Origin of the sequence: Methylobacterium sp. E-046, from assembly GCF_022829625.1 — a bacterium.
In the GTDB taxonomy this organism is placed as follows: domain Bacteria; phylum Pseudomonadota; class Alphaproteobacteria; order Rhizobiales; family Beijerinckiaceae; genus Methylobacterium; species Methylobacterium longum.
The window spans coordinates 56344-112224 of the sequence record NZ_JAKSYP010000243.1; the positions used below are offsets into that span (position 1 = coordinate 56344).

Annotated in this window: 54 protein-coding genes and 1 pseudogene (2 of these 55 cut by a window edge); 20 read left to right on the plus strand and 35 right to left on the minus strand. The window is 69.4% G+C overall.

Annotated features, from left to right (window positions below; all coding sequences use genetic code 11):
* A protein-coding gene (locus MKK82_RS26175) for a heavy metal translocating P-type ATPase (protein WP_279603294.1) crosses the window boundary here: on the minus strand, positions 1–1694 show its 5' portion. 694 nt of this gene lie to the left of the window's left edge; only the first 1694 of its 2388 coding nucleotides appear in the window; its start codon is at positions 1692–1694; the stop codon falls past the left edge of the window.
* 76 nt (positions 1695–1770) lie between these two features.
* Here MKK82_RS26175 and cueR point away from each other — a divergent pair, with 76 nt between their 5' ends.
* Entirely contained in the window at positions 1771–2244 is a 474-nt protein-coding gene (cueR, locus tag MKK82_RS26180) for a Cu(I)-responsive transcriptional regulator (RefSeq protein WP_082643195.1), read from the plus strand.
* A gap of 72 nt (positions 2245–2316) precedes the next feature.
* On the opposite strand, the gene MKK82_RS26185 is transcribed toward cueR, so the two are convergent.
* From MKK82_RS26185 to MKK82_RS26200, 4 genes are all read right to left on the minus strand, one after another.
* Complete coding sequence (locus MKK82_RS26185; RefSeq protein ID WP_058191663.1) at positions 2317–3051, minus strand: DUF4396 domain-containing protein; 735 nt, start codon at positions 3049–3051, stop codon at positions 2317–2319.
* Positions 3052–3147: 96 nt separating this feature from the next.
* Positions 3148–3981, minus strand: a complete 834-nt coding sequence (locus MKK82_RS26190; protein WP_058191664.1) for a hypothetical protein — start codon at positions 3979–3981, stop codon at positions 3148–3150.
* An 11-nt stretch (positions 3982–3992) separates the two neighbouring features.
* Positions 3993–5339, minus strand: a complete 1347-nt coding sequence (locus MKK82_RS26195) for a hypothetical protein (protein ID WP_058191665.1) — start codon at positions 5337–5339, stop codon at positions 3993–3995.
* A 154-nt stretch (positions 5340–5493) separates the two neighbouring features.
* Positions 5494–5796, minus strand: a complete 303-nt coding sequence (locus MKK82_RS26200; RefSeq protein WP_058191666.1) for a metal-sensitive transcriptional regulator — start codon at positions 5794–5796, stop codon at positions 5494–5496.
* Positions 5797–5962: 166 nt separating this feature from the next.
* Between MKK82_RS26200 and MKK82_RS26205 the strand changes: the two genes are divergently transcribed.
* Positions 5963–6295 (plus strand): four-helix bundle copper-binding protein, encoded by a 333-nt coding sequence (locus MKK82_RS26205; RefSeq protein WP_058191814.1) that lies wholly within the window; start codon positions 5963–5965, stop codon positions 6293–6295.
* Between the two features lie 240 nt (positions 6296–6535).
* Here MKK82_RS26205 and MKK82_RS26210 read toward each other — a convergent pair whose 3' ends face one another.
* The 5 genes from MKK82_RS26210 to MKK82_RS26230 form a co-directional block, all read right to left on the minus strand.
* Positions 6536–8458: a hypothetical protein gene (locus MKK82_RS26210; RefSeq protein WP_058191667.1), complete on the minus strand. Its 1923-nt coding sequence runs from the start codon at positions 8456–8458 to the stop codon at positions 6536–6538.
* An 8-nt stretch (positions 8459–8466) separates the two neighbouring features.
* A complete protein-coding gene (locus MKK82_RS26215) occupies positions 8467–10446 on the minus strand; it encodes a hypothetical protein (protein ID WP_243987286.1) in 1980 nt (659 codons plus the stop codon).
* A complete protein-coding gene (locus tag MKK82_RS26220; protein ID WP_058191669.1) occupies positions 10443–11081 on the minus strand; it encodes a hypothetical protein in 639 nt (212 codons plus the stop codon). The genes MKK82_RS26215 and MKK82_RS26220 overlap by 4 nt, the downstream gene beginning before the upstream one ends.
* 439 nt (positions 11082–11520) lie before the next feature.
* A complete protein-coding gene (locus tag MKK82_RS26225) occupies positions 11521–11748 on the minus strand; it encodes a GDCCVxC domain-containing (seleno)protein (protein ID WP_058191670.1) in 228 nt (75 codons plus the stop codon).
* 5 nt (positions 11749–11753) lie between these two features.
* Positions 11754–12188 (minus strand): mercuric transporter MerT family protein, encoded by a 435-nt coding sequence (locus tag MKK82_RS26230; RefSeq protein ID WP_082643216.1) that lies wholly within the window; start codon positions 12186–12188, stop codon positions 11754–11756.
* Between the two features lie 47 nt (positions 12189–12235).
* Here MKK82_RS26230 and MKK82_RS26235 point away from each other — a divergent pair, with 47 nt between their 5' ends.
* Entirely contained in the window at positions 12236–12649 is a 414-nt protein-coding gene (locus MKK82_RS26235; protein WP_082643196.1) for a MerR family transcriptional regulator, read from the plus strand.
* A gap of 214 nt (positions 12650–12863) precedes the next feature.
* On the plus strand, positions 12864–14147 hold the full coding sequence (locus MKK82_RS26240; protein ID WP_058191672.1) for a hypothetical protein: 1284 nt from the start codon (positions 12864–12866) through the stop codon (positions 14145–14147).
* A 45-nt stretch (positions 14148–14192) separates the two neighbouring features.
* Here the strand turns inward: MKK82_RS26240 and MKK82_RS26245 are convergent, their stop codons facing one another.
* A complete protein-coding gene (locus tag MKK82_RS26245) occupies positions 14193–15368 on the minus strand; it encodes a permease (protein ID WP_058191673.1) in 1176 nt (391 codons plus the stop codon).
* 215 nt (positions 15369–15583) lie between these two features.
* Here MKK82_RS26245 and MKK82_RS26250 point away from each other — a divergent pair, with 215 nt between their 5' ends.
* The 3 genes from MKK82_RS26250 to MKK82_RS26260 all read left to right on the plus strand — a co-directional run bounded on the left by MKK82_RS26250 (position 15584) and on the right by MKK82_RS26260 (position 18599).
* Entirely contained in the window at positions 15584–15994 is a 411-nt protein-coding gene (locus MKK82_RS26250) for a hypothetical protein (RefSeq protein ID WP_152997468.1), read from the plus strand.
* A gap of 223 nt (positions 15995–16217) precedes the next feature.
* Positions 16218–17177: a hypothetical protein gene (locus MKK82_RS26255; RefSeq protein WP_243987288.1), complete on the plus strand. Its 960-nt coding sequence runs from the start codon at positions 16218–16220 to the stop codon at positions 17175–17177.
* Between the two features lie 54 nt (positions 17178–17231).
* Entirely contained in the window at positions 17232–18599 is a 1368-nt protein-coding gene (locus MKK82_RS26260) for a hypothetical protein (RefSeq protein ID WP_243987289.1), read from the plus strand.
* Between the two features lie 254 nt (positions 18600–18853).
* Here MKK82_RS26260 and MKK82_RS26265 read toward each other — a convergent pair whose 3' ends face one another.
* Complete coding sequence (locus MKK82_RS26265; RefSeq protein ID WP_058191677.1) at positions 18854–19627, minus strand: glutaredoxin family protein; 774 nt, start codon at positions 19625–19627, stop codon at positions 18854–18856.
* Positions 19628–19684: 57 nt separating this feature from the next.
* Here MKK82_RS26265 and MKK82_RS26270 point away from each other — a divergent pair, with 57 nt between their 5' ends.
* Positions 19685–20089, plus strand: a complete 405-nt coding sequence (locus MKK82_RS26270) for a MerR family transcriptional regulator (protein ID WP_201025732.1) — start codon at positions 19685–19687, stop codon at positions 20087–20089.
* 8 nt (positions 20090–20097) lie between these two features.
* Here MKK82_RS26270 and MKK82_RS26275 read toward each other — a convergent pair whose 3' ends face one another.
* From MKK82_RS26275 to MKK82_RS26330, 12 genes are all read right to left on the minus strand, one after another.
* Positions 20098–21423, minus strand: coding sequence for a hypothetical protein (locus tag MKK82_RS26275; RefSeq protein ID WP_058191679.1), 1326 nt, complete (start codon positions 21421–21423; stop codon positions 20098–20100).
* A gap of 100 nt (positions 21424–21523) precedes the next feature.
* A complete protein-coding gene (locus tag MKK82_RS26280) occupies positions 21524–22291 on the minus strand; it encodes a GNAT family N-acetyltransferase (protein WP_243987290.1) in 768 nt (255 codons plus the stop codon).
* Positions 22281–23153, minus strand: coding sequence for an aminoglycoside adenylyltransferase domain-containing protein (locus tag MKK82_RS26285; protein ID WP_058191816.1), 873 nt, complete (start codon positions 23151–23153; stop codon positions 22281–22283). Before MKK82_RS26285 ends, MKK82_RS26280 begins: the two co-directional genes overlap by 11 nt.
* 148 nt (positions 23154–23301) lie before the next feature.
* Positions 23302–24042 carry a lytic transglycosylase domain-containing protein gene (locus tag MKK82_RS26290; protein WP_058191681.1) on the minus strand — a complete coding sequence of 247 codons (741 nt, stop codon included), beginning with the start codon at positions 24040–24042 and terminating at the stop codon, positions 23302–23304.
* Complete coding sequence (locus tag MKK82_RS26295) at positions 24039–24740, minus strand: copper-binding protein (RefSeq protein ID WP_058191682.1); 702 nt, start codon at positions 24738–24740, stop codon at positions 24039–24041. The genes MKK82_RS26290 and MKK82_RS26295 overlap by 4 nt, the downstream gene beginning before the upstream one ends.
* A 70-nt stretch (positions 24741–24810) precedes the next feature.
* On the minus strand, positions 24811–25101 hold the full coding sequence (locus MKK82_RS26300) for a copper-binding protein (RefSeq protein ID WP_058191683.1): 291 nt from the start codon (positions 25099–25101) through the stop codon (positions 24811–24813).
* Positions 25102–25233: 132 nt separating this feature from the next.
* Positions 25234–26655 (minus strand): multicopper oxidase family protein, encoded by a 1422-nt coding sequence (locus MKK82_RS26305; protein ID WP_058191684.1) that lies wholly within the window; start codon positions 26653–26655, stop codon positions 25234–25236.
* A 41-nt stretch (positions 26656–26696) separates the two neighbouring features.
* Positions 26697–28211 (minus strand): TolC family protein, encoded by a 1515-nt coding sequence (locus MKK82_RS26310; protein WP_243987291.1) that lies wholly within the window; start codon positions 28209–28211, stop codon positions 26697–26699.
* A gap of 61 nt (positions 28212–28272) precedes the next feature.
* Entirely contained in the window at positions 28273–28614 is a 342-nt protein-coding gene (locus MKK82_RS26315) for a hypothetical protein (RefSeq protein ID WP_243987292.1), read from the minus strand.
* 136 nt (positions 28615–28750) lie between these two features.
* Positions 28751–29230 carry a hypothetical protein gene (locus MKK82_RS26320; protein ID WP_058191687.1) on the minus strand — a complete coding sequence of 160 codons (480 nt, stop codon included), beginning with the start codon at positions 29228–29230 and terminating at the stop codon, positions 28751–28753.
* A 437-nt stretch (positions 29231–29667) separates the two neighbouring features.
* Positions 29668–30276, minus strand: coding sequence for a DUF2231 domain-containing protein (locus MKK82_RS26325; protein ID WP_152997469.1), 609 nt, complete (start codon positions 30274–30276; stop codon positions 29668–29670).
* 353 nt (positions 30277–30629) lie between these two features.
* Entirely contained in the window at positions 30630–30875 is a 246-nt protein-coding gene (locus MKK82_RS26330) for a hypothetical protein (RefSeq protein WP_152997470.1), read from the minus strand.
* Between the two features lie 322 nt (positions 30876–31197).
* Here MKK82_RS26330 and rpoH point away from each other — a divergent pair.
* From rpoH to MKK82_RS26375, 9 genes and pseudogenes are all read left to right on the plus strand, one after another.
* Positions 31198–32067 (plus strand): annotated as a pseudogene (gene rpoH, locus MKK82_RS26335) (RNA polymerase sigma factor RpoH); the annotation flags it as partial.
* A 152-nt stretch (positions 32068–32219) separates the two neighbouring features.
* Positions 32220–32774: a sigma-70 family RNA polymerase sigma factor gene (locus MKK82_RS26340; protein WP_147724604.1), complete on the plus strand. Its 555-nt coding sequence runs from the start codon at positions 32220–32222 to the stop codon at positions 32772–32774.
* Positions 32771–33421: an NrsF family protein gene (locus tag MKK82_RS26345; protein WP_147724606.1), complete on the plus strand. Its 651-nt coding sequence runs from the start codon at positions 32771–32773 to the stop codon at positions 33419–33421. Before MKK82_RS26340 ends, MKK82_RS26345 begins: the two co-directional genes overlap by 4 nt.
* Before the next feature lie 370 nt (positions 33422–33791).
* Entirely contained in the window at positions 33792–34034 is a 243-nt protein-coding gene (locus MKK82_RS26350; protein WP_058191690.1) for a hypothetical protein, read from the plus strand.
* Between the two features lie 277 nt (positions 34035–34311).
* Positions 34312–34731 (plus strand): hypothetical protein, encoded by a 420-nt coding sequence (locus tag MKK82_RS26355; RefSeq protein ID WP_147724608.1) that lies wholly within the window; start codon positions 34312–34314, stop codon positions 34729–34731.
* An 81-nt stretch (positions 34732–34812) separates the two neighbouring features.
* Positions 34813–35217 carry a FixH family protein gene (locus MKK82_RS26360; protein ID WP_058191818.1) on the plus strand — a complete coding sequence of 135 codons (405 nt, stop codon included), beginning with the start codon at positions 34813–34815 and terminating at the stop codon, positions 35215–35217.
* Positions 35214–36734: an efflux RND transporter periplasmic adaptor subunit gene (locus tag MKK82_RS26365; RefSeq protein ID WP_058191692.1), complete on the plus strand. Its 1521-nt coding sequence runs from the start codon at positions 35214–35216 to the stop codon at positions 36732–36734. Before MKK82_RS26360 ends, MKK82_RS26365 begins: the two co-directional genes overlap by 4 nt.
* Positions 36731–39898, plus strand: a complete 3168-nt coding sequence (locus tag MKK82_RS26370) for an efflux RND transporter permease subunit (RefSeq protein WP_243987295.1) — start codon at positions 36731–36733, stop codon at positions 39896–39898. Before MKK82_RS26365 ends, MKK82_RS26370 begins: the two co-directional genes overlap by 4 nt.
* A 16-nt stretch (positions 39899–39914) precedes the next feature.
* The gene (locus tag MKK82_RS26375; RefSeq protein WP_058191694.1) at positions 39915–40394 is read left to right on the plus strand and encodes a DUF411 domain-containing protein; all 480 of its coding nucleotides are present in this window, start codon (positions 39915–39917) and stop codon (positions 40392–40394) included.
* A gap of 333 nt (positions 40395–40727) precedes the next feature.
* Here MKK82_RS26375 and MKK82_RS26380 read toward each other — a convergent pair whose 3' ends face one another.
* The 8 genes from MKK82_RS26380 to MKK82_RS26415 all read right to left on the minus strand — a co-directional run bounded on the left by MKK82_RS26380 (position 40728) and on the right by MKK82_RS26415 (position 50880).
* A complete protein-coding gene (locus MKK82_RS26380) occupies positions 40728–41276 on the minus strand; it encodes a hypothetical protein (RefSeq protein WP_058191819.1) in 549 nt (182 codons plus the stop codon).
* Between the two features lie 4 nt (positions 41277–41280).
* Positions 41281–44538: an efflux RND transporter permease subunit gene (locus MKK82_RS26385; RefSeq protein ID WP_243987296.1), complete on the minus strand. Its 3258-nt coding sequence runs from the start codon at positions 44536–44538 to the stop codon at positions 41281–41283.
* Between the two features lie 13 nt (positions 44539–44551).
* Entirely contained in the window at positions 44552–45919 is a 1368-nt protein-coding gene (locus MKK82_RS26390; protein WP_058191696.1) for an efflux RND transporter periplasmic adaptor subunit, read from the minus strand.
* A gap of 142 nt (positions 45920–46061) precedes the next feature.
* Positions 46062–46424: a hypothetical protein gene (locus MKK82_RS26395; protein WP_243987297.1), complete on the minus strand. Its 363-nt coding sequence runs from the start codon at positions 46422–46424 to the stop codon at positions 46062–46064.
* 65 nt (positions 46425–46489) lie between these two features.
* The gene (locus MKK82_RS26400; RefSeq protein ID WP_058191697.1) at positions 46490–46741 is read right to left on the minus strand and encodes a hypothetical protein; all 252 of its coding nucleotides are present in this window, start codon (positions 46739–46741) and stop codon (positions 46490–46492) included.
* A gap of 280 nt (positions 46742–47021) precedes the next feature.
* Complete coding sequence (locus MKK82_RS26405; RefSeq protein WP_058191698.1) at positions 47022–47708, minus strand: hypothetical protein; 687 nt, start codon at positions 47706–47708, stop codon at positions 47022–47024.
* 7 nt (positions 47709–47715) lie between these two features.
* Positions 47716–48687 carry a cation diffusion facilitator family transporter gene (locus MKK82_RS26410; RefSeq protein WP_058191699.1) on the minus strand — a complete coding sequence of 324 codons (972 nt, stop codon included), beginning with the start codon at positions 48685–48687 and terminating at the stop codon, positions 47716–47718.
* Between the two features lie 6 nt (positions 48688–48693).
* Positions 48694–50880 (minus strand): heavy metal translocating P-type ATPase, encoded by a 2187-nt coding sequence (locus tag MKK82_RS26415; protein WP_243987298.1) that lies wholly within the window; start codon positions 50878–50880, stop codon positions 48694–48696.
* Positions 50881–50945: 65 nt separating this feature from the next.
* On the opposite strand from MKK82_RS26415, the gene MKK82_RS26420 reads away from it, so the two are divergent.
* Positions 50946–51365: a MerR family transcriptional regulator gene (locus tag MKK82_RS26420; protein ID WP_058191701.1), complete on the plus strand. Its 420-nt coding sequence runs from the start codon at positions 50946–50948 to the stop codon at positions 51363–51365.
* Here the strand turns inward: MKK82_RS26420 and MKK82_RS26425 are convergent.
* Entirely contained in the window at positions 51348–51557 is a 210-nt protein-coding gene (locus tag MKK82_RS26425) for a hypothetical protein (RefSeq protein ID WP_152997471.1), read from the minus strand. The two genes, MKK82_RS26420 and MKK82_RS26425, sit on opposite strands and share 18 nt — an antisense overlap.
* 78 nt (positions 51558–51635) lie before the next feature.
* On the opposite strand from MKK82_RS26425, the gene MKK82_RS26430 reads away from it, so the two are divergent.
* Both MKK82_RS26430 and MKK82_RS26435 read left to right on the plus strand, forming a co-directional pair.
* Entirely contained in the window at positions 51636–51851 is a 216-nt protein-coding gene (locus MKK82_RS26430; protein ID WP_243987299.1) for a heavy-metal-associated domain-containing protein, read from the plus strand.
* A gap of 96 nt (positions 51852–51947) precedes the next feature.
* Positions 51948–52085: a copper-binding protein gene (locus MKK82_RS26435; protein ID WP_082643200.1), complete on the plus strand. Its 138-nt coding sequence runs from the start codon at positions 51948–51950 to the stop codon at positions 52083–52085.
* A gap of 195 nt (positions 52086–52280) precedes the next feature.
* On the opposite strand, the gene MKK82_RS26440 is transcribed toward MKK82_RS26435, so the two are convergent.
* Together MKK82_RS26440 and MKK82_RS26445 are read right to left on the minus strand one after the other, a co-directional pair.
* On the minus strand, positions 52281–55526 hold the full coding sequence (locus MKK82_RS26440) for an efflux RND transporter permease subunit (RefSeq protein WP_243987303.1): 3246 nt from the start codon (positions 55524–55526) through the stop codon (positions 52281–52283).
* Between the two features lie 3 nt (positions 55527–55529).
* Positions 55530–55881: the final stretch of an efflux RND transporter periplasmic adaptor subunit gene (locus MKK82_RS26445; RefSeq protein ID WP_243987305.1), read on the minus strand. It continues 737 nt past the right edge of the window; the window shows 352 of its 1089 coding nt (coding positions 738–1089); its start codon lies beyond the right edge, outside the window; it ends in the stop codon at positions 55530–55532.

Below are 55881 nucleotides of genomic sequence, written 5' to 3' on the forward strand. Positions count from 1 at the left end.
AGCAGGATGCGGCGTCCCTCGACGGTCCCGAGGGCGCCCTTGCCGGTGGGGGAGTTGAACTCCGACACCGCAGGAATCGTGATTTTCCGTTTTTCCGCCGCCGCTACGATGGCGACCGCCAGCGGATGCTCGCTCGACCGTTCGACGCCGGCCGACAGCCCCAAGATCTCCTCCTCCGAAAAGCCGTCTGCCGGGACGATCCGAGTCACCGTCGGTTTGCCCTCGGTGAGGGTGCCGGTCTTGTCCACGACGAGGGTCGTGACCCTCTCCATGCGCTCCAGGGCCTCGGCGCTCTTGATCAGGACACCGACCCCGGCACCGCGACCGACGCCGACCATGATCGACATCGGCGTGGCCAGCCCCAGGGCGCAGGGACAGGCGATGATGAGGACTGCGACCGCCGCCACGAGCGCGTAGGTGAACCGGGGCTCCGGCCCCAAAACCATCCAGGCCACGAAGGCGAGGACCGCGACCCCGATGACGACGGGGACGAACCAGCCCGCGACTTGGTCGGCGAGGCGCTGGATCGGGGCCCGGCTGCGCTGGGCCTCGGCCACCATCTGGACGATGCGGGCGAGCATGGTGTCCCGCCCGACCTTGCGGGCCTCGATCACGAGCGCCCCGGACTGGTTGATGCTGCCGCCGACGACGGTCGCGCCGGCCTCCTTGGTCACCGGCATCGACTCCCCCGTTATCAGGGACTCATCGACCGAACTCCGGCCCTCGACAACGGCCCCGTCGACCGGCACCTTCTCGCCGGGACGCACGCGCAGGCGGTCTCCCACAACGATGTCCTCAAGCCGGACCTCCTCGTCGGTCCCGTTGGCCTTGAGCCGGCGCGCGGCCTTCGGCGTTAGGTCGAGGAGCGCCCGCAACGCGCCGCCTGTGCTCTCGCGAGCCCGGAGTTCCAGCACCTGCCCGAGGAGGACAAGCACAGTGATGACGGCGGCCGCCTCGAAGTAAGCGGGCACGGCCCCGCCATGGCCGCGCAGGGCTTCCGGGAACAGGCTCGGCGCCAGGGTGGCCACCACGGAGTAGGCCCAGGCCACACCGGTGCCGAGCGCGACCAGCGTGAACATGTTGAGCGACCGCAGGACCACCGATTGGTAGCCACGCACGAAGAACGGCCACCCGGCCCAGAGCACCACGGGGGTGGCCAGGGCGAACTGGATCCAGTTGGAGTTCTGCTGGCCGATCCTCTCGGTCAGGCCGGTGAGGTGCCCGCCCATCTCCAGGACGAACACCGGCAGCGTCAGGACCAGCCCGGCCCAGAACCGTCGGCTCATGTCGACGAGTTCCTCGTTGGGGCCGTCGTCCAGACTCACCGTCTCCGGTTCAAGGGCCATGCCGCAGATCGGACAGGATCCCGGGCCGACCTGTCGGATCTGCGGGTGCATTGGGCAGGTGTAGGTGGTGCCCTCGGGGACCGGCTTGGCCTTCGTCGCCGCACTCGCCGGATCGATGTAGCGGGCAGGCTCCGCCTCGAACTTGGTTCGGCAGCCGTTCGAGCAGAAGTAGTACGGGCGACCGCTATGCTCCGCACGGTGTTTGGCCGTATGCGGGTCGACCGCCATGCCGCAGACAGGATCCTTGACCGTCCCAATGCCGGATGCCGGCTCGGCGTGATGGCCATGCGCGTGGCCGTGCCCGGCATGGTCGTTCGCGGGGACTTTCGGTGCGGTGCCGTGAGCCATTTTCCTGTTTCCGTCCGTCGGTGTTGCCTATCGGTGTGGGGCTTCCCACTATGGGAAGGTCAACACGGGGATCGTCATGAACATCGGGCAGGCAGCGGAGGCGTCGGGCGTCTCGGCCAAGATGATCCGGCACTACGAGAGCATCGGCCTCGTGCCTCGGGTCGACCGTCAGGACAGCGGCTACCGTGATTACGGCCCGGAGGACGTCCACCGGCTCGGCTTCGTCCGCCGGTCGCGGGACTTGGGCTTTTCCCTCGAACGCATCCGGGTGCTCTTGGGGCTGTGGGGTGACCCCAGCCGCACTAGCGCCGAGGTGAAGGCTTTGGCCTTGACCCACATCAACGAACTCGAAGAAAAGGCCCGCCACCTTCAGGAGATGGCGACCGTCCTGCGTGGCCTCAGCCTCGCCTGCGACGGAGACGAACGACCCGACTGCCCCATCATCGCCAGCCTGGAGACCGCCCAGAAGGTGCCGACCGGACAGGTCGGTCACAACTCCTTGCTGAAGGCGCCGATGCGCAAGCGACGGGCACGGACCACAGGCGCATAGGGTGGGCTGCGCTTCGGGACGACCCATCCCACGCCCTGAAGCCTGCAAGAAACCCGGAGCGGTTCATCCCGGCTACATCCGCTCCTTGATGCCGGCATTGATGAGCCACCAGTTCACCGGGTAGCTCGTGACGAAGCCGGCTATCATGGCGATCTGCATCATGAACCAGAACTCGGTCGAGTTCACCGGTGCTTGTCGACCGCCCAGGTTGGGCAATAGGTCGAACTGCGCCCACGCCATGAACCCATACATGCCGACCTGCCAAGCGATGAGGGAAAGCGTGTCGGCCTTGATCGCCGCGACCAGTCCGGCCCCCGGCGATAGACCGCGCATCGGCGCGATGGCGTAATACTGGAACACGATCCCGAGGGCGTAGGCGAATATGAAATCGAGCACCCAGACCGCATAGATCTTCTCGTCGAAGAGCGAGTGCCAGCCGAACCAGACGGCCACGGCCGGGACCAGGAAGGCAAGCCCCTCGGCGGCGACGTCACCCAGCATGCAGCCGCTGCCGCAATGGAGCGCTCCCGTGCCGACCATCACGGGGTATGGGGTCTGCACCTTGCTCGGCATGTCCTCGCCCCGTGCCTTGGCATGGTGCACCGACTCCATCGTGGCGAGGCGACCATAGCGAAAGTAGGCCCAGGTCACGCCGAGCGTTCCGAACAACGCGCAGACCGGCCAGACGACGTTCATCACCGCCATGTGCTGGGGACGCCTGATCACGTCGATGGAGACGATGAGCGAGCAGGCTGCCCCAAGCAGGAGCGCGAGGATGGAAAGCGTGTGAAGCCAGGTCGGGAACATGCGCTGCCTTGCGGGGAATTGAGGCGAAACATACCCCCTAGGGGTAAGGTTCCCTCCAATTCGACACGGCTTCCCTAGCGTGGCGACGGCACCCGGCTACCGCGGCGGATCGAAGGAGTACGGGAAGCTCAACGAGTGTTGGAGACCCGCGGTGACCCGGAAGTCCTGCCGTCGATCTCCGCCGAAACCGACGCCGACGGCCCCGACCAGCACGGTCTGCGGGGTCACGATGTAGCGCGCGCCGATCTCCGCCAGGTTCACCGCCCGGCCCCGCTCGCGGTCGGTCTCGCGGTAGATGTCGGCGACCAGAACCACGCTGTTCGATACCGGTTGGCTGTAGGCGACGCCGACCCGGTAGCGGTCGCGCCGCTCGGCCTCGCGGCCGGTGGTGGGGTCGTAATTGTGGAACCACGAGGCGTTGAAGTGGACCTGCCGCGGGACGTAAGAGTACGGCGACAATCCCTCGGGGTCCGGCGTGCCGACGCTTTTCGTGGCCAGGAACTTCAGCTCGGTCTCGGTGCCGCCGGCGCGCATCCCGTAGGGGGTGTTCACCCCGAGGGCCAACGCCATCGCCGGCAGGAGCAGCCCTTCCTGGTTGAAGTTGTAGAAGCCCTGCGCCCGGAACTCGCCCTGGTCTGTGTCGCTCGCCGTGCCGACCCGGTAGGGCGCCTCGACCGAAAGCTGGAAGTTCTTGAAGGCTCCCCATTCGAGACGGGGCACCGCCATCAGGCTGCCGGCGCCCCGCGGGTCGCGACGCACGCGGTCGTACTGGAAGTAGGACTGAACTTCGAGGCCGTTCTCCTTGATCGGATAGGCGTCCTCGATGGTGATGGGGAGCCCCTCCTCCAGGTTGGAGTGGTCGGCAGCCCGAGCGGGGATGGCCGACAGGGCGAGGAGGGCCGCGAGAGCGGGGAGAGCGTGCTTTGACATGGCGGGTCCCCTCAGCGGACGGCGACGCGGGCCGGGCCGAGGCTCGGCTCGACGGTCATGTCGATGGGCGCCAGGTCCGGGATACGCGCGGCCTTGGCCTTCCAGGCGGAGAGCATGTGCTCGACCATCATGGTCGGGGTCTCGCCGGGTTCAACCGCCCCTGGCATCATCCGCATGCCGGGGGCGACCCGCATGAATGCGTCGTTGAGCGAACCGGGAATCTCCCCGGGTTCGATCCCGAGCCGGCCGTTCTTCATCAACTGCTGCATGATGCCGGCGTGGGCCGCCTTCGAGAGACCGCCGGGGTACATCATGGGCAGCATCTCCATGAGCATCTCCATCATGATCGTGCCCATCGCCCCCATCGGGGACCGCACCCAGGCCGGGTAGGTCCGGGGATCGAAGTCCGGGTGAGGCTCGCGGAAGCGGCGGGTGTAGGCCTCGTCGCCGGGCTGGTAGCCCATGGCCTCGATGACCCGGTACATCTCGGCCCGCTTTTCCTCGACCGACCAGTCGGGATAGGCGAGGATCGAGTAGGCGATGCCGTGGAGCATGTGCAGGTTGTCGAAGATGTTCGCGCTCTCGGGACTCATCCGGGAGTAGCGCGGCATCATCTCGCGCGAGAGCAGCATCCGGCCCGGCCGGTTCGGCATGACCTCCCGGTACATCAGGTCGATGGTCTCGGACATGGCGACCTCCTGGTCGCGGTTGCCCGAGATCATCTGCGTCTCGTAGGCGGCCGGGTGCCACCAGTGGGCGACGTAGAACAGGCTCTGGTCGAGCGGATAGAAGTTCCGGAAGTAGTTGAAGTAGGGCTTCATCATGATGCCCGCACGCCGCATCGTCACCTCAAGCGGCGCGACGCTGCGGGGCACGCCCGGCGTCTGCATGGTGAGGTAGTATTTGACCGCCCGGTCGGTCCAGGCCTTCTTCTCTGACCACGGGATCTCGCGGAACGCCATCACGTCGTAGGTCTGCTCGTGATGCATGTGCGTCCAGTCGATGGTCCGGAACAGCGTGTGCATCGCCCGGTCGACGTAGGACGAGTAATACGGCATCTCAGGCTCGATGGCCGGCGGATCGCGCAGCCATTCCTGCGCCTCCTTGTCGAAGCGGGCGTCGACCGCGGCGTGGTCCTCGAAGCGGGTGAGCTGCAGTAGGTCATGCTGCTTCGAGTGGAAGAAGTGCATCCCGGCGCCGATGCGGTAGGCCTTGTTGAGCCGGTAGTAGAAGGCGAGGTTGTAGGGCCCCTTCAGGAAACTGACCTCGTTCCTCTGCTCGAACGGCAGCGCCCTCGCCGTTCCGCCTACCAGCGTCGCCGCGCCTGCCAGGAAAGACCTTCGCGAGAAATCGACCATGTCCGCCTCCTGGATACCCCTTATGGGTACCCTGCGGAATTCGCGGCGGTCAAAGGGGTATCGGGCGCTTGGTCACGCACCGCGCGTGATTGGTCGTCGGTGTTGCGGAACGGCGACAGGCAGGGATAGCCGCGGCCCTGGCGCGGCGGCCCCGTCAGACGACGCGCGCGATGAGGCTTCCGATCTCGTCGGCCAGCCGCTGGCGTTCCGCCTCGGGCAGGTCTCCGGTCAGCGACGCGGTGATCACGGCGTGCATATGGTCCCGGATCATGTCGGACTGGACGCGGCGCAGCGCCGCGATGACGGCATCGATCTGGTGGGCGACATCGACGCAGTAGCGCCCGGTCTCGATCATCTGCTGGAGACCGCGCACCTGACCTTCGATCCGGCGAAGCCTCGGGAGCTGGGATGCGTGATCGACCGGGATGCCCCCGTGTTCCGCGTCGGAGCCTGCCATTCTGTCGTGCACCTCTGGGGGGCCGCGGCGATGACCGCCCAAGCCCGGAACTATACCCCTGGCGGGTAGATTGCCCCACGGAACCTTCCGTGGCCTCCGCGTGGCCGCCGGGACGTTCCCCTTATAGTGAGGCTTCGACCAACCCCCAAGCGACAGGAGTAACATGATGCATCAGACCAGCCAGGACATGCAGTCTTGCATCGACGAGTGCCTGCGATGCTACCAGACCTGTCTCGGCATGGCCGCGAACCACTGCTTGGTGGCCGGCGGCAAGCACGTCGAGCCGGAGCATTTCCGGCTGATGATGGCCTGTGCCGAGGTCTGCCGGACATCGGCCCACGTCATGCTGGTCGGCGTCGCTGAGCACAGGCACGTCTGCCGGGCCTGTGCCGAGGTCTGCGAGGCGTGCGCGACGAGCTGCGAACGGGTCGGGGACATGCAGGACTGCGTCGACCGCTGCAGGACCTGTGCCGAGAGCTGCAGGAATATGGCGGCGTGAAGCCCGTCCGGCGAGCCCAGTGAATCGGCAACCGACGAAGCGGGCGGCCGTCGGGCGGTTTGCGTCCGAGCTGCGGGACATCCACCGGCCCGGCTCGGCGTTTCGGCTCGCCGGCCGGTCGGCAGGGGGGGCGCAAGTCGCAAGGTAGGCCGCGCCACGCAGCGGCTTGCGTGGACGTAACGCCCGAGCCGGCATCCGGGACGGTCCCGATGCACGGCCCCTGCACGGAGCCCGCACCCGTCATTGCCGCGAAGGCGGCAACCGGCGGCCCTGGATGCGGAAGAGCGCCACGGCGTGCTCCGCCCGGGACCAATCCGGCATGCGATGGTGGAGCGACACCTGCTGCGCGACGGGCGGCTGGCCGCCGCCGCGGTCGAAGAGGTCGAGCACCATCAGGACGCCGAAGGCGACGTTGGTGCCCGAGTAGGAGGCCGCCTGCAGGCCGAACTCGTCGAGCAGGCCGTCCGACGGTCGGTCCGCTAAGGTTCGCTTGAGTTCCGCGACCGTCTTGACCCAGCCCCTGGTGAACAGGATGTCGACGCGTCCCCCGCCGAGGTCGCGCGCCTCCGCCTGGCACACGGCGGCGAGCGGCGATCCCATCAGGAAGTCGTGGAAGTCGTGCTGAAGGGTCCGCTCCAGGGGAGGCGTCACCCCCCGGTCGAATAGGTACCCGATGCGGGGAAGGGAGCTCGCCGATAGGTCGTGGCGCGAGACCGCGAAGAGCGTGGTGTACCAGAGGACGATGTCGAAGAAGTCGGCCGCGTCCCGGTGGCGCGCGTAATGCCCATTCCGAGCCATGCCGGCGGCGACCTCCTCGAAACGATCGGCCACGACCCGGGATACCGTCTCGTCGGTGAGCGCGAGGACGTTCGCCTGTATCCGCGCCAGGGCGCCCGAGCGGACGGGCTCCGGCACGCCGGCCCGTTCGAGCAGCGCGGCGACCGTCGGGCTCCCGGACGCCGCGTCATGAGGGCGGCGGACCGCGGCCCGCTCGCGCGCCGCCGCGACCTCGGCCCTGAGCTGAGCGGCGTCGGCGATCCATGGCGAGCCCGCGTTCTCCAGGATCCAGCGGTCGAGGAAGTCGAGGGCGATCCTCTCCCTTTGCAAGGCACCGACGACGCGGGGCCGCAGGAATGTATCCAGGCCTCCACCGGCCGAGCGCTTGAAGATGCTTCGCGACGCGGCGTAGACCTGGAGGAGCTCGTCCTCGATCACCGCCGCCGCGTTCAGCCAGGGCTGCGACGCGAGGCTCGCGTCGAGGGCGCCCAGTCGCATCGCGAGCAGCGACCAGTGCGTGCGCTCCACCTGCGTCAAGCCGAGCCATGACCGGCTCGCGTCGTCGCGGTCGGGTTGCGGGATGAGCGCCGCGTAGCCGAAGGCCGCGACCCGCACCCCCTCTAGGAGTTCTGCGATCCCCGGGCCGCCCCCTTCCGCGAACCCGACGACGACATCGAGGCACAGGCCGTAGAGTTCCGCATCGATTCGCGCCTCGCTCGTGCGGACGCTCGCGTGGAACCAGCGGCGGGCCTCTCGGAACGCCGCCACCGCCGCCTCCGTCCCGGTCGCGACGAGGCCGGCGCGCAGCGCGTCCAGGCCGAGCTCCATGGCGGCCTCGTCCGCGCAGCCGTCGATGGCCGCGAGGTCGCGCAGCAGGTCGCGCAGGCCGTCGTCCGGCTCGTGGGCCAGCACGGCTCCGGCGATCCTGGCCGCATGCCGCAGGAAGCGCGCGTCCCCGTCACGGTCGAGCTCGATCAGCACCCCCTGCAGCCGACGCAGCAGACCGCGCGCGTCCTGAGCCGTAAGCATCGCCCCGTGCAGGGCATGGGCGCGCACGCCGTAGTGCGCCCCGCGATCCTCGGACCTCCGGACGAACGTCGTCCAGAGCAATCGCCCGTCGTCCCGGGATAGCTGCTGACGACCGAGCCAGCCCACGACCTCCGCCATCAGTCCCGGATCGGCCGTCGCTTCCAGTACGCGCATGGCCGCCTCGCGCCCCTGCTCGGCCTGGGGGTGGGTCCAGAGCCACGCGAACACCCGCGCGCCCTTGGGGCCGTCCGCCGCCTCCTCGGCGGCCGCGCAGAGGCGTTCCCGCCCGAGGGAGGCGAGATCGACGGGAGGGCCCTCGATGACCGTGCGCAGCAGGTCCTTCGCCGTCTCGTCCACCGCCGGCCTCAGAAGAGATAGTCCAGGCCTTCAGCGTGCCGGCATCGCTCGCGAGGCACAACCGCGGTGAGTTCCGGACGCGCGACCGCGCCGACGAGGACCTGGATCCCCGGTGCGTCGGCGACGACGGCCTGCACCCGGGCGAGCAAGGCGGCGAAGTCCGGGGTCGACATCTCCTGGGCGGCCGGGGAGTCGAGGACCAGAAGCCCCGGATGGCGGCCGTAACCCCGCAGCCGCGCCACCTCGACGACGGCCAGCGCGGCGGCGATGCGGACCCGCAGGTTCTCGCCCGGGGAGAGTTGCGAGAACGTCGTCCTGCTCCCGCCCTGATGGACCGAGAGGGCGCCGTGGGGGGCGAGCGTCATGTCGGCGAGGTTCTCGACGCCGATGTCGCGGCAGATGCGCAGCAGCGCGGCCGAGAGGTCCGCGACGGTCTCCCGCTGTAGGCCCTCGAACAACTCCTTCGTGACCGCGGCGGTCGCCCGCAGGACGGGGACATCCGGGGCCTCCGCGGCGGCGGCGCCATCCTCGGGCAGCAGCGAGCGCAGCTCCGCCTCGCGGGCTTCGAGCGCCGCGATGCGCAGTTCGAGGTCCGATTCCTCCGGTTCCGCCAGCCGCGTCCGGACCGAGGCGATCCGCGCCTCCGTCCCGCGCCGGGCCTCTGCGGCAAGGCGCATCCGTCCGTCCTCCGACGCGATCTCAGCCGCGACGCGCCGCGCCGTCGCCCCGCAGTCGGCGACGTCGGCCCTGGCGGCCGCGGCGCGGTCCTCGGTCTCGTCGGCGGCCGGCGTCCCGACGCTGCCGCAGAGCGCGCAGCCCGAGACCTCGGAGGCGGCGTATCGTCCGGGCGCGATCCCGGCCTCGCACGAGGGGCAGCAGACCGGCCGGAGCCTGCGGAAGAGGTGGCCCGCCGCCGCCTCGTCCGTCAGTTGCTGCAGCGCGCTCCTCGCCTCCGCCGAGGCGGCCTCCACCTCGGCTTCCGCCAGGCGCAACGCGCCCAATCGTGCCCGCGCGGCTTCCTCCTCCGCGTGGTGGCGGACGAGATCGACGTCGAGCCGCCCCAGGCTCGCCCGCAACGCCGCGCGGTCGGGTCGCCCTTCCAGGCGCCCGCGCTCCTCCCCGAGTTCGCGCTGCACCGCCGCGAGCCGTTCTCGCAGCCGCTCGTTCGGCCTCTCGGCCTCGGCCTTCTTTTTGGTGGCCTCGGCCTCGGCCTGCTTCAGCGCCGTCTGCGCCGCCGTGTACGTGGAGATCCACGGCAGGCCCATGAAAAGTTGGAGGAGGCGCAGCGGCATCGCGTCGACGACGAGGTCGCCGAAGATCGCCCGGCCGGGACCCGTGACGAACAACCCCGCGGATATGGCCGCCCAGCCATGGGTGTGTCCCGTCCCGGACGGGGCGTTGAAGGCATGGAAGCGCGCGAAGCCGAGTTCCTCCATGAACAGCGCCTCGACCTGCGTTTCCAGTCCGGGACCGGCCGGCCCGTCGTACAGGTCGATCCAGTCGTCGCCCTGGCGGCGCCCCAGGCGGACCCGGGCACGCTCGGCCCGTTCCTCGCCCGGTTCCTTCTCGACGAGGATGCGGAAGCCGACGGCGTCGATGTCGAAGGCCACCTCCAGGGTGCCGATCCAGCGCCAGACGTCCGGCTTGAGCGGTCCCGGGAAGTCGCCTCGGACCGCGGCGCGGACGACGTTGAGGACCGACGACTTGCCCCGCGAATTGCGGTCCGACATCATCGCCCAGAGGCCGCGACCGAGGTCCATCCGCTCGAACGCGAAGGGTCCGTCGGCTCCGGTCCCGTCCTTGGTCCCGGAGAAGGCGACCGAGCGCATCACGAGCGTGCGGGCCCGCGGCAGCGTCGGCCGCGGCTCGATGCCATGCCGGTCCAGGATCGCCTGCACGTCCGGGACGGTCAGGCCTGCGCGGTCCGCGACCGCCCGGACCCACTCGGCCGGCGTGCGCGGGACGGCGGAAGCGGCGCCGTCGGTCATCGTCCACGCGCCTCGACGGCCCGCAGCCGCCGCAGCACCCGGTCCTTGATGGATGGGATGGTGGCGCCGTAGGACGTCGACCCGTACTCCGGGTGACCGTACTGGGCGCCCTTGAGGTCCGAACCGCTGCGGGAGCGAGCGACGCGCATGGCGAGCGCGGCGCGGTCGCGGTACCAGGCCAGGACCGCCTGTTCCCTCACGGCCTCGTCGAGGAACGCGAAGCCCGCGGCCTGCACGATGAACTCGTGGCGCATCCGGTCGGGCGCCAGGCGCCTGCGCACGCAGCGCACGAGCCGCCGGGAGTCCAGGATGGCCAGCGCCGTCTCGATGTTCTGGAACGCCCCCCGGCGCCAACGCACCATGCGGACCAGACGAACGTCCGGCTCGTCGCGGTCGAAGATCGTGCGCACGTCCCGAAGCAGGTCCGCGTGCCCTTCCGCCTCGTACAGGTCCAACAGGTCGTGGGCCAGGTAGTCGGGGTAGCGGACGAGGAAGTCGACGGCCATGAGCCGCTTCTCGCCGACGAAAACACGGGAGCCGTCAGGCGAGCCGCACGGATCGTCCGGGACCTCGCTCCCCGCCGCGAGGATGAAGAGCAGGCGGATCGCGTCGCGGAAGTGATAGCCCTCGGGCATGGGGCCGCCGGGGGCATCGGGCGAACGCGCGGCCGTGGCCGGCCCTCGGGGCCGTTCGTCTTCGGGCAAGCCCGGCGAAGGCCGTTCTACGCGCGCCGCGCGGTCACCCGCGTCGGAGCCCCGCGCCCGCCCGCCGCCGCCAAGCTGATCGCGCACGCTCAGGTCGTTTCGATGTCCGATGCCGGATCCTTGCCCCATCGCGACACATTCGAGCCATCCGCGGGGGATGTCCATCGCGCGAAGGCATAATCAAACGCCGGGAGAGCTCGATGCCATGGCAAGGCGGCCCGGCCCGGGAAGGAACGGCCCGGAGGTCATCGACACGTAATGTCTCGGTTCCAAATCCAGGCGGAAGGTCCGCCACTGGTGGGACGTAACCGTTCGCTCGGCTGAACCTAACAGGATATTTTTCAATTGCGCAGTTCTGCCGGGGTGGTCGCTATGGATCCGGGCGGCAGCGCCCGGGCTGGCCGCTCCCGGCCGCCTCCTGGATCGGCGGACAGGGTAGGTCACCGAAGGAACAGAACACGCAGCAGTCGCCTGCATTCGGGCGCAGGAGCGTGCCGCAGCCGGTGCACTCGTAGAAGAACTGGCAGGCGTCGGTCGGCATCGTCTCCGTCGCCTGTTGGCCGCAGTGCGGGCATGTGAGAGTGGACTGAAGATTCATCCGCCTTACCACACGGCCTTGAGCACCAGAGGCTCAAGGTAGGGTTCCCACACAAGCGCCAGGGCAACCAGCGCCGTCCCAATCCCGAGCACTGCAGCCGCGCGCCGTGGTGGTCCGGAACTGGCACATGGTCCGGCCATGGCGCAGGCCGTTGCCCGGCGACGCAGGAACAGCCCCCAGCCCACGAGGAGGGCCAGTGCGGCCCCGCCGAGCAGGATCGGTCGGATGCTCGCCAACATCGCCAACCCGCCGAACACGGCCCCCGTCGCACCGAGACCGGCGAGCGCCATCGGCAGGGCGCAGCAGGACGATGCCGCCAGAGCCCCCAGCCCGGCGGCCGTGCCCAGTCCGGCGAGCCAACTTCCTGAAGGAGCAGGCAGGCTGTCTCGCGAATGCGAGGCGGGTCGCGCAGGGGTCGCTATGGATGGTGTGTCGATCATGATCGTGCCACTCTGCATCCCGTAGCCACTACGGGATCAAGCAAAAAATGGTCACGGGCCTGCGCGGCCTCTCCATCGGGCAGCTCGCGGCGGCCGCCGGGGTCAATCTGGAGACGGTCCGCTACTACGAGCGCATCGGGCTCATGCCGCCGCCAGCTCGCACCGGGGGCGGTCACCGGTCCTACGATCCGGTCCACGTCCAGCGTTTGGCATTCATCCGTCATGCCCGTGCGTTGGGCTTCGGGATTGAGGACATCCGAACCTTGCTGGCGTTGGCCGCGCCCGGTCATCGATCCTGTGCCGAGGTCCGGGACATTGCCAGTGCGCACCTGTCCGAGGTCCGCACCAAACTCGCCCACCTCGCACGGCTTGAACACATCCTGAGTGAAACGATCGACCAGTGCAGCGGCGCGCCGACGCCCGCTTGCCCGGTTCTCGATATGCTCGATGCTCCGATGTGAGGGACTATCCTCCTCGAAGGTACGCCATGGGCCGGCGGCAGCCGGTCGAGCGGGATCCCATGTTTCAAACTGAGACGTTACCCATCGACACACGAGGTTGCGGCGCCACGCGAGGCGCGTATATCGACCGGAACCCTACGGGGGTAACCGGCGACCCTAGGCGAACGGGTCTGCGGCGCGGCGCGGTCGTCGCCGGCGAACAAGGAGACGACGCTTGGACGGACCCTGGGTCGCCAACCTCATCCGGCACTGGCGCGACGATCCCGGCGCAACCTATCGGACGTGGTTCCTCTGGGAGGAGCGCATCAAGAACTTCCGGTCGATCCGCCGCGGGCTGCAGGCGGTGGTCGACGAGATCAGGGCCGACACCTTCGGCAACGCCTACCGTGGGTCTTCGCTGGAGACGGTGGTCCATTCCATCGCCGAGCAGCGGCAGGTGTTCAGGGGCGCCGACCACGCCTTCCTCTGGAAGCCGAAGCTGCGCATCCCCGACATCTACGAGGATCGGGCCAACCAGGTCGCCTTCGGGCGTTTCCTCGACACCTGTCTCTGCTGCAACGCCGAGGCGCACGTGCTGGCCGCGATACGCGCGCTCGACGACGTGCGCATCAAGGGCCTGGGCCCCGCGGCGGCGAACCTGCTCTACTTCCTGCATCCGACCTGGGTGCCGCCCTTCAACACGGCCATCGTCAAGGGTTACAACGCCCTCACGGGCGCGAACGTGAAGCTCGGGCGCTGGGAGGAATACCTGGCGATGCGACGCGGGATCGTCGACCTCAACGGAGAACATCGTGCCTTGCTCTCGAACGATTTCGGCGCGGTCGCGGGATTCCTCTTCGACGTCGGGTCCGGACGCTACCCGCTGCCCGAGCGCGATGCGGAGGTGGCCCTCGCGCGCTGGCGTGCGGATCTGGAGCGAGTCCGAGCGGAAGCCGGTGAAACCCCGTCGAAGGCGGCCGTCGCGGCCGGGGAGGCGGACCACACCCACACCGAGATCCAGGGCTGGATACGCGACCTGGGCCTCGCCCTCGGCTTCGACGTCTGGATCGCGTCGAACGACGCCAGCCGCCCCTATGCGTCGGGCCGCCTGTCGGACGGGTGCCTCGCCCGACTGCCCGAGGGACTGGCCGCCAATGGCTCGGTCGACACCGTCCGGCTCATCGACGTCCTCTGGATCGACAAGGCGAGCCGGGACGTGGCGGCGGCCTTCGAGGTCGAGCACACGACCAGCATCTACTCCGGGATCGTGCGCATGCTGGACCTCGCGCTCGGCGTGGAGGGCGGGATGGCGCGCAATTTCTTCCTGGTCGCACCGGACAACCGCGAGGAGGACGTCAGGGCGCAGTTCGCCCGGCCCGCGTTCTCCCGTGTCGGCGAGCTCGACCTGAGGTACCTTCCCTACAGCGAACTCCGAGGCCATCGCGAGGCGATCGCCCGCTTCGGGAGCGGCCTGAAGGGCTTGCTGGCCATCGCGCGACCGATAGTGGGGAGGCCATGACGCCATGTGTCCATGCGCCCTCGCGGCGACGATGGCGCCTCCTTGTCAGCGACGTGCGTGCATCGTGTGGTCGTGCCCGTGCTGGTCGCCGTGCCCGTCGTCACCCTGCTCGCCATGACCGTGATGCATCGGGTGCTTATGGCTGACCCAGAACAGGTAGGCCGCGAGCGCGCCGAACACGAGGTTGAGCCAGAACGTGTAGTTCAGGCTGAACTCGGTCATCTGCGCACGCACGTCGATGTCGCGTGACGGGATCCAGCCAAGCGCGGTGAACGTCAGGTCGACGACGAGCGCGGCGGCGGCCATCGTCACGAAGAACACGCCGCCGATGTAGGCGGCCATGCGCCAGCCGAAGTAGCGGCGGTAGATGTCGAGAAGCGGGATCACGATGAGGTCGGCGTAGAGGAAAGCCAGCACGCCGGAGAAGCTCGCACCGCCCGCCCATAGCACCGCCGCGAGCGGCACGTTGCCGATGGAGCAGACGAAGGTCAGCACGGCGATGAGGGGACCGAGCAGCACGTTGACCGGCACCTGCAGCCAAGCCGGGGCGTCGCTCAGGAAAAGGGTCCTCCAGACGCCATCCGGAACCAGCGCGGCGAGGAACCCGCCGATCAGGAACCCCATCGCGAGGTCCTTCCAGAGCATGCGCCATTCCATGGCGAAGTTCTGGGCCACGCGGATGCGGGCCTCCGGCTTGGCCAGCCGCGCGCGCCAGGTCGGGCCATCCACGGTCATGCTCATGTGCTCGTGGCCGCGGCTCTCCTCATCGTGCGCCCGCGCCTCCTCCACGAGCCGCCTCGGATAGGTGAGCGTCACCAGCGCGCTCATGATGGCGATCAGCACCACGCCGCCGACCCACTCGCCCAGCATGAACTGCCAGCCGAGCAGCACGTAGAGGATCAGCCCGAGTTCGAGGACCAGGTTGGTCGAGGCGAACAGGAAGGCGAGCGAGGTGACGAGCGCCGCGCCCTTCTTGAACAGGGTGCGCATGATGGCGGCCGAGGCATAGGAACAGGAGGACGAGGCTGCGCCGGCGAGGGTCGCCAGCGCGATCTCGCGCACGCTGCCGCCGCCGAAGGCTTTCCGCATTTGGTCCGAGGAGACCACGGACTGGAGCACGGCCGAGATGGTGAATCCCAGCACCAGGCTCCAGCCCGTCTGCCAGAACATGCCGGCGGCCATCAGGAACCCGCCTCCCGCCCCGTGGATGATCGCGTCCATGGTGGTTCTCCGCATCGACGCCGGCTCGCCGACGACCGTCCGTCTTGATACAGGCCAGATCCCTGGCCGCATTAATACCCCTCATGGGTACGCAGCGCATCAACCGGCGGGCTGCGGCCCGGTTTCCGAACGAAGGCCCAGGGCGTCTCGGCCCTGGCGAAATCGGCGCCCGGTACCCATCTCGTGGTCGGTCACGCTTGGGGGATGCGATGGGCTTGCCGTCGAACCTGGAAACGGAAATCGCGGGTTACGCGAGCGGCGCGGCGGACGTCGCCGAGATCAACGTCGCCATCGAAACGGCCTGGGCGACGGTCCTAGCCGATCCGGCCTCGCGCGCGGAGGCCGCCGGACTGCTCGGCTTGGCCGCCGCGGACCTGCCGGCACGAAGCCCCTTCGTCGCCAAGCCGTCGGAAGCGGGCCTCGCCGATGCGGCCATCGCGATATTCGTGACCCTCGGCGGGTTCGCCGGAAGCGTCGCGACGGATCTCGCCAAGGATCTCGTGAAGGACGCCATCAAGGCCGGAACGAAGGCGGTTTGGGAGAAGCTCCTGAAGGCGCGGGCCGAGGAGTCGCTTCCCACGGGAGGCATCGGTCCCGAGGTCGTCACACCCGATGACGTCCAGTGACGGATCTGCCTCCGCGCCTCGTCTGACCTTGCTCGACGCCGGCCGCCGGACCGCCCTGGAGATCCGTTACGCGGTTGCGGCGGCGTTCCGGTCCGGGGGCCTTCCCGGCACGAGCGAGACGGCCGCCGCGCTTTTGACGGACGGGATCGTCGGCCCGGCGCTGGCGCGGTCGAATGTCGTCCGGACGCTGCCCGACGCCCCCAGGTCCCAGGCGGTTGCCGCGTTGCGGGACCTCGTCCAAGCCGTCGAGCTGCCCGCTGGCTGCCCCGCATTCGATGCGATCCGCACGCGGTCCGATGACTTCCGCGCGCGCCTCGAACACGCCGGGTGCGTCGAGGACGCGCCGATGCCGGGCGAGATCGCGTCGCTCTTCGGTATCCTCGACGAAGTCGTCGCACGGCTCTACGGCGGCCTCGACGTCTCCGTTCGCCGGCCGGCCGTCCACCTCGCGCTGGGACGCCTGCATTCCGACCAGGTCGCGGGCCTGCTCGACAGCTCCGCCTTGAGCGGCTCGTGTCGGTGGATCGACGGGAGCGACCTGGTCTCCGTCGTCACCCTGAGCGTTCGCGACGATGCGTTCGATTGGGACTGCGCGTGCCATCTCCCCTACGTGCTCGCCCACGAACTCGTCTGTCACGCATACCAAGGGACGGCGGTCGCAGACGGCGCGGAACCGCGTCTGCAGGTCGACGGGTCGTGCGCATGGTCCGAAGGATGGATGGACGTCATCGCCTTGTGGTTGGTCGAGGGATGGGTCCGCGGCGATCAGGAAGGCAAGCCCGCCTGGATCGTGCAGGAGGCGACCGATGTCCTTCGCGCCTGCAGCGCGCTGAACGCGAGGCGGATCGGGGCACAGGCGACGTTGCCGCCGATCCAGCGAAGCCGCAGGATCTACGCACGGCGGGCCGTCGACCGCCTTCTCGCCGAGTTGGACCGGTTCGGCGACGGCGACGGCGACGCCGACCTGGGCGGAGGCCGGAACCGGGTCCTTGCATTCTCCCTGGCACTGAACGCCCTCAGGCTGCCGCAGTCCGACCGCGACCGGGTCGTCGACGCGCTCGGCGTAGCCCTGGAAACCTCGTTCGGCATCGACCGCGACGAACTGATCGCCGCCGTCGTCGACTTCTCGGCGACAGGGGACATGGTCGCCCTGAGGCGAACGCTGGCTGACTACGAGGGTTGATATTTTCGCCCGGATCCCGATAATATGGATCCTGCTTCTAGGCACTCCGGTGACATGAGCCAAAACCTCAAGATCAAGCGCGGCCTGCTCAGGCTGGGCCGTGCGACGGTGAGGGAACTGGCGGCCTTCGCCGACGCGAACGAATCGACGGTCCGCAACTACCTGACCGAACGCAGGGACCTGTGCACGCGGGAGGAGGTCGCCCCGGCCGGGCGCGGACGCCCGTCGCTGACCTGGACGCTCACCCCGTCCGGGCGGGCGGTGCTTCGCGAGGAACTCCGGGCCGAGATGTTGGCGTCGGACGATCCCGCAATCGACGAGGAGCGGGCCACGGCGTTGGAGCACGTCAAGACCTCCTTGCGCGATCTCGACGAGCATCTGGCGGGGCTGGAGGCCGGGGACGTCTCCGAGGACCGCGATGCGGCTTTCGCCTATCTTCGTGCGCGGACCAAGGCGCTGTCGCGCGCGGTCGGGCGGCTGGCCGGAAGCGGGCCGAGCCTCGTCGCCGAGGAGATCGCGCTCCGTGGCATCGACGGCCGTCTCGATGCCCTGGACGAACGGCGGCAGGCCGTCGAGGCCGTGACCGAGGTCGTCCGTGAGTCGATCTCCGACGGGATGTCCGCCTGGGTCCGACGTCTCGCGGGCGATATCGGAAGGACGGTGAGGGGGGCCGTCGGCACCGGCGACGTCTTCGTGCCCGACGGGGTCACCGACCTGGGTCCCGTGCTGATCATCGACGCTTCCGGACCGTTCGTCGGGAGCGATCCACTCCTCGACGCGGCGCGCCGGGCGAACGCCCCCGCCATGTGCCTCCATGTCCCTATGCTGGCCGAGGCCGAGATGGCGTCGCTCCTCACGCAGGTCGCGAGCAGCTGCGCCGAACTCGCGGGGTCATGGACGCGGCTGGTCTACCGGTACGATAGCCGGCATCCGGAAAGCCGTTCGCTCCTCGACAGCTTCGGGACGGTCGATGACGCCAGGTGGCAGGCGTCGTATCCCATCGAGCCAAGCCGGATTCCGGGTCCGCATCCCGGCGACGTCCATGTCAGGCATGCCAAGCGTATGCTGGGGGTCGCGGGCAGGTTCGCCTCCGGTCTTGATCCCGCGCCTCGGCGGTTGCCCGGCCAGTCGGGGTCTCCGGTCTTCGAGGCGTCATCGCCCCGGATCGTGGCCCTCTGGTGCGATGCGGCGGAGCCGTCCGTCGTGCGCAAGGGCAGCCGGTCCGGGGCCGGTTGGATGTTCGAGGGAGCGCCGATGACGCCCGACGAGGCGATGGTGGCCGTCCGCGTCTCTCCGGCCGACCTCCTCGGGACGATGGCCGCCACATCGCCACCGCATGCCGGCCCGACCGCCCTCGCGGCCCAGGGCCGCCCGACCCGCGAGGCCGCGGTCACGGCATCCGGGATCGCATCGGCCGACTGAGCATCGCGTCGACCTCCAGGTCCCGGACGCCCGACGTAGGCCGGATCGCCCGACCGGCGTGACATGGTCTCGCGCCCTTCCGCGCGCATTCGGAGCCGCCGTGCCTAGGACACGCCGGTCGAGGGCGTGGCTCGGCATGGGGAACGTCGAACGAGGCCAGCGCGCGGCTGAGGTCGTCGACGGGCGTCAGGTGCCGGTATCGGCCGGGCGATCCTTCGACATGAACGGCGCGGTGCGCCGGGACGGAGACGACGTCAGTGATGCGAGAACAGCATCCAGACGGCCATGGCCACCATCATCACGTTCTCGGTCAGCGACACGAAGCCGAGCGGCACCTTGCTCGCCCCCCCGACGCAGGCGCACTTGATCTCGCGCTTGTCGAGGTAGACCGCCTTGAACACCGAGACCGCGCCGACCGTGCCGATGAAGAGGGCCACCGGGATGGAAATCCAGTCCAGCGCGCCCGCGATCATCAGGATCCCGGCCAGCCCCTCGCAGAACGGATAGGCGTAGGCGTAGCGGACCCAGCGCTTGGCGAGCAGGTCGTAGCCCAGGAACATCGAAGAGAAGGTCTCGACGTCCTGAAGCTTCAGGAGGGCGAGCACGCACATGCTGAAGGCGATGAACCATTCGGCGGCGTGCATCGTCAGGGCGGTCCCAAACGCCGCGTAACTCGCCGCCAGCGCCATCGCGGCGGTCATCGCGAACACCGCGACGACCGGCTTGTAGGTGGTGGCGTCGGGGTCGGCGACCGCCTTGCCGAGACGGCGGCGCAGGTCGTCGTAGCCGCCGACGCGCTCGCCCGCGATGAACGTCTGCGGGGTGGTCCTGACCCCGTGCTCAGCCTTGAACGCGTCCGTCTCCTCGCGCGTCCGAAGCCAGCGGTCATCGACGGTGAAGCCTTCGCGTTCGAGCAGATCCCTCGCCTTGAGCCCGTACGGGCAGACGTGCTGGTCCGTGACCATGCGGAAGACGGTGGCGCTGCGGGCCTCCGTCCGCGTCGCGGCGGGCGCTGCGGTGGCTGTCATGAATGGGTTCCTTGGGCGGGATGGACCTGTATCCGATGCTGTCGTAACCTCCGTACCATGGTACGGAGTCAAGCGATGAACGCGACGATCGCCGCCTTCGCCCAGGCGGGTGGGGTCGGCGTGGAGACGGTGCGCTACTACCAGCGCCGCCAGCTCCTCCAGACGCCGCCGCAGGCCGGGGGCGTCCGGCGCTACGGCCCGGAGGATCTCCGGAGGCTCCGCTTCATCCGTGCGGCGCAGGCCGCGGGCTTCACCCTGGAGCAGGTGGGCGAGCTCCTGTCGCTCGACGCGGGCGAGGACCGCGGCCGCGCCCTTGCCCTCGCCGAGGCGCGCGCGGTCGCCCTCGACGCACGGATCGCCGAATTGCGCACCGCGCGGGACGCCCTCCGACGTCTCGCCCGCGCTTGCGCCTCGACCGATACCGGCCCGTGTCCCATCCTCGCCGCCTTCGAGCGCGGTTGAGGCACGGGTCACGCCTCCACGATCCGACCCCGGGAGATATCCGGGGCCGGCTCCGCCCCGCCCGACCGGCGCCCCGGTTCGACGGCGTCCGCGAAGCCGAGCACCTTCGAGACCTCCTCGAACCGCGCCCGGGCATCCGACCAGGCCTGGGCAAAGTCGAACAGCTCGCGCAGGGCCGGCGCGATCTCCTTGTAGGCGGTGAGGGCGGCGACGAGGGCGCCGAGTGACAGTTTCCCTTGGACGACGAGGTAGCCGCCGACCAGGAACAGGAAGAACGGCGTCAGGTTCGAGCTGTAGTTGTACAGCCCCTTCAGCCTGCCCTTGAGGTCGCCGATCTCGACGCGCATCCGCTCCAGATCCTCGGCTTGACGCATCTGGGGGGCGAGGCGCGCGCGGTCGGTCCACTCCCGCTCTCCGACCCCGCCGGATTCGGACGGGCGTCCGCGTCCCGCGCCGGCCAACAGGGCGCCGAGGGCGCGCGTCGCGTGGACACGCTGGCGGACCTTGGCGTTCAGCCGCCGTTGCAGCCGCGGCAGCACCGTCAGCTGCAACGGCAGCATGACGAGGGCCGCTGCGGCCAGGGCCGGGTTCTGGAGGAGCAGGAACACGACGCTGGTGACGAACACCCCACCCTGGACGATCGGCACGGCGACGAGCCCGCCCCCGAAGTAACCGATGGCCTCCACCTCCTGGATGGCGACGGCCGCGAACGTGGCACGCCGCTCCTCGGACCGCTCGTCGCGGGCCTCGCGGAGAATGGACAGGCGTAGCCGGCGCACGATTCGTTCGTTCACGCGGCCGCGGATGCGGCTCGCGCCGTACTTGATCAGCCCGTTCAGCGACAGGACGCCGAGGTAGCCCGCGCAGAGGGCGAAGAGCAGGCCCGTCCGGTCCACGTCCAGCCCTGGGAGGCTCATGCCCGGCAACCCGCGTCCGCCCGGGTCGGAGAGCGCGTGGTTGATGATGTGCTTGGGTATCTCCAGGAGCATCCAGGCCATCGGGAGCGTCAGGACCGAGATCGCCACGAGGCGTACCTGTTGCCGAAGCGTCGCGCGCAGGACGAACGTCTCCAGCGTGGTCCGCACCGCAGGACGCCGAGGATGTGGAGGGGCCGCACTTCCGGTCCGGCGCGTCGCAAACCCCGGCGGCATGCGCCCGGACGACCGCCCGGGACCCGGCCACCGGAAGGCGAGCCGCCCGGCCATCCAGGCGGCCCAGGCCGGGCCGAGGACGAGCGCGACGGCGACCGCGAGGTCGATCCACCAATGGCCGAACGGGTAGTCGATGCCCGCGAGCCGATGGAAGAAAGCGTGAAGGATCGGGATCGCGTCCATCGGGTAACCTTGCGTCGGGCCATCCCCTGCCAGGCCTGCCGCGGGGACGACGGAGCCGAGCGCGCTTGGCGACACGGCGGCGTGTAGGTGGGCGGACGCCTCAGCGGCCTCTTCGAGATCGGTCCGTGCGGAAAGACCCGCCAGGACGGTCCGAGTCCCCATCGGCCGGGGCTGCCAGCCGGTCGAAACGCGAGATCCTCACGAGGCCGAAGCCGTACTGCGTCCTCGTTCGGACGACCCACCTTGAGAGCCCGGCGCGCTCCGCAGCCCTGAGCGAGGGGGAATTGTCCTCGTCGATGAACGCGACGACGCGGCGCTTGCCGAGGGAGGCGGCCCGATCCGCCATCAGACCGACGACGGCGGTCATGACGCCGAGACCGCGGTATCCGACGGGCGTGTAGGCGTTTTCGAGCATCGCCTCGTTCGCCTCCAACTCCGGCAGCCCCCCGGCCCGCCGTATCGCCGCTCCGTAGCCGGGCTCCGTCAGCCACTGTATGTGGCAGGGACGTCCCGACCGAACGTCGACGGCCACGAAGCAGCGGCTGGGGAGGTCGCCGCTCCCGACCTTGCCGAGCCTCCACAGGACGTCGCCCCGCTCACGTTCGGCGGCTGCGTCGCATCCGCGGGGGAACAGGGCCTCAAGGTCGCCCGCCCGGTAATCCCGCAGCCGGATCGGGACCCTCGCTCCCGGCGTGTCGAATGGGACGGTGACGTCCCGCCGCATGCCGACCGAGATCCGCCTGCCGTAGGGGCCCTCGCGCAGCCGGCGGCCGATCCTGTCGAGGAAGGCGGGGATGCGCGCGTCCGTCGGGTCGTCCGGCGACGGCGCCGGCCCCGACGCGGCGCCATCGCCTGACCTACCGGCCATGGTCGATCTCCGCGGGCGAGGCGGTGAAACGGCTTCGTCGCCGTCGCCCACGCGCATCGGACCCGAAGGCGGCGGCATCGGCCACCGCGAATCCGGCGAAGGCCAGCACCGCGTCCCGTCGGCTTCGGGGGTCCGGGTACCCCGGCGCGGCACTTGGCTCCCGACGGATGCGGAGCGCCTCCTCGACGACGGGGCGCCACTCCGCCGGAAAGGCGATCAGGCCGTAGAGCCCGGCGCCGCTCTTGGACGGCACCCGGCCGGTCGCGAGGGCGTAATGCAGCCTGCACAGGCCGAGGACGGCACCTTCCACGTCGCCGTCTGCGAGAAGGACGGGCTCGTCCCCGCTCAGGGTGGCGAGCACCCGCGACAGCCACGGTCGCCAATGGCCGTCGATGCTGGCGTCGAGCCAGCGGTCGAGGCAGCCGGGGTCCCGCCAGGCGCCGGTGCCCGCGCAGAGCGGGCCGCGCACCGTCACGGCGGCGTCCCGCAGGACGCACCACGTCATCGGATCCCGGTACCGACGTCCGGACCTCACGAAACGGCCACCCTCGACGCAAGGCCCTTCCGCGCGCGCGACGGGGCCCGAACGAAGCTCGTCCCAGGTGGCGTAGAGTCCGTCGAGCCCAGGGACGTGCACGGCTTCGTGGAGCCGCACATGGACCTCGGCGAGCGACGCCAGGGCATCGTCCCCGGCACGCGAGGCCATCACGGCGACGAAATCGAGGTCGCTCAGGCCGGGCCGGAAATCGTCCAGCGCCGCGGAACCGACCAGGTAGAGCGCCTCGACCAGATCGGGGGCGGCGTCATCGACCGCGGCGAGATAGGCGTCCGCAGCCCGGCGCGCGAGGGGATGCACCGTCATGGCCGCACCCGGCCAGGGCGGCGCGCCAAGGCGGCCGCACAATCCTCCGGAGATGACCGCGCGGAACCTTCGACACGGAGAGGATCCGGCCCATCGGCTTCGGTGCGTCGCGGGACGGATGGCATCGGGACGTCGCGCCGCGTCCGCATCAGCCGCCGCCCATGATGCGGTCGATCCTGGCCTCCACGGCACGCACGCGGGCGACGTGTTCGGCCCAGGACCGGACCGACCGCGTGGTCATGGAGGGGCCGTCCCCGATCCGGGATCGACGTACGGCGATGGCCATCCCGGCGCGAGGTGGCGCGACCGACGGCAGGTCGGCTTGGGCGAGCGGTGACCCTGTCGCCGCCAGGCGGTCGCGCGCGCGCCGGCAGTAATCGACCGAACGCGCGGTCATGCGCAGCTCGCCGTGGCCTGCCCGGTACTTCATCAGCGTGCGGCAGAGGTCGCCGTGTGCGAGCTTCCACGCCCCGGCGAGATAGGCGACGCCGAAGCGGACGTTGACGCTCGGATCGAGGAGTTCCTCCGCCGGGCCGCGATGGCCGAGCATCGCGGCCGTCGACGGCCGGACCTGCATCAGGCCGAGCTCGCCGACCGCGCCGACCGCACGCGGATCGTAGCCGCTCTCCACGAACGCGACGGCGTCCGCGACGGCCGGCGGGAGACCCCGGCCGGACGCCTCCCGGACGATGAGGCCCGAATAGGTTCCCGCCATGTCCGCGGCCCGAGGACGGCCGGCAACCGGGCTTGGCGCCGGGAGCTTCCCGTCGTCCCCCGGGGGAACGGGGTCGTCCCCGGCCGCCGCGGGACATGCGATGCCGGCGAGCACCGCCAGGCCGAGCGCCGCCGTCAGCGCGGCCCTCCGCCCCGCCGCCCGGGGGCGGGTCATCGCGCCTTCTGGATCCGCGTCACGGCGATGGAGCCGTTCACGCGGTCGGCGGAGAACCGAACCTTCTCCCCGGGCTTGAGCCCCTTCAGCATGGCGGGGTCCTGGACCTTGTAAGCCATCGTCATCGCGTCCATGCCGATGTTCGGGATGGTCTCGTGGTCGAGGGTCACCTTGCCCGTGGCATCGTCGACCTTCCGCACGGTCGCGGCGACCAGCGGCGCGTTGGACGGCGGCACCGGGGCGACCGCCTTCTCGCCCGCGGCCGGCGATGCGGGCTGGCCTTGCGCCGGGGCCGCCTGCGCCTGACGGTCCAGCGGTCCCTCGCCCGGGGGCGTCTGGTTGGGCTGCGGTCGATACCCGGCCTCGCGGCTGCGAACCTGCCATTGCTTGAGGGCGTCGATCCTCGCCTGCTGCTCGTCCTGGATCTTCTGCGCGGTCTCGCGCAGCTGCCGGTCGCCGCCGTAGTCGAGCTGCGTCTTGGCGAGGAACAGCGTCTCCTCGTAGCTCGCGATGAGCATCTCGGCGAAATCACGGTCCGGGTCGCCGCTCAGCTTGGTGTCCCGGAAACGGTTCGCCATGACGTCCCGCGCCCGTTCGAGGGCCGCAGGGGCGCCTTTCGCGGGTTGGGCAAAGGCCCCGCCGGGGAACGGGGCAAGGAGCGCCGCCGCGAGCGCGGCGGAAAGAAGGGGGCGTCGCATGTGTCGTCTCTCCAGGCTCGAAGGCCGTCGCGCTCGGCCGCGTCGCCGCGCGGCGGGCTGTTCCGGGGGCCTACTTCGCCTTCCGGATCGTCGTGACGGTGTATTCGCCGCCGGTCCCGTCGACCTCGAAGTCGACCTTGTCCCCGGGCTTGAGGTCCTTGACCATGGCGGGATCCTTGACCGGGTACGCCATCGTCATCGCGTCCATATCGAGCTTCGGGATTGCGGCATGGTCGAGCGTGACCTTGCCGGCAGCGGCGTCGACCTTCGTGACCGTGCCCTTCGTGGCCTGCGCCCAGGCGGGCGCGGCGACCGCGATCAGGGCGGCAGAAAGCGCGACGAGCGAAAACTTGCGATTCATGGTCTCTCTCCGTTTGGTTTGTCGAACCGCCGCGCAGGTCGCCGCCGAGGGGGGTGGGCGACCCACGCGGCGGACTCCGGAAGGGGGCTGCCCCGTTCCGAACCGTCGTGACGCGGTCCCGCTCGCGCGGGCTCAGTGATCCTGGTGACCGCCGGAATTCGAGGCGGACCGGCGCGTCCGCGGATCGACGACCCGGAGGTCGGTCTCCCGGGCGCGCCTGCCCTTCGGCGTGTCCGGCGAGCGGCTCGGCTCGGGCATCGGGTCGCCTGTCCATTCGTAGGCCAGGGTTCCCTCCGGATGCCGGTACCAGCCCGGGTCCCGGTAATCGCCGGCGGCGAGCCCGGGGCGGACCTTGAGCACGGTGAACATGCCGCCCATCTCCACGGACCCGAACGGACCCGCGCCCGTCATCATCGGCAGGGTGTTGTCGGGAAGCGGCATCTCCATCTCGGTCATCATGCCGCCGCCCGTCGATCCCATCGGCATGTAGCCCGGGGCGATCTTGCGGATCTGCTTGGCGGTGCTCTTCAGGTCCACGCCGATGTAGGTGCGCACCGAGTGCCCCATGGCGTTCATGGTGTGGTGCGACTTGTGGCAGTGGATCGCCCAGTCGCCCGGGTTGTCGGCGTTGAACTCGATGGCGCGCATCTGCCCGACCGCGACGTCGACCGACACCTCCGGGAGCTGGTAACCCTCGTTGATCCAGCCCCCGTCCGTCCCGGTGACCTTGAAGTCGACCCCATGGACGTGGATCGGGTGGTTGGTCATGGTCAGGTTGCCGAAGCGCATCCGGACCTTGTCGCCCTGGCGCGCGACCATCGGGTCGATGCCGGGCCAGACGCGGCTGTTGAAGCACCACATGTTCATGTCGAGCATCGTGTTGACCTTGGGCACGTAGGACCCGGCCTCGATGTCGTAGGCGTTCAGGAGCCAGACGAAGTCGCGGTCGACGCGGCGCTCGGCCGGGTCGCGCGGATGGACGACGAAGAAACCCATCATGCCCATCGCCATCTGGATCATCTCGTCCGAGTGCGGGTGGTACATGAAGGTGCCCGAGCGCCTCAGGATGAACTCGTAGACGAAGGTCTTGCCCGGCGGGATGCCGGGCTGGGTCAGCCCCGCGACCCCGTCCATGCCGTTGGGCAGCGTCTGGCCGTGCCAATGGACGGCGGTCGCCTCCGGCAGGCGGTTCGTCACGAAGATGCGGACCTTGTCGCCCTCGACCGCCTCGATGGTCGGACCCGGCGACTGCCCGTTGTAGCCCCAGAGCCGGGCGTCCATGCCGGGCGACATCTCCCGCACGACGGGCTCGGCGACCAGGTGGAACTCTTTCCAGTCGCCGCGCATGCGCCAGGGGAGCGTCCAGCCGTTCAGCGTCACCACCGGCTGGTAGTCGGGCCCGCTCGTCGGATAGAGGGGCGGCTGCATCACCGCCTTGCCCATCGTCGGCGCCTCGGGCAGGCCGGCGGCCTGGACGCGCCCGCTGACCATCGACGAGCCTGCCAGGATGAGGCCGCCGGCCCCCAGGATCCGTCTGCGCGAGATGTCGGTCATGGTTGCTCTCCGAATGTCGTTCGATGACCCGAAGGCCGCTCTCAGCCGCCGGGCGTCGCCACCGCCAGGCTCGTCGCGCCGCTGCCGCCCGCCGGCTCGCCCCCGAAGCCGCCGCCCGAGAAGCCGCCGCCGACGGTCGCGGCCTTGAGGTCGGTCGCCGCGATCCAGAAGTCGCGCTGCGCCTCGATGGCCTGGATGTTGCTCACGATCCTGGCGCGCGCGTCGACGATGAGCGTCGTGACGTCCAGGAGCATGCCGCTGTACTGGAGCAGGGACTGGTCCAGGATCGTCCTGCGCAGCGGCAGGACGCTCGTCTGGTAGTGACGGGTGATGTCGTACTGCCCACGATAGCGCTGGTAGGCCTCACGCACCTCGGAGCGGGCGTTGACGGCGCGTTCGGCAAGCCGGTTGGCGGCTGCGAGGTAGGTCTCCTTCGCCCCGCGTACCGCCGTCGTGCCGAAATCGTAGATCGGGATGACGACGTCGGCGGAGTAGCCGTTCAGGCTGCTCCGGTCGGTCCTTGCGCCGCCCGCATCGACGGTCCTGGACCGGGTGTACTGATTGGCGAACCCGACATCGAAGACGCTGACGAAGCCGCTGGCCTGGTTGAGGCCGTACTGACCGACGAGCGATTGCAGCTCGAAGCGGGCCGCCTGCACGTCGGTTCGCTTCCGCATCGCCTCGGCCTCGATCTGCTGCCCGCTCGTCAGGCGGCCCGGCAGCGAAGGCAGGCCGTTCGGAAGCTTGAAGTCAGCCTCCCGTCCCCAGAGGCCGAGGAGGCGGGTCAGCCGCTCCCGCTCCGCACGCTGCTGGACCCTGGCCTTGCCGAGCTGGGCGCCGAGTTCGCTGTAGAAGGCGTGCTCGCGCGCCTGTTCCAGCTTGTTCAGCGCGCCGGTCTCCCCCAATTGCTTGGCCAGCGTCGAGGCCGACCCGGCGCCGGCCAGCGCCTGCTCCAGGAAGCCCGTCGCCTGATTGGCGGCCACGGTGCGATAGAACTGCCGCCGCGCCTCGCCGCCGAGCCGCAGCACCTGCTCGGCCGCATTGTACTGGTCGGCCCGGAAACGGTCGCGCGCGATCTCCGTACGCGCCGGCAGCGTGGCCAGCTCCAGCAGGCTGCCCACCACGGAACGCTCGATGTCGGTGTTGAAGCCAAGCCCCCACTGGGTGATGGCCAACCTCGGAGCCGGCGGCAGCGTGGCCTGGACGAACTGCGCTTCCGACACGCCGAGGTCGTTGAACGCCGCCTGCAGCCCCTTGTTCTTGAGGAGGGCGACCTGCACGGCGCCGTCGGCCGTCAGGGACCGCCGCAGCAGCTGGTCCACCCGGGCTTCCGCCGTGGGCGCGAAGCCTTCGTCGCTCGCCTTCACGATGTCCTTGCGCAATTCGAGCGCGGCGTAATCACCGGCGACGGACAGGCCGGCGTCCGGCGAGAAGCTCGCGCATCCGCCAAGGACCAATCCGATCACGGACAGGGTCACGGCGGTGCGCAGGTGGCGCGCCAGGGCGGCCTCGGCCGCCCCGTGCGCAATCGTGCCGACATCTCGCGGCGCGGTCATCGTGCGTCCCTCATGACCGATAGTCCGGGCGCGGCACCCGTTTCGTTACAGCGGCAGGCCATCATCGGCCTCCCGCGTCGCGCTTGCCGCCCATGCCGGGCATCCCTTCCATCCCCGGCATGCCCTCCATGCCGCCGGCGCCGGGCTTGGGCCCGACCTGACGGTTGAGCTCACGCCAGTCCTTCGGCTCGACGACATCGAAGCGCTTCACGCCCGCCGTCACCGAGGAATAGCGGGGGGAGCGGACGGCAACGGTCGGATCCGCCGGCATGACGAGCCGCTCGGGGCCGCCCGCCGGCACGCAGGCCGCGAGCGGAAGGACCGCCGCGAGCGCGGCCGGTCTTGGCAACTTGAACATCGTGGTTATCCCGAACGGACATGACCGGCCGCGCACGGTGACCATGGGCGTCGCTCCGGCGGTCCGTCCCACGGCGGGGACGCACGTCGCCGTCCGCGCCAACGGCGGTCGGATTGCTGGGGTGATCTCGATGGCCGTCCCGCCGGAGCGGCCGTAGGCGGGCGCTAGTCGCGCCCGCGCGTCAGGCGCCGAGCCTCGGCGGCCGTTCGATCCGAGTCGGATGGGCGTCGACGACGCCGTCTTCCTGCGCGATCAGCACGCGGTCGGACGAATGCGCTTCGAGGCATGCCCCCGACCAGGATGCCGTCGGTAGCGCGACCTGGCCGGCGAGGGTACAGCAGGCCGCCAGGCAAGGGCCCTTGTGGGCCCGCTGACGGTGCTCGGGGCAACCCGGCTCCTGGGACGTCGATCGGGCGGCCGAAAGGTCCACTGCCGGCGAGCCGCGTTCCGAGGCCACCACGTTGACGAACGGAGCCGACGGTCTCGATGCCTCGCCGTGGTCGTGGTGCACATGCCGCCCAGCCTCGGGCGAGACCGCGGGCTTCGCGTGGTCCGCATGCCGGTGTGCCGCCGCGGCATGCGCCATCGTGCACGGCGCAGCCGGCGCGACGGCCACGGCCAACGCGACCACGAAGAGCACAAATGTGCGCAGGACGACCAACGATCAGGGACCTTTCCTAATCCAACGTGAACATCGCACGTCGTTCCGGCTCCGGCAATGCATCGCCCGAGACGAAGCCGGGGAAAGGGTAAGCTGTTGGATTTGGGCAACGATGTCTTCGGAGGGCATCCGTATAATCGCTGTTCGAGCGACGGTTGGGGAAGGAACGCGAAGCCGCGAAGTCAGTCTTCGCGCGCGGTCTGCGGCGGTTTCCGCGAAACCGCAGGCGCCCCTTCCGGTGGCGTCGGAACGGACCTCGCAGATCAAGGCGTCATGGCATCGGCCCGGAGGCATCGAATTTAAGCGTCGCCGGGGAGGACCGTCGAATCGATGTGGGGCCGGGTCCGAAGGCTTGAGGGAGGACCCGGCGGACAACGGCTCGGGGGCATATCGCTGAGCTGGCGGCACGACGGCCACGATGACAACCCCACACCGGTTCAGTGGGTGTGGTCGTGGGCATGGGCATCGGATGCCGACCCCTTCCCTGGGCCGGTCCCGCCCGGGTCCGGATTCGAGGTCGCGTCCCCGGCGCGTGCGCCGTGATCGTGATCTGAGGGGTGTCCTCCCGCGCTTCCGGGATGCGCGTGGCTGTCCGACTTCGGGAGGGCCATGACACCAAGCCCGTAGCGGTAGACATTCTCGCCGCCGAGCCATCCCGTCACGGCCAGGGCCCCCGACCCCGCCGCGAGCAGGGCGATCAGCACGATCCCGGCGCCCGCCGGCCTCCTGCGGTCGTACCAGGCGGCGACGGCGGCCGCGACGAAGGCGAGCGCCGTGCCGAGGGCCCAGCGCAGATGGACGGTCATGTTAACGTGAGACACCTCGTCGTGCGCCACCGAATTGTAGGCCCACCAGCCCGTTATCAGCGTGGCCGCCGTCACCAGCAAGCCGATGCCGAGGTTCCATCGTGCCGCTATGGTGGCCGCGCCCCCTGACGGCCGTGCAGCCAGCAAGGTGCCGGCGACGAAGAGGACGGAGGCGGTCAGGAGGAGCGCCACCGTGAAATGAACGACGACCGGATGCCAGTTGGGGATGATCTCGAACATGCCGGAGCTCCAGGGACGACGTAGGATGATGTTGCGGCAGGTGCGCCGGAGCCCCGGGGTCGCTTTCCGCTTCGAGCCACGAATGCGGCACCCGTCGGAAACCGCCGGCCGAACAACCTGCCAGGGTCAAGCCGCGGTCCCCGAGGGCGGTATCGCCGGCTACCCAGCAATCGCCACGAAACCTCATCGGCGACCGCGCCGGCTCATGAGCCCGCGGTCGCCGAGGCCATCATACCCCGTGGAGGTTTAATGACGAAATGTAAGCTTGGCAAATCGCGATGTCGAGCGACACGCGTCCGCTTGACGGACTTGCAACTCCGTCGCTCGACATCACGTCATGAGCCTAAGACCCGTCAATGCCGGTCGTCGGAGTGTCCGTCCTCGCCGTGGCCATGCTCGTGCACGACCTCGTGATGGTCTTCGTGGTGTCCCATCTCTCGATGCTCTTCGACGACGTGATGTTCGTCATGATGGCCATCGTGATGGTCGCCATGGATGGTTACGGAGGGTCCGTCGTCGGCCCTGGCGGGATGCCCGGCAAGGGACAGCGCCAAAGAGGCGGATACCGCCAAGGCGAATGCAAAGAATGGCTTGTTCATCGTCGTCTCCCATCGGATCGTGGACGGCCTATGGAACGCGACATTGCCCATATACGATCCGGGGGTATAGTCGGATTTATCTCGGACGGGACAGCCGCGGTCCGGCCTGCGGCAGCGATGACCTTCCCGAGGCGGATGCGTGCCTCGGGCTCCGTGGCGTCGGCTCACGCGTATCGTGCGATGTAACCTTCCCGGTCTTCTCGTCGGATTGATGGATGTGACGGTCGACCCGTTGTTCGCGCGACCGACGCGGGCGGTCGGAGCTGCGCAACGCCGCCGGTCCCACCGGTGCCGGTGTTCCTGCGAGAGGGAGCGGACAATCATGACGGCAGGCACGCTCGCTGATCTTTCCTCGGGCGAAGGCCTGTCGCGTTACCTCGACGAGATCCGCAGGTTTCCGATGCTGGAGCCGAACGAGGAGCTCACTCTCGCCAAGAGCTGGCGCGGCGGGGGTGACCGGGAGGCCGCGCACCGCCTCGTGACATCACACCTGCGTCTCGTCGCCAAGATCGCCATGGGCTATCGCGGCTACGGCCTGCCGATCGGCGACGTGGTGTCGGAGGGCAACGTCGGGCTGATGCAGGCGGTCAAGCGCTTCGATCCGGACAAGGGCTTCCGGCTGGCCACCTATGCGATGTGGTGGATCAAGGCCGCGATCCAGGAATACGTCCTGCGCTCGTGGTCGCTCGTGAAGATGGGTACCACTGCCAACCAGAAGAAGCTGTTCTTCAACCTGCGCAAGGCCAAGGGCAAGATCTCGGCCCTCGACGAGGGCGACCTGCGGCCCGATCAGGTGAAGCAGATCGCGACCCGTGTCGGCGTGCCCGAGCAGGACGTCATCGACATGAACCGCCGCCTCTCCGGCGACGCCTCCCTCAGCGCGCCCCTGCGCGAGGAGGGCGAGGGCGAGTGGCAGGACTGGCTGGTGGACAACAGCCCGAGCCAGGAGACGGTGCTCGTGCGCGAGCAGGAGGGCAAGAACCGCCTGACGGCGCTCCGCGACGCGCTGAGCGTCCTCAATCCGCGAGAGCGGCGCATCTTCGAGGCGCGCCGGCTCGCCGACGACCCGATCACGCTGGAGGACCTTTCGGGCGAGTTCGGCGTATCGCGCGAGCGCGTTCGCCAGATCGAGGTGCGCGCCTTCGAGAAGGTGCGGGAGGGGGTCAAGCGCAACGTCGCCGTAAGAGAGCTGTCCCATGTCGGCATCGACGCGCGCGATTGGCCGTCCGTGAAGCCGGGAAGCCGACAAGCCCGTCAGCCTTCGATGGCCGCGTTGTCACGCACACCCACGCCGCCGTGTGGAAGCGGGATACGTCCGGCCCGCGCCGAGGACGACCGGGCCCCGTGATCCACCGCGAGGTCGAGCTCCGTACGCTCCTGACGGAAGGCCTGCTGGGCCGATCCGCGGACTATCGTCGGTTCCTGGAATGCCTGGGACCGCACCTTCGCGCATACTATAGGAACAAGTTGAGCCGGTCGGGACGCGGCGACACCGAGGCCGAGGACCTGGTCCAGGAGACCCTGATGGCGGTCCATACCCGACGCCACACCTATGACGTCACCCAACCGGTGACCCCATGGGTCTACGCCATCGCACGCTACAAGCTCATCGATCACCTGCGGCGCACCCGGCCCGGGACGGCAGACGTCCCGGTCGAGGACGCCGGCGAACTCATGGCCGCCGATGATCATACGGCGACGGAGAGCACTCTCGACGTCGAGCGCCTGCTCGCGCGGTTGCCCGCGAAGGCACGGCTGGCGATCAGGTCGATGAAGGTTGAGGGCTTGAGCGCGGCGGAGGCGGCCGAGCGGGCCGGGATGTCGGAGACGGCGGTCAAGGTGAGCGTCCATCGCGGCCTGAAGGCCCTGGCGTCGTTCGTGGGAGGCAGGACGAAATGAAGACCGACGAACTCATCGGCCTGCTGGGCACCAGCTTCGAGCGCGAACCGGTCGGGACGCCCTGGATGACGCGCCGGCTCGCGCTGGCGGTCGCGGTCGGCGCGACCGCCGCGCTGTTCCTTGCGCTGGCGTTCCTCGGCTTGCGCCCCGGCCTCACGCAAGCCCGGCCGCTCCTGTTCCTCGCGTTGAAGGTCGCGTTCGCGGCCGCGGTCGGGGGGCTCGCGCTGCGGTACCTCGTCAGGGCCGCCAGGCCGGGCGGCGAGAGCCGCGTGCATCTCGGGGTCGTGGCCTCACCCTTCCTGGCGGTCGCGGCGCTCGCGGGCGTGAGCCTCTCGATGACACCGCCCGCGCATTGGCACGGCCAGATATCCGGCCATACCTGGCTCGAATGCCTCGTCTCGATTCCCGTGATCGCCATCGTTCCGTTCGCCGTAATCACGTGGGCTGTTCGACGGTTCGGGGCGCCGACGGATCTCTTGCGGGCGGGTGCCTTGGTCGGCCTCTCCGCGGGTGCCGTCAGCGCCCTCGGCTATTCGCTGCATTGCATGGACGACACCGTTCCGTTCGTCGCCGTCTGGTACGGGGGGACGATCGCCATCTGCACGCTGGCCGGGGCGCTCCTGGGACCGCGCCTCCTTCGCTGGTAGCGGTCCGTTTCGTGACATCCTCCGGACTGCCCGACCGATTTCGATGGGCGACGTGACGGTTCCGGCGCCCGCTCGCCGGTCGGCGCTTCATGCCGCCGGGCCTCGGTGCAGTATCTCCGAGATTGGGAATCGGCCATGACGGGCACGATCCGTCCTACCCGCCCCGCGCCCGTGCGAGCGGCGTGCCGAACCGTACGCATCCCGCAGGCGATTGCAGGCGCCTCTCCCACCGGGTGAGCAAGGCGCCGCGCCAGGCGACACCGGCCGTACCAAACAAAAGCTTTGCGACGCGCTGTAACGGTAAGCCCAGGACATCCGGACTTAAGGATGAGGAGCAGCAAGCTTCCCACCGGAAAAAACGGGTCCCGCCATGAAAAGCAAGATCATCACCGCCTTCGCAGGCATTGCCATGCTCGCCGGACTTCCGGGTTACGCACTGGCGGGGTGGATGGACAACGTCCCGGCCCGTTTCCTGCCTCAAACCCATCAGTCGCAACGGGCCACGCCGCATTACGTCGAACCGCCGGAAGTCGGCCTGACGACCGGATCGATCAACGCGGTGCCCCGCCGCCCTGACGCCCGCCCGCCGGCGTCGCCCTCCCAGAACTTCTGACGCTCCCGCATGTCCCGGACCGGCAGTTCGGGCTTGCAGGGTGTCGGAGCGTCGCGTTTCCCGGCGCCCGGGAATGGCCATGGCGGGCCACGCCGGACGCGCCATGGCGAGGTCCGGCAGGCTCACGAGGGATGGGGGCCCGGGACACCATCCCGACGCGGTCGGTCGGCGGGTTTGCCGACCGACGGAACGGAGCCTTGACCATCCCTACGCGGGACGGGCCATCTCCTCCGACACTGGCCTTCCGCCCGGATCGAAAAACTGGCATCATGAATTCGTGACGTTCTTGATCGCCCTTCGGCGACTGTTGCCGCTCATGGCGGTCCTCAGCCTCGCCCTGACGCCGGTGGCCGCTCCCGCGGCCGCCGCGGGCATGCGCGCGTTCATGACCGCGCAGGCGCTGGCATCGCATGTGGCGACGCCGGCCCTGGACCATGCCGCCATGGCGGGGATGGACGTGGGCGACACGGACATGGCCGGCATGCCGTGCTGCCCGCCCGGGAAGGCGGCGAAGCCCGACTGCGCCAAGGCGGGTTGTCCGCTGCTGGCCCTCTGCCTCGCCAGCATCGCCTCCCTCCCGCCGACCGCGGCGTCCGTCCCGGCACCGGTGGCGACGCGGACGAGCCGGGCTTGGCCCGATGCGGCGTCCTTCGCCAACGTGTACGGCCCCCCGTTACCCGAGCCCCCCCGAGCCTGAGCCCGATGCCGCCGGCGTGAGCGCCGGCACGATGCCGCGCGTCCACGCGTGGCCATCCATCGTGTTCAGGAGACGAACCCCGTGATCAAGAACCCCCTCGCGCGCGCTCTCGCGGCCGCGCTGCTCGGTGCCGCCCTGTCGGTAACGGCCATGCCGGCGCTCGCCGGCATCAAGGACTACGCCTTCGAGCTGACCCGGACAGAGGCGAAGGTCGGCGAGGCCGTCCTCTCGGTGCGCCTCGTGGACAAGCGTACCGGCAAGCCGGTGCCGGACGCGGTGATCTTCGCCAAGCGCATCGACATGGCGCCCGACAGCATGAACGAGATGACCTCGACGATCGAGCAGATTTCCTCCACGGAGCCGGGCCTCTACCGCTTCAAGGCGAAGCTCACGATGGCCGGAGGCTGGCGGCTGTCGCTGGGGGCGAAGGTCCAGGGCGAGATAGGCACGGTCGAGGACAAGCTCGTCTTCAAGGCCGTCAAATGAGCCGCTCGGCATGGCTCGTCGGCTCACTCGCCGCGCTCGCGGTTGGGGGCGCCGGGTACTGGGCGTGGCATGATGGCAGCCTCGCTCCGGTCCTCGTCGAGCGCGCACGGACCGAATTCGCCCACCGGGTTCCGGCCGCCATGGCGGGTCCGCAGGCGCCGGCGTCGGCGAAGGTCTCGGGTCAGGTGGTGTACTACCAGGATCCTGATGGGAAGCCCGTCTACTCCGCGTCGCCGAGAACCACTGCGGACGGGCACGACTTCCGGGCGGTGCGGGCCAGCGAGGACGTGCGCTTCGACAAGGCCCGGGAGGGCGAGGCGATGTCCCCCGACATGGCCGGGCACGACGTGCCCGGGCACGACACGGCGGCGCCTGGAACGACGAAGGCCGAAAAGCCCGACGCGGGCACCCGCAAGCTGCTCTACTACCGCAACCCGATGGGCCTGCCGGACACCTCGGCGACGCCCAAGAAGGATTCGATGGGGATGGACTACATCCCCGTCTACGAAGGCGAGGACAGCGACGGCAACGTCGTGACCCTCTCGCCCGGCAAGGTCCAGCGCACCGGCGTGCGGACCGAGGTCGTCGAGCGCCGGGTCGTGGCGCAGCCCGTCCGGGTGCCCGGAACGGTCGCCCTCGACGAGCGTCGGGTGACGGTCATCGCGACCCGCTCGGACGCCTACGTCGACCACGTCGAGAACGTCACCACCGGCGACCGCGTCCGAAAGGGCCAGGCGCTGGTCCACGTCTACTCGCCCGAGATCAACGCGGCGGCGGCCCAGCTCATCGCCAACCCCGGCTTCGACGGGTCTCGGAGGCGCCTACAGAACCTGAACGTCTCCGAGGCGGTCATCGAGGAGATGGAGCGCACCCGGAAGGTGCCGATGGCGATCACGTGGTCTGCGCCCCGGGACGGCATCGTCCTGCAGCGGACCGCCATCGAGGGCATGAAGGCCGCGGCCGGCGACACCCTGTTCCGCATCGGCGACATCGCGACGATGTGGGTACTGGCCGACGTGCCGGAGCGCGACCTCGCCAACGTCCGCGTCGGGCAGGTCGCCACGATCCGCCTGCGTTCGGCCCCGGGCCGTACCTTCACCGGCAAGGTCGGAGTGATCTACCCGCAGGTGAACCCTGAGACCCGGGTCACGCGGGTGCGCATCGAGCTCCAAAACCCGGACGGCACGCTCCTGCCCGACATGTACGCCGACGTCGAGATCGCGACGGGCGACGCCAAGCCGGTCGTGGCGGTGCCGGACGACGCGGTCATCGACACCGGCGAGCGCCAGGTCGTGCTGATCGACCGGGGCCAGGGTCGCTTCGAGCCCAAGGCCGTGAAGGTCGGCGTGCGCGGCGGCGGCTACACCGAGATCCGCGACGGCGTCGCGGCCGGCGACACGGTGGTGACGGCGGCGAACTTCCTCATCGACGCCGAGAGCAACCTGAAGGCGGCGCTGCAGGGCATGGCGCCCCCCAAGGACGACCGGCAGGCCGCCGACGCGGGAGCGACGCCATGATCGCGCGCCTCATCGGCTGGTCGGCCCGCAACCTCGTCCTGGTGCTGGTCGGAACCGTGTTCGCGGTCGCGGCCGGCGTCCTGGCGCTGCGGACCCTTCCGCTCGACGCCATCCCCGACCTCTCGGACGTGCAGGCCATCGTCTACACCGAGTACCCGGGTCAGGCTCCGCAGGTCGTGGAGGATCAGGTCACCTACCCGCTGACCACCGCCATGCTGACGGTGCCGAAGGCCAAGGTCGTGCGGGGCTTCTCGTTCTTCGGCGTGTCGTTCGTCTACATCATCTTCGAGGACGGCACCGATCCGTACTGGGGCCGCTCGCGGGTGCTCGAATACCTCAACGCCGCCGCCAGCAAGCTCCCGGCCGGCGTGACCCCGACGCTCGGGCCCGACGCGACGGGCGTGGGCTGGGTCTACCAGTACGTCGTGGTCGCCAAGGAGCGAACGCTCGCGGAACTCCGGTCGCTGCAGGACTGGGTCGTCCGGTTCGGTGCCTCGCGCGCCGAGGGCGTGGCCGAGGTCGCCGGCGTCGGCGGCTTCGTCAAGCAGTACAACGTCGTGGTCGACCCAAACCGGCTGCGGGCGCAGGGCATCAGCCTCAACAAGCTCCGGGACGCGATCCGGTCGAGCAACGCCGACGTCGGCGGCCGCACGGTGGAACTCTCCGAGTTCGAGTTCATGGTGCGCGGCCGCGGCTATCTGCGCAGCGTCGCCGACATCGAGAACATCGTCCTGAAGACCGCGGGCGGCACGCCGCTGCGGGTCCGGGACGTGGCCCGCGTCGAGCTCGGCCCGGACGAGCGGCGAGGCCTCACGGAGATGAACGGCGAGGGCGAGGTCGCCGGCGGCATCGTCCTGCAGCGCTTCGGCGCGAACGCGCTGAACGTCATCGAGGGGGTGAAGGCGAAGCTCGCGGAGGTGGCGAAAAGCCTGCCCGCGGGCACCGAGATCCTGCCGGTCTACGACCGCTCGCAGCTCATCGACGCGGCCATCGAGACCCTGCGTCACACGCTCGTCGAGGAGAGCATCGTCGTCTCCATCGTCTGCATCGTGTTCCTGCTGCACGTCCGGAGCGCGCTCGTCGCCATCCTGATGCTGCCCGTGGGAATCCTCATGGCGTTCGTCGGCATGCGGGCGCTGGGTCTGGGCGCCAACATCATGAGCCTCGGCGGCATCGCCATCGCGGTCGGCGCCATGATCGACGCCGCCATCGTCATGATCGAGAACGCCCACAAGCACCTGGAGCGGGCGCCGCCGGGCAAGCCCCGGGTCGAGATCCTGGTGGAGGCAGCCTCCGAGGTCGGTCCGTCGTTGTTCTTCTCGCTCCTCATCATCACGGTCTCGTTCCTGCCCATCTTCACCCTGGAGAGCCAGGAAGGACGGCTGTTCGGGCCGCTGGCCTTCACCAAGACCTTCGCCATGGCGGCGGCCGCGATCCTGTCGGTGACCCTGGTTCCGGCGCTGATGGTGCTGTTCGTGCGGGGCCGGATCATCCCGGAGCACCGCAACCCGCTGAACAGGCTCCTCATCTGGCTCTACCGGCCGCTCATCGCCGGCGTGCTGCGAGCTCGCGTCCTCACCATCCTGCTCGCCCTTGGCATCCTCGCGGCGACCGTCTGGCCGGCCCGGCAACTCGGTTCCGAGTTCATGCCCGACCTGAACGAGGGCACGCTGATGTACATGCCGACGACCCTGCCGGGCGTGTCGGTGACCAAGGCCGCCGAGCTGCTGGCGACCCAGGACCGCATCATCAAGTCCTTCCCGGAGGTGGCCTCGGTCTACGGCAAGGCAGGTCGCGCCAACACCGCGACCGACCCGGCGCCGATGGAGATGTTCGAGACCATCATCACCCTGAAGCCTCAGGCAGAGTGGCGCCCGGGGGTGACGCAGGCCTCGCTCAAGGCCGAGATGGACAAGGCGCTGCAGTTCCCGGGCGTGTCGAACGCCTGGACGCAGCCGATCCGCGCCCGCATCGACATGCTCTCGACCGGCATCCGCACGCCCGTCGGCATCAAGGTGCTGGGAACGGACCTGAAGGAGATGGAGGGCGTCGCCCGCCAGGTCGAGGCGGTGGTGCGCAACGTGCCGGGCACGTCCAGCGCCTACGCCGAGCGGGTCATCGGCGGCTACTTCCTCGACATCACACCGGACCGGGAGGCGCTCGGCCGTTACGGCCTGATGGTTGGGGACGTGCAGGACGTCATCGCGACCGCACTCGGCGGCCAGAGCGTGACGAACACCGTCGAAGGGCGCGAGCGCTACACGGTCAACGTGCGCTACCCGCGGGCCTTCCGGTCCGATCCGCGGGCCATCGCCGACGAGGTGCAGGTGCCGCTGCCGGCCGGGGGCACGGTGCCGTTGCGCGAGGTCGCCAAGGTGGCGCTGACCCGCGGACCGACCTCGATCCGCACCGAGAACGGCCAGCTCGCGGTCTACATCTTCGTCGACCTGAGCGGACGCGACCTCGGCGGCTACGTCGCCGACGCACGCGCCGCCGTATCGAGGGAGGTGAAACTGCCCCAGGGCACGACCTTGCAGTGGAGCGGGCAGTACGAGTACCTGGAGCGGGCCGAGGCGCGCATGAAGGTGGTGGTGCCGCTGACGCTGCTCGTCGTCTTCCTGCTGCTGTTCATCAACTTCCGGCGCCTGACCGAGACGCTCATCGTCATGCTGTCGCTGCCGTTCGCCCTGGTCGGCGGCATCTGGCTGATGTGGTGGATGGGCTTCAATATGTCCGTGGCGGTTGCGGTCGGCTTCATCGCGCTCGCCGGCGTCGCGGCCGAGACCGGCGTGATCATGCTGGTCTACCTCGACCACGCCCTCGACGAGGTCCGGGCCGCTTGTGACCGCGAGGGGCGGCCCCTGTCCCGCGAGGATTTGCGGCGGGCCATCATGGTCGGCGCGGTCGAGCGGGTGCGCCCGAAGATGATGACGGTCACCGCCATCATGGCCGGCCTCATCCCCATCCTCTGGAGCACCGGCGCCGGCTCCGAGGTCATGCAGCGCATCGCGGTGCCGATGATCGGCGGGATGGTCTCGTCGACCGTGCTGACGCTCGTGGTGATCCCGGCGGTCTACGGCTTGGTCAAGGGCTGGGGGCTACCGAGGTCCGATACCGCGGTGAAATCCGTCGAACGTGAAACATTACCGTTGGCAGCCGAGTGAGGACGGGAGAGCGAACATGATCGACACGACGAGGACGACCCGGCGCGCCGTGGTCCTGGGCATGGCGGCATCGGTGGCCTTCGGGCGGCATGCCCTGGCGCAGGGCCTGCCAACGGTCGCGGTGACGAAGGACCCGACCTGCGGCTGCTGCGAGAAATGGGTGGCGCACCTCCGCGAAAACGGGTTCACGGTGACGGTGACCGAGGGGCCCGTGAACCCGCTCAAGGTCCGCCTCGGGGTCCCGAGGGAACTCGCCTCCTGCCACACCGCCCAGGTCGGCGGCTACGTCGTCGAGGGGCACGTCCCGGCCGGGGCGATCAAGCGCCTCCTGGTGGAGAAGCCCCAGGGTACGGGGCTGGCTGTGCCGGGGATGCCGACCGGATCGCCAGGCATGGTGGTCGAGGGCATGGAGCCGGACGTCTACGACGTCGTCCTGTTCGGGCCGTCCGGGCGCGGCACCTTCGCCCGCTATCGAGGCGACACCGTCCAGTTGTAGGCCGACAAGCATGGCGAGAGCTTGAGGACATCGTTCTCGCCACCCTGATGGCTCCGCATGCGGAAGCATTCAATGGGCGCCAGGCGGCCTTATCGCTACGTGTGTAGCCAACAATACAAGAAAAGCACGGCGGCGATGGCCAACGACGCCATCAGGAAGGACCGTTGCGCCGCCTTCAGGACATGCGGCCGTACCTTGCGTCGGCGCCTGCTTCCGCCCCCCCATTCCCCGATCTGCCGGGCGAGCTTCTTGCCGGTCATCGCCCCATGATCCGATACCGAAGCATTATCGAATGGGCGACGAGGCGTACCCGCACATGACGCTTCGGCACACTCAAGGGACTGTCTCGCCGATCAGGTCCGCCATGTGGGCACCGGCGGGGTGGCCAGTGACAGTGCGGTGGTTCTCCGAGCAGGCCGCGTAATCCGGGCCGGACATGGACATCACCAACGCGCGGGTGCCGTCCGGCGACGTGCGCGTCGCCAGGACAGCCCGGCCCGAGGGCCATACCAGCGACCCCGGGGCGGGGCCCGGCCGTGGCTCGCCGTAACGGCGCACCCCCTCGCGCCGGATGGTCTCCAGGGCGGTGTCGTAAGCCGGTCCATCGAGTGGCCGCCCGAGCCAGACGACCTGCTGCAGGCCCTGCTCCCTGCACACCACCAGGACCACCTCGACGGTGTCGGGTCCCGAGGCGAGCGGACGGTCGTGGAAATAGTACAGACCGGTCAGGTTCGCCTCGCGGTCGACCATCGAAGGCGCGTCGACTCGGTCTACGGTTCCCCAGGCCAATCCGAACGGCGCCTCGCCGGCCGTCGGTTCCACGGCCAAGGCCGCGCCTGTCCACGCCAACATCGCCAGGGCGAGCATGGGGCGGCGAGGCATCGGCTTACTCCGCCGCCTGGGGCAGGACGGGGCGTGCATGGGGACCATCCTTCTCGACGGTGGCCTTCCTCGGGGCGACGGCACCAGCGAAGCGCGCGTAGAGGGCCGGCAGGACAACGAGGGTCAGCAGGGTCGCGCTGATCAATCCGCCGATCACCACGGTGGCGAGCGGCCGCTGGATCTCGGCCCCCGTCTCGGTCGCCAGCGCCATCGGCACGAACCCGAGCGATGCCACGAGGGCCGTCATCGCCACCGGCCGGAGCCGGGTCATCGCACCCTCCAGGATGGCCTCGCGCCGTGGCCGCCCTTCCGCAATGAGCTGCTTGATGTAGGTCAGCATCACGAGGCCGTTGAGCACCGCCACCCCGGACAGGGCGATGAAGCCCACCGCAGCGGGCACCGAGAACGGCATCCCCCGCAGCCACAGGGCGGCGATGCCGCCGGTCAACGCCAGCGGGACCGCGCTGAACACCAGGAGGGCGTCCCGCGCCGAGTTCAGGGCCGAGAACAGCAGCAGGAAGATCAGGAAGAAGCACACCGGGACAACGACCATCAGGCGCTGCCGGGCCGAGGCGAGGTTCTCGAACTGCCCGCCCCAGGTCACGTAGTAGCCCGCCGGTAGCTGGACCCCCGATGCGACTTTGGCCTGCGCCTCGGAAACGAGCGAGCCGATGTCTCGACCGCGCACGTTAGCCGTGACCACGACCCGCCGCCGCCCGTTCTCGCGCGAGATCTGGTTCGGCCCTTCCGTGACCGAGAAGCTCGCGACCTGCTTAAGCAGCACCGAAGCGGCGCGCCCGTTCAGTCCCGCAGGCAGGGGCACCGGGATGTTCTCCAGCGCCTCGCGGTCCTCGCGCACCTTGTCGTTGAGGCGCACGACGATGGGGAAGCGGCGGTCGCCCTCGAACACCATGCCGGCCTCGCGGCCGCCGATGGCCGCGCCGATGACGTCCTGGATCGAGGACGTGCTCAGGCCGAGGCGGGCCGCTTCCGTCTTGTTGATCTTGATCTCCAGGAACGGCAGGCCCGCCGTCTGCTCGACCTTGACGTCGTCGGCACCCTCGGTCCCGCGCAGGATCGCGGCGACCTGGTTGGCGGCCTTGAGCATCGGTTCGAACTCCTCGCCGAACACCTTCACGGCGAGGTCGCCGCGGGTGCCGGCCAACAACTCGTTGAAGCGAAGCTGGATCGGCTGCGAGAACTCGTAGACGTTGCCGGCGAGCCCCCCCAGGGTCTTCTCGATCCGCTCCTGCAGGTCGGCCTTGGACAGGTCCGGTTCGGGCCATTCCTCCTGCGGCTTCAGGATGACGAAGGTGTCGGACGAGCTCGGCGGCATCGGGTCGGAGGCGACCTCGGCGGTGCCGGTCTTCGAGAAGACGTAGGCGACCTGGGGGAATCGGCTGATGGCCTGCTCGACCTTCAGCTGCATCGCCTGCGACTGGGTCAGCGAGGTCGACGGGATGCGCTGGGCGTTCAGCGCGATGCTCTTCTCGTCGAGCTGGGGGATGAACTCCTGCCCCAGCTTTGTGAACAGGAAACCGGCGCCGACGAGCAGGACCAGGGCGACGGCGACGAAGGTCATCGGGACGCGCAGGGCGGCACCGAGGACCGGACGGTAGGCCGCCTTGATCCCGCGGATGATGACGTTGTCCTTCTCCGTGACCTTGCCGGTGATGACGATGGCGATCATCGCCGGCACGAAAGTCAGCGAAAGAACGAAGGCAGAGACGAGGGCGATGATGACGGTGAGCGCCATCGGCTCGAACATCTTGCCCTCGACCCCGGTGAAGGTGAGCAGCGGCACGTAGACGAGGATGATGATGGCCTGCCCGTAGAGGGACGGCTTGATCATCTCCTCGGCCGAGGCGCGCACGGTGACGAGGCGCTCCTCCAGGTCGAGCTTGCGCCCGAGCTCCCCCTGTCTCTCGGCGAGGTGGCGAAGGGCGTTCTCGGTGATGATGACGGCCCCATCGACGATGAGGCCGAAGTCGAGGGCGCCGAGGCTCATCAGGTTGGCGCTGATCCGACCCTGGACCATGCCGGTCATGGTCATCAGCATCGCCACCGGGATCACCAGCGCCGTGACGATGGCGGCGCGGATGTTGCCGAGCAGCAGGAACAGGATGACGATGACGAGGGCGGCGCCCTCGGCCAGGTTCTTGGCCACGGTCCGGATCGTGGCCTCGACCAGCAGGGTCCGGTTGAGGACGGTCTGGACCTCGACGCCGGGCGGGAGCGTGCGGCGGATCTCGGCCATGCGGGCGTCGACGGCCGCCGCCACGGTGCGGCTGTTCTCGCCGATCAGCATCAGGGCGGTGCCGATGACGACCTCGCGCCCGTCCTCGCTGCCCGACCCGGTGCGCAGGTCGCGCCCGATCCGGACCTCGGCGATGTCGGAGATGCGCACCGGCACGCCGCCGCGCGTGGTCACGACCACGGAGCCGATGTCCTCCATGGTCTCCAGGCGGCCGGCGGCGCGCACGACGTAGCCCTCGCCGTTGTCCTCCAGGTAGCGCGCGCCCTGGTTGGCGTTGTTGGCCTCCAGCGCCCGGCCGATGTCGGCGAACGACAGGTCGAGGGCCGTCAGCTTCATCGGGTCCGGCTGGACATGGTACTGCTTGTCGAAGCCGCCGATGCTGTCGACGCCGGCGACGCCCGGCACGGTCTTCACCTGGGGGCGGATGATCCAGTCCTGGACCGTACGCAGGTAGGCGGTGCGTTCGAGCTCGGTCGCGAGCCGCTGGCCCTCCGGGGTCAGGTAGCTCCCGTCACCTTGCCAGCCCGCCTTGCCGTCCGGGGAGACCTTACGATCCTTCGGTTGGGCGTAGTGGATCGACCACATGTAGATCTCGCCGAGGCCCGTCGAGATCGGGCCCATGTGCGGCTCGGCCCCCGGCGGCAGGGTCGACTTGGCCTCGCCGATCCGCTCCGCGACCTGCTGCCGTGCGAAGTAGATGTCGAGCTTTTCGGAGAAGACGGCGGTGACCTGGGAGAACCCGTTGCGCGAAAGCGAGCGGGTGTATTCCAGCCCCTTGATGCCGGCGAGCGCGGTCTCGACCGGGTATGTCACCTGCTTCTCGATATCCACGGGACTGAGGGAAGGCGCCGTGGTGTTGATCTGCACCTGGTTGTTGGTGATGTCCGGCACCGCGTCGATGGGGAGCTTGGTCAGCGAGAAAACTCCGAAGCCGGCCGCTAAGAGCGACAGGAGCACCACGAGCCAGCGCTGGTGGACGGAGAAGTCGAGGATCTTCGAGATCATGGCCGGTCCCCGCTCAATGGTCGTGGTCGGCTTCGGCCTTGCCGAGCTCGGCCTTCAGGACGAAAGAGTTGGCGACAGCAACCTCGTCGCCGGGCTTCAGCCCCGAGAGGATCTCGAAGGCGTCGTCGTCGGCCTTGCCGATGGTCACGTCCCGGCGTTCGAAGCCCTCCGCTGTGCGAACGAACACGACCTTCTCGCCACCGATGGTCTGGATGGCGGACTTCGCCAGCCGGACCCCGACCTTGTCCTGCGCGATCTCGACCTCGGTGGTCACGAAGGTGCCGGGGCGCCAGGCCATGTCCTTGTTCGGCAGGGCGACGATGACCCGGGCCGAGCGCGTCTCGGGGTTGAGGATCGGGCTGACGAAGACGACCTTGCCCTCGCCGCGGGGACCATCGTCGCCTCCGACGATGGTGACCTTGGCGCCCTCGCGGACCTTCGAGAGCTCCGTGGTCGGGATGGCGAGCTCGATCCACACGGAGGACAGGTCGGCGACCGTGTAGACGTCGGCCGGATCGCCCTCCTTGCCCACTGCGGTTCCGACATCGACCTTACGCTCGACCACGCGGCCGGCGAGCGGGGACTTGAGCTCGTAGCGGCGCAGCGACGACAGGTTCGGGGTGGTCTCGTCCTTCTTGGCGGACGTCGCGACCTCGGCCGCGTTCAGCCCCAGGGCCGACAGCTTCTGCCGGGCGAGGTCGACGCGCAGGGTCGCCTCCGAGTATGCGGCCTTGGCGTTCAAAAACGCCGATTCCGCCGAGATCCGCTTGTCCCAGAGCGCCTGCTGCCGGTCGAAGTTCGTCTTCTCCAGGTCGGCCTTGACCGTCGCGGTGAGGAAGTCGCTCTTCGCCTCGGCCACCTCGCGGCTGTCGAGGACGGCCACGACCTCGCCCTTGGCGACCTCCTCGCCGAGGCGCTTTCGCATCTCGGAGACGGTGCCGACGACGCGCACGGGCACCCGTGCGATCCGGTCCGCGTCCTGGGCGATGGTGCCCGGCACCAGCAGGTGGCGCGATAGGGTGCCGCCCTCGACCGTCGCCAGCTTGATGTCCTGCTCGGCGGCCTGCTCGGCGGACATCTTGATCTTGCCCTCGCCCTCCTCGTCGTGGCCGTGCGCCTCGCCCTCGGCGTGCTTGTGGCCGCCCGCTTCCGGCTTAGCCTCACCCACGGCATGCTCATGGCCGGGCTCGCCCTGACCGTGCCCGTCGTCGGCGGCTGCGGTCGTCGGCTTGATCATGGCTGCGTTGGTCGGCGGCGCTGCCCGGGCGTTCGTCAGGCCGGCGGCGGCGAGTGCGCCCTGCACGACCTCGGACACGCGGGGGAAGGCACCGCCGATGGCGATGCCGATGGCCAGGAAGGCCACGGAAAGAAATGCACGCATGGGAAAGGACCGGGTCCGCCGGGGACGTCGCAACGCCGTTCGTGCGGCTTGGGACGGTCCCGTACTGGGGTTTCGCGATGGTGAGGCGGCAGGGTCCTGCGAGGGGCCGGCCGGGACGTGCCACGGACGTGGCGACGTCGCCTCAGGCGCGAGGCGGCCTGGGAAGGCGGTCGGGCGAGACCGATCCGATGGCAGTGGTTACGGTCGCATAGGAGGCGCGCGCGTTCCCGCGGGACGGGAGGGCAGGCGTCACGTCGACGTTCAGGGCTTGGTGGCAGCCGCAGTTGGCGTGGCAGGCCGGGCAGGTATCGGCGTGATCCGTTCGGGCGACATCCGTCGGGGCCGACATGGAGAGTTCGTGACTGACGGACCGATGTGCCTCGGCGGAATGGATCGCGCCGGGGACCACGAGCGCCATGACCAGGACGAGCGAAAGCCCGCGGACGGTGGTCGCCCACCAGCCGCGCATCGTCTCGTAGGCCCTGATCCGGGGTCCCGTGGTCATGGTCGCCTTATGAACCATTCAGGGCCACCCGTATATGCCGGGTGACCCTCGACGAGGACGGAGCCTCAATAATCGTCGTGATGATGATGGTGGTGGTGCTCGCGCTCGCCGTAGAACCGACGCTCCCCATAGAAGGCTCGGTCGCCATAATCCCGTTGCGGACGGTGGATGACGACGTCGTCGTGGTCGCCGTGATGGTAGCGGTCGACATGGGCGCCGCCCCGCCGATCGAAATCGCCGCCGTAGTATTGGGCCGACGCCGCGGCGGGGGCGAGGATCAGGGTTGCGGCGAGTAGGGCTGAAATGTGGGCGCGCATGGCTCGTTCCTCGTGGGATGATGCCGCCAGGATGGCCATGGTGCCTTGAACGGGGCCTGAAACCTACGTTCATCCATCCTGGAGGCTTCCGGTGCTCCCGTGGCCTCGCGAACGAGGATCGCGAGGCCACGGACCGGCCGGTTCAGAGGCGCTCGATCACGGTTTTGCGACGCTCGCCGCCATTGGCCGCCCTTCGATGGCGGCGGTACGTCGGTGCGGTCCACCCAGCCAATCCCCCGACATCGCCACGATGGGATACCCCCGGGACGGAGGAATCCGGTCAGCCGATCATCTCGTCGAGAAGGAGGAGGAGCAGGAAGCCCACGAAGAACATCGCGGTGACCCAGGGCCTGTCTTCCGTCTCGTGTGCCTCGACGAGCAGTTCCTCCGTCACGAGGTACAGGAGCGCGATCAGCCCGAAGGCGAGGAAGCCGCCCTGGACGGCCGCTGGTAGCGCGCCGATGGGCCCGCCGAGGAGCGCCCCGAGGGGCAGGAGGAGGACAAGGGCGGCCGTCAGGCCGACGACCTTCCGCTTCGAGGCGCCGCCCTCGCCGAGCTCGTTGGCCACCGTCAGGCCGAGGAACAGCACCTCGATGGTCAGGGCGACGGTGAGCAGGATGCCGGCCTTGCCCCCGGCCGCGAAGGCGATGCCGAGCACCAGGCCGTCCACCAGGATGTCGATGCCGGTGACCGACATCAGGCCGACCGGCCCTTTCACGCGTTGCTCCAGGGCGCGGACGCCGAGCATCGCCGCAACCCCGAGCCCGCCGCCGATTAGGGTGGCCCAGATCGATCCGGCATGCTTGAGGTCCGGCAGGATCTCGCCCGCCGCCGCGGCGAAGACGACGCCGGCCGCGAAATGCTGGATGGCGCTGACCAGGACCGGGCCTGGCCGCAGGTTGACCGCGACCGCCGCTCCGACGATGGCGGCGACCGCGGGGATGAGCGTATAGACCCAGGCTGGCATCACGCCCTCAGACGACGTGGTCGGGCGCGAGGGCGCAGGCGTTGTCGGCGCTCGTCTCGACCTGCAGGGTGGTGTGGCCGATGCCGAACCGTTCCCTGATCCCGGCGGCTGCGTCCATCAGGAAGGCGTCGTCGGGGCGGCCGCCGGGCATCAGAAGGTGCGCCGTCAGGCAGGTCTCGGTGGTGCTCATCGCCCAGACGTGCAGGTCGTGCAGGGCGGTGACGCCCGGCAGTCCTTTGAGGTGGCTTCGGACGGCGGCCGGATCGATGCCGGGCGGGACGGCGGCGAGGGACAGCGTGAGGCTGTCGCGCAGGAGGCCCCAGGTGCTCCATACGATGACCGCGACGATGGCGATGCTGACGACGGGATCGAGCCAGGTCCACCCGGTATAGAGGATCACGAGGCCGGCGATGACCACGCCCGCCGAGACGGCGGCGTCGGCGGCCATGTGCAGGAAGGCGCCCTTGATGTTGATGTCGCCCTTGGCGCCGGAGGCGAACAGCCAGGCGGTGACGCCGTTCACGAGGATGCCGACCGCGGCCACGATCATCACGGTCTTGCCGGCGACCGGGGCTGGCTCGCCGAAGCGCTGGATCGCCTCCCAGGCGATGGCTCCGACGGCGACCAGTAGGAACACCGCGTTGAAAAGGGCCGCCAGGATCGACGACCCCTTCATCCCATAGGTGTAGCGGGCGCTTGGGGCGCGCTTGGCAAGCACCATGGCGACCCAGGCCACCACGAGGCCGAGCACGTCCGAGAGGTTGTGGCCGGCATCCGCGAGCAGGGCGACCGAGTTCGCGAGGACGCCAAAGGTGGCCTCGACGGCGACGAAGCCTACGTTGAGGGCGATGCCGATGGCGAACGCCTTCCCGAAGCTCGCCGGGGCGTGCGCGTGTCCCGGTCCATGCGCATGCCCGCCATGGTCCCCATGCCCATGGTCAGCGTGGTCTTGGTCGTGGTCGTCGTGATCCTTTGGCATTATCGTTCAGATCCTGGTCCGGAGTAGCCGCAGCGCGTTGGCCGTGACGAGCACGGTCGCGCCGGTGTCTGCGAGGATGGCGGGCCAGAGCCCGGTGATGCCGAGGACGGTCGTGCATAGCAGCACCGCCTTCAGGCCTAGCGCGATCGCCACGTTGGTCCGGATGTTCGCCATCGTCCGCCGCGACAGGACGATCATCCGGCCGACGTCAGCCACCCGTCCGTGCAGGACGGCGGCGTCGGCCGTCTCCAGCGCGACGTCCGCGGCGCCGCCCATGGCGATCCCGACATTGGCAGCGGCCAGGGCGGGCGCATCGTTGATGCCGTCCCCGACCTTCGCCACGACCTTGCCGCTCGCCTGCATCTCGCGGACGATGCCCAGCTTGTCCTGGGGAAGGAGTTCGGCCCGGGGCGTCATACCGAGCGTTTTCGCGATGGCACCGGCGGTCCTGCGGTTGTCCCCCGTCAGCATGACCACGTCGACGCCGAGCGCGCGGAGAGCGGCGATGCCCTCCACGGCGTCGGGCCTCGGCTCGTCCCGCATCGCCACGAGCCCCGCCACGGCGGTGCCAGCGATGAGGACGGAAACCGTCTTGCCCTCGTCGGTCAGGGTCGTGACGCGCGAGGCCTGCTCAAGGGTGAGGTCGACGCGTCCGGCGGCCGCCTGGGCCGATCCGAGGAAGATTTCTATCCCGCCGACCGTCCCGAGAATTCCCGTTCCGGCGAGGGCCTCGGCTGGGCCTGCCGGCGGGACCGGGGCTCCGACCTCCTTTGCCTTGGCCAGGATCGCGCGGGCGAGCGGATGGTTCGAGCCGCTTTCCAGGGCGGCCGCGAGGGACAGCACCTCGCGTTCGGAGCGCTCGAAGGTGACCACGTCCGTGACCCGGGGCTGCCCCAGGGTCAGGGTACCGGTCTTGTCGAAGGCCACCATCGTGACCGTGCCGAGGGTTTCGAGGACGGCGCCGCCCTTGATCAGGAGGCCGCGGCGGGCGCCCGCCGACAGACCCGCCGCGATGGCCGCCGGCGTCGAGATGACCAGGGCGCACGGGCATCCGATGAGGAGGACCGCCAGGCCCTTGTAGATCCATTCGTGCCATGGGCCGCCGTGGAGGAGCGGCGGCACCGTCGCGATCAGCACCGCGACCGCGACGACGGCCGGCGTGTAGTACCGGGAGAAGCGGTCGATGAACCGCTCGGTCGGGGCCTTGGCGTCCTGGGTTTCCTCGACGAGGCGGACGACCCGGGCGATGGTGTTGTCGCGCGCCGCCGCTGTGACCCGCACGCGCAGGACGGACCCGCCGTTGATGGTCCCCGCGAAGACCGGATCGTCCACGGACTTCCGCTTCGGCACGCTCTCGCCGGTCACGGGCGCCTCGTCGACCTCGCCGATCCCCTCCGACACCGTTCCGTCCGCGGGGATGCGGTCGCCCGGGCGCACCATCACCGTCGATCCGATCATCAGCGTCTCCGCCGGGACCTCTTCGACGCGTCCGTCACGCTCGACGAGGGCGGTTCGCGGCACGAGATCGGTCAGGCCGCGGATCGAGGCACGTGCGCGGCTCGCCGCGACGCCTTCGAGGAGTTCGCCGACGAGGAACAGGAACACCACGCTCGCCGCCTCCTCGACGGCGCCGATGAAGACCGCGCCAACGGCCGCGATGGTCATGAGCATCTCGATGGAGAACGGCGTCCCGAGGCGGGCTGCCACGAGGGCCCGCCAGGCGATCGGCACGAGGCCGACCGCCATGGCCGCCAGGAAGGCGTAGGGGGCCATTGCGGGATAGGCCTGGCCGGCAAGGTACGCCGCCGCGAGCGATCCGCCGCACGCCAGGGTGAGGCATCCCCGCGGGCCACGCCACCACGCTGGATCGTCCCCCTTGGATGCGGGTACGTTCGGTTGTTCACCCGTCCCGGAAGCGCCATCGACCGCAGGGTCGGCGACGCCGAAGCCGAGTGAGGTCACGGTGGCGGCCAGCGTCGCCCGCGTGACGCCGGCGCGGTGCCGGATCGTCACCGTGCCGGCGGGGACCGAGACGGCGACGTCCACGATCCCGTCCAGGCGGCGGACGGCGTTCTCGATCTTCGCTGCGCACGAGCCGCAATCCATTCCCGAGACGACCAGCCGGAGCGGCGGGATCGCGGATCGGATGGCGTCGTCTGGTGGGCCGGGGATCGCGACGTCTGGTCTGGCCATCGACGGTCTTCCTTCTGGGTCGACGACGGCTTAATTCCTCCAGCGGCTGGAGGAGCAAGCGATAAATGGAAATTTCCATCGGCGAGCTATCGAAACGCACGGGCGTCCTCGCGACGACGGTGCGCTACTACGAGGATGTCGGCCTGATGCCGGCCCCGCCACGCACCGCCGGGGGGCGTCGAAGCTACGGGCAGGCCCATGTGGCGCGGCTGGCCTTCATCCGCCACGCCCGGCAGCTCGGTTTCGAGGTCGATGCCATCCGCGAGTTGCTCGCGCTTAACGCCCGGCCGGAGCTTCCCTGCGCGGAGGTCGACGTCATCGCCCGGCGGCATCTCGCCGAGGTCGACGGGCGCATCGAACGCCTCACCGCTTTAAGGGCCGAACTCTCGCGCATGGTCGGCGAATGTGGGCACGGACGCGTCGGCGAGTGCCGGGTCATCGAAGTCCTGTCCGACCACGGCGAATGCCTAGGCGACCGTCATTGAGGACCGGTTAGGCACGTCAAGCCGAGCCGAAATGACCGAGTTGCCCGTCGCCACCTCGCCCGGGTCGCCTGGCTCACTACCCTGAGCGGCGAGCTTTCGTGCATGATCGGCGAATGCGGGAATGGAGCGGTCGGAGAATGCCGGGTCATTGGCGCACTCTCCGGCCATCGACGGCGCGGTATCGGTCGGCATCAGCAATCCGAGGGCCCTTGACCTTACCACCATGGGAAGCACCATCTCGGTATGACGTCACCAAACAGGATAGTCGTCATGTTCGAGATCAAGGTTACCAGGATGAACTGCGGCGGCTGCGCCAAGTCGGTGACCCGCGCGATCCACGCCGTGGATGCCGGCGCCACCGTCGCGGTCGACCTCGCCGCCGGCACGGTCGCGATCGCCAGCACCGCCGGTGCCCCGGTCGGACGCTTTGTCGATGCCGTCCGAGCCGCCGGCTACGGGGCCGATACCTTGCCCCTCGCGGCCTAATCGACAGGCATCGGAAACCAACGTCCGGGTCGATAGGACGCGGTGTAGCTGAGGGCGCCCTACGACTCGACCACTGGCTGCAAGTTCAACCTTGACATGGAGGAAATGACGACGGGCTATGCCGTCGCGGACCCCACGCTGCTCAAGAACCTGAAACCGGGAGACTTCGTCGAATTCGATGCCGATCGGGCGAAAGGCCACTACGCCGTCACGACGATACGAAAGGTGCGATGAGGACGGTTTCTTGAGACCCGTCAGACACTGGGGTGGGCCTCGGCGCAAGTCACGTGACTCCACCTCGCCGATAGCGAGCGAAGGTGCTGCGCACGTTCAAGCGTATCGCCTCATAATTCTCGAAGCGAATCGAGCATTCCCGAAAAACTCGGTCCTGTCGTGAGATTGGCGGGCATCGGAAGGGGTGATGCGCATTTACTCGGCCGCCTTGGCGGATCGTCGGTACATGCGTTCGGCCGGTTGCAGGATCAATGGCGCCTTCCCGAACCGCGTGTAGAGCGCCGGCAGGAGGGCGAGGGTGAGCAGGGTCGCGCTGATCAAGCCGCCGATGACCACGGTCGCCAGCGGCTTCTGGACCTCCGCCCCCGTGCCCGTCGCCAGCGCCATCGGCACGAAGCCGAGCGCCGCGACGAGTGCGGTCATCACCACCGGTCGGAGCCGGGTCATCGCCCCCTCGCGAACGGCGGTCGGGACGTCGGCCCCATCGGCGACCAGTTGCTTGACATGGTTGAGGAGCACGAGGCCATTGAGGACCGCCACCCCGGATAGGGCGATGAACCCGACCGCCGCCGAAACCGAAAACGGCATACCCCGCAGCGACAGGGCCGCGACGCCGCCGGTGAGCGCCAACGGCACCGCGCTGAACACGATGGCCGCGTCGCGCGCCGAGCCGAGCGCCCCGAGCAGCAGGATGAAGATCAGGGCGAAGCAGGCCGGCACCACGACCATCAGGCGCTGGCGCGCCGCCGTCAGGTTCTCGAACTGGCCGCCCCAGCGCACCTCGTAGCCCGCCGGCAGCGTCACCTCCTTAGCGATGCGTGCCTGCGCCTCCGCCACGAGAGAGCCGATGTCGCGTCCGCGCACGTTGGCGGTCACCACCACCCGACGGCGTCCGTCCTCGCGGCTGACCTGGTTGGGCCCTTCGGTGAAACTGAACGAGGTGACCTGGCGGAGCGGCACGCTCGCGCCCTCCGCCATCCCGGTCTTGGCCGGCAGCGGCAGCGGCAGGTTCTTCAGTGCCTCGACGTCGCCGCGGATCGCGTCGGAGAGGCGCACTACGATCTTGAAGCGACGGTCGCCCTCGAACACCAAGCCGGCGTCCTTGCCGCCGATGGCCGTGCCGATGACGTCCTGCACGTCGGCGAGGCTCAGGCCCCGCCGGGCGATCTCGCGCCGGTCGATCCTGATGTCCAGGAACGGCAGGCCGACCGCCTCCTCGACCTTCACGTCCGCCGCGCCGTCGAGCCCGCGCAGGATGCCGGCGATCCGGTTGGCGCCCTCGACCATCGGCCCGAACTCCTCCCCGAACACCTTCACCGCAAGGTCGTCGCGGACGCCCGCGACGAGCTCGTTGAAGCGCATCTGGATCGGCTGGGAGAACCCGAGCAGGGCGCCGGGGATCAGCTTCGCCTCCGCCTCAAGCTGGCCGATCATGGCCTCCTTGGTCAGGTCCGGATCGGGCCACGCCGCCTGGGGCTTCATGATGAGGTAGGCGTCACAGGCGTTGGGCGGCATCGGGTCGGCGGCGATGTCCGGGGTGCCGCACCGCGAGAACACGAAGGCGACCTGCGGAAACTTGCTCATCGCCTCCTCGACGCCGAGCTGCATCGATTGCGACTGCGAGATCGAGGTCGACGGGATGCGCCGGGCCTCCATGACGATGTTCTTCTCGTCGAGCGTCGGGGCGAACTCCTGCCCGAGGGTCGTGAACAAGGCGGCCGCGAGTCCGAGAACGACCACCGCCCCCGCGACGAAGGCTATGGGCGCCCGGATCGCACCGTCGAGGAGTGGGCGGTAGGCCGCCTTGATCCCCCGGATGAGGGCGTTTTCGGACTCGCTCACGCGGCCGGTGACGAAGGTCGCGATCATCGCCGGCACGAAGGTCAGCGAGAGAATGAATGCCGCCACGAGGGCGATCAGGACTGTCAGCGCCATCGGCGTGAAGGTCTTGCCCTCGACCCCGGTGAAGGTGAGGAGCGGCACGTAGACGAGGATGATGATCGCCTGCCCGTAGACGGTCGGCTTGATCATCTCCTCGGCCGAGACCCGTACCGTCGTGAGCCTCTCGTCCCGCGTGAGCTTGCGACCGAGCTCGTGCTGGCGCTCGGCGAGGTGGCGCAGGCTGTTCTCGGCGATGATGACCGCGCCGTCGACGATCAGGCCGAAGTCTAGCGCGCCCAGGCTCATAAGGTTGGCGCTGATGCGGCCTGCCAACATACCGGTGGCGGTCAGCATCATCGCCACCGGGATGACCAGCGCCGTGATGATGGCGGCGCGGATGTTGCCGAGCGCCAGGAACAGTACGACGATGACGAGGAGCGCCCCCTCGGCGAGGTTCCTGGCCACCGTCTTGATCGTGGCGTCGACGAGCTCGGTCCGGCTCAGGAGGGTTCGCGCCACGATGCCCGGAGGCAGCAGCTTGTTGATCTCGGTTATCTTGGCATCCGCCGCGGCCGACACCGTGCGGCTGTTGCCGCCTATGAGCATCAGGGCGGTACCGAGCACCACCTCGTGCCCGTTCTCGCTGGCCGAGCCGGTCCGGAGCTCGCGCCCGATGGTGACGTTCGCGACGTCGCGAACCGGGATCGGCACCCCGGCGCGGGTCGCGACCACGATCTCGGCGATCTCGCCCATGTTCTCGATCAGGCCGCCGGCCCGGACGATGTAGCCCTCGCCGTTGCGCTCGACGTAGTTGGCCCCACGAGTGGCGTTGTTGGCCTCGATGGCATCGGCCACGTCCTTGAACGACAGGCCGTAGCCCACGAGCCGCATCGGGTCGGGCTGGACCTGGTACTCCTTGACGTAGCCGCCGATGGCGTCGGCGCCGGCGACCCCGGGCACGCTCTTCATCTGCGGCCGGATGATCCAGTCCTGCACCGTGCGGAGGTAGACCGTGCGACGGAACTCGTCGGTCAGGCGCTCGCCCTCGGGGGTCAGGTAGCTGCCGTCCGTCTGCCAGCCGGGCTTGCCGTCCCGGACGGGCGCCCCTTCGCCCGGCGGGAGGTACTCGACCGCCCACCAGTAGATCTCCCCGAGGCCGGTGGAGATCGGCCCGAGCTTGATCTCGACCCCGGGCGGCAGCGTCCCGCGGACCTCGACGAGGCGCTCGTTGACCTGGGCGCGGGCGAAGTAGACGTCGACCTTGTCGCTGAACACCGCGGTGAGCTGGGCGAAGCCGTTGCGCGAGAACGAGCGCATGGTCTCCAGGCCGGGGGTCCCGGCGAGCGCCCGCTCGATCAGCACCGTGACCTGCTTCTCGATCTCGACCGGCGTCAGCGACGTGGCGACGGCGTTGATCTGGACCTGGTTGTTGGTGACGTCGGGCACGGCGTCGATGGGTAGCCGGGACAGCGACCACGCGCCGAGGGCGGTGGCGATGAGGGTCACCAGGATGACCGCGTAGCGATTGGTGACGGAGAAGGCGAGGATCGGGCGGATCATGGCTCAGTCCTCCGCCGCGGCCTTGCCGAGCTCGGCCTTCAGGATGAAGCTGTTGCCGATGACGATGACGTCGCCGGGCTCCAGCCCCGTGGTGATCTCGACGTGCCCGTCGTCGGAGCGCCCGACTCCGATGGGTCTCGCCTCGAAGCCGCCCTCGACCTTCACGAACACGGTCGGCTTGCCCGCGATGGTCTGGATCGCCTCGGAGGGGACGAGGGTGCGCACCGGCTTGTCCGAGACCGCGATCTCCGCCGATACGAAGGACCCGGGCCGCCACCGCTCCTCGGGGTTGGGCAACTCGGCCACGACCCGGGCGGCGCGGGTGTTCTGGTCGAGGACCGGGCCGATGAAGACG

Bases quoted from the DNA above. Each gene is read 5' to 3' on its own strand.
- cueR (WP_082643195.1), top strand. From the start codon at position 1,771: ATGAACATCGGGCAGGCAGCGGAGGCGTCGGGCGTCTCGGCCAAGATG.
- MKK82_RS26185 (WP_058191663.1), bottom strand. From the start codon at position 3,051: ATGTTCCCGACCTGGCTTCACACGCTTTCCATCCTCGCGCTCCTGCTT.
- MKK82_RS26190 (WP_058191664.1), bottom strand. From the start codon at position 3,981: ATGTCAAAGCACGCTCTCCCCGCTCTCGCGGCCCTCCTCGCCCTGTCG.
- MKK82_RS26195 (WP_058191665.1), bottom strand. From the start codon at position 5,339: ATGGTCGATTTCTCGCGAAGGTCTTTCCTGGCAGGCGCGGCGACGCTG.
- MKK82_RS26200 (WP_058191666.1), bottom strand. From the start codon at position 5,796: ATGGCAGGCTCCGACGCGGAACACGGGGGCATCCCGGTCGATCACGCA.
- MKK82_RS26205 (WP_058191814.1), top strand. From the start codon at position 5,963: ATGCATCAGACCAGCCAGGACATGCAGTCTTGCATCGACGAGTGCCTG.
- MKK82_RS26215 (WP_243987286.1), bottom strand. From the start codon at position 10,446: ATGACCGACGGCGCCGCTTCCGCCGTCCCGCGCACGCCGGCCGAGTGG.
- MKK82_RS26220 (WP_058191669.1), bottom strand. From the start codon at position 11,081: ATGCCCGAGGGCTATCACTTCCGCGACGCGATCCGCCTGCTCTTCATC.
- MKK82_RS26225 (WP_058191670.1), bottom strand. From the start codon at position 11,748: ATGAATCTTCAGTCCACTCTCACATGCCCGCACTGCGGCCAACAGGCG.
- MKK82_RS26230 (WP_082643216.1), bottom strand. From the start codon at position 12,188: ATGATCGACACACCATCCATAGCGACCCCTGCGCGACCCGCCTCGCAT.
- MKK82_RS26235 (WP_082643196.1), top strand. From the start codon at position 12,236: ATGGTCACGGGCCTGCGCGGCCTCTCCATCGGGCAGCTCGCGGCGGCC.
- MKK82_RS26245 (WP_058191673.1), bottom strand. From the start codon at position 15,368: ATGGACGCGATCATCCACGGGGCGGGAGGCGGGTTCCTGATGGCCGCC.
- MKK82_RS26260 (WP_243987289.1), top strand. From the start codon at position 17,232: ATGAGCCAAAACCTCAAGATCAAGCGCGGCCTGCTCAGGCTGGGCCGT.
- MKK82_RS26265 (WP_058191677.1), bottom strand. From the start codon at position 19,627: ATGACAGCCACCGCAGCGCCCGCCGCGACGCGGACGGAGGCCCGCAGC.
- MKK82_RS26270 (WP_201025732.1), top strand. From the start codon at position 19,685: ATGGTACGGAGTCAAGCGATGAACGCGACGATCGCCGCCTTCGCCCAG.
- MKK82_RS26275 (WP_058191679.1), bottom strand. From the start codon at position 21,423: ATGGACGCGATCCCGATCCTTCACGCTTTCTTCCATCGGCTCGCGGGC.
- MKK82_RS26280 (WP_243987290.1), bottom strand. From the start codon at position 22,291: ATGGCCGGTAGGTCAGGCGATGGCGCCGCGTCGGGGCCGGCGCCGTCG.
- MKK82_RS26285 (WP_058191816.1), bottom strand. From the start codon at position 23,153: ATGACGGTGCATCCCCTCGCGCGCCGGGCTGCGGACGCCTATCTCGCC.
- MKK82_RS26290 (WP_058191681.1), bottom strand. From the start codon at position 24,042: ATGACCCGCCCCCGGGCGGCGGGGCGGAGGGCCGCGCTGACGGCGGCG.
- MKK82_RS26295 (WP_058191682.1), bottom strand. From the start codon at position 24,740: ATGCGACGCCCCCTTCTTTCCGCCGCGCTCGCGGCGGCGCTCCTTGCC.
- MKK82_RS26300 (WP_058191683.1), bottom strand. From the start codon at position 25,101: ATGAATCGCAAGTTTTCGCTCGTCGCGCTTTCTGCCGCCCTGATCGCG.
- MKK82_RS26305 (WP_058191684.1), bottom strand. From the start codon at position 26,655: ATGACCGACATCTCGCGCAGACGGATCCTGGGGGCCGGCGGCCTCATC.
- MKK82_RS26310 (WP_243987291.1), bottom strand. From the start codon at position 28,211: ATGACCGCGCCGCGAGATGTCGGCACGATTGCGCACGGGGCGGCCGAG.
- MKK82_RS26315 (WP_243987292.1), bottom strand. From the start codon at position 28,614: ATGGTCACCGTGCGCGGCCGGTCATGTCCGTTCGGGATAACCACGATG.
- MKK82_RS26325 (WP_152997469.1), bottom strand. From the start codon at position 30,276: ATGTTCGAGATCATCCCCAACTGGCATCCGGTCGTCGTTCATTTCACG.
- MKK82_RS26330 (WP_152997470.1), bottom strand. From the start codon at position 30,875: ATGAACAAGCCATTCTTTGCATTCGCCTTGGCGGTATCCGCCTCTTTG.
- MKK82_RS26345 (WP_147724606.1), top strand. From the start codon at position 32,771: ATGAAGACCGACGAACTCATCGGCCTGCTGGGCACCAGCTTCGAGCGC.
- MKK82_RS26350 (WP_058191690.1), top strand. From the start codon at position 33,792: ATGAAAAGCAAGATCATCACCGCCTTCGCAGGCATTGCCATGCTCGCC.
- MKK82_RS26365 (WP_058191692.1), top strand. From the start codon at position 35,214: ATGAGCCGCTCGGCATGGCTCGTCGGCTCACTCGCCGCGCTCGCGGTT.
- MKK82_RS26370 (WP_243987295.1), top strand. From the start codon at position 36,731: ATGATCGCGCGCCTCATCGGCTGGTCGGCCCGCAACCTCGTCCTGGTG.
- MKK82_RS26375 (WP_058191694.1), top strand. From the start codon at position 39,915: ATGATCGACACGACGAGGACGACCCGGCGCGCCGTGGTCCTGGGCATG.
- MKK82_RS26380 (WP_058191819.1), bottom strand. From the start codon at position 41,276: ATGCCTCGCCGCCCCATGCTCGCCCTGGCGATGTTGGCGTGGACAGGC.
- MKK82_RS26385 (WP_243987296.1), bottom strand. From the start codon at position 44,538: ATGATCTCGAAGATCCTCGACTTCTCCGTCCACCAGCGCTGGCTCGTG.
- MKK82_RS26390 (WP_058191696.1), bottom strand. From the start codon at position 45,919: ATGCGTGCATTTCTTTCCGTGGCCTTCCTGGCCATCGGCATCGCCATC.
- MKK82_RS26395 (WP_243987297.1), bottom strand. From the start codon at position 46,424: ATGACCACGGGACCCCGGATCAGGGCCTACGAGACGATGCGCGGCTGG.
- MKK82_RS26400 (WP_058191697.1), bottom strand. From the start codon at position 46,741: ATGCGCGCCCACATTTCAGCCCTACTCGCCGCAACCCTGATCCTCGCC.
- MKK82_RS26405 (WP_058191698.1), bottom strand. From the start codon at position 47,708: ATGCCAGCCTGGGTCTATACGCTCATCCCCGCGGTCGCCGCCATCGTC.
- MKK82_RS26410 (WP_058191699.1), bottom strand. From the start codon at position 48,687: ATGCCAAAGGATCACGACGACCACGACCAAGACCACGCTGACCATGGG.
- MKK82_RS26415 (WP_243987298.1), bottom strand. From the start codon at position 50,880: ATGGCCAGACCAGACGTCGCGATCCCCGGCCCACCAGACGACGCCATC.
- MKK82_RS26420 (WP_058191701.1), top strand. From the start codon at position 50,946: ATGGAAATTTCCATCGGCGAGCTATCGAAACGCACGGGCGTCCTCGCG.
- MKK82_RS26425 (WP_152997471.1), bottom strand. From the start codon at position 51,557: ATGCCGACCGATACCGCGCCGTCGATGGCCGGAGAGTGCGCCAATGAC.
- MKK82_RS26430 (WP_243987299.1), top strand. From the start codon at position 51,636: ATGTTCGAGATCAAGGTTACCAGGATGAACTGCGGCGGCTGCGCCAAG.
- MKK82_RS26435 (WP_082643200.1), top strand. From the start codon at position 51,948: ATGGAGGAAATGACGACGGGCTATGCCGTCGCGGACCCCACGCTGCTC.
- MKK82_RS26440 (WP_243987303.1), bottom strand. From the start codon at position 55,526: ATGATCCGCCCGATCCTCGCCTTCTCCGTCACCAATCGCTACGCGGTC.